Source organism: Streptomyces sp. bgisy027 (assembly GCF_057710365.1).
Map to the genome: position 1 here is coordinate 1 of NZ_JBYIVZ010000068.1, position 52,269 is coordinate 52,269.

50 protein-coding genes and 5 pseudogenes are annotated in these 52,269 nt (G+C 68.0%); 30 read left to right on the forward strand and 25 right to left on the reverse strand.

Annotated features, from left to right (window positions below; genetic code table 11):
• Positions 1–89: 89 nt before the first annotated feature.
• A complete protein-coding gene (locus tag AC3ETA_RS42155; RefSeq protein WP_432198202.1) occupies positions 90–272 on the reverse strand; it encodes a hypothetical protein in 183 nt (60 codons plus the stop codon).
• An 869-nt stretch (positions 273–1,141) separates the two neighbouring features.
• Here AC3ETA_RS42155 and AC3ETA_RS42160 point away from each other — a divergent pair.
• On the forward strand, positions 1,142–2,398 hold the full coding sequence (locus tag AC3ETA_RS42160; protein WP_432198203.1) for a helix-turn-helix domain-containing protein: 1,257 nt from the start codon (positions 1,142–1,144) through the stop codon (positions 2,396–2,398).
• A 14-nt stretch (positions 2,399–2,412) separates the two neighbouring features.
• On the opposite strand, the gene AC3ETA_RS42165 is transcribed toward AC3ETA_RS42160, so the two are convergent.
• Positions 2,413–2,583 (reverse strand): hypothetical protein, encoded by a 171-nt coding sequence (locus AC3ETA_RS42165; protein ID WP_432198204.1) that lies wholly within the window; start codon positions 2,581–2,583, stop codon positions 2,413–2,415.
• A gap of 580 nt (positions 2,584–3,163) precedes the next feature.
• Here AC3ETA_RS42165 and AC3ETA_RS42170 point away from each other — a divergent pair.
• The gene (locus AC3ETA_RS42170) at positions 3,164–4,201 is read left to right on the forward strand and encodes a hypothetical protein (protein WP_432198205.1); all 1,038 of its coding nucleotides are present in this window, start codon (positions 3,164–3,166) and stop codon (positions 4,199–4,201) included.
• Positions 4,202–4,304: 103 nt separating this feature from the next.
• Entirely contained in the window at positions 4,305–4,652 is a 348-nt protein-coding gene (locus AC3ETA_RS42175; RefSeq protein ID WP_432198206.1) for a hypothetical protein, read from the forward strand.
• A gap of 21 nt (positions 4,653–4,673) precedes the next feature.
• Here AC3ETA_RS42175 and ku read toward each other — a convergent pair whose 3' ends face one another.
• The 4 genes from ku to AC3ETA_RS42195 all read right to left on the reverse strand — a co-directional run bounded on the left by ku (position 4,674) and on the right by AC3ETA_RS42195 (position 6,590).
• Positions 4,674–5,603, reverse strand: a complete 930-nt coding sequence (gene ku / locus AC3ETA_RS42180; RefSeq protein ID WP_432198207.1) for a non-homologous end joining protein Ku — start codon at positions 5,601–5,603, stop codon at positions 4,674–4,676.
• 72 nt (positions 5,604–5,675) lie between these two features.
• A complete protein-coding gene (locus tag AC3ETA_RS42185; protein WP_432198208.1) occupies positions 5,676–5,885 on the reverse strand; it encodes a DUF6207 family protein in 210 nt (69 codons plus the stop codon).
• Positions 5,886–5,970: 85 nt separating this feature from the next.
• Positions 5,971–6,171: a hypothetical protein gene (locus AC3ETA_RS42190; protein ID WP_432198209.1), complete on the reverse strand. Its 201-nt coding sequence runs from the start codon at positions 6,169–6,171 to the stop codon at positions 5,971–5,973.
• Complete coding sequence (locus tag AC3ETA_RS42195; RefSeq protein ID WP_432198210.1) at positions 6,168–6,590, reverse strand: DUF6233 domain-containing protein; 423 nt, start codon at positions 6,588–6,590, stop codon at positions 6,168–6,170. Before AC3ETA_RS42195 ends, AC3ETA_RS42190 begins: the two co-directional genes overlap by 4 nt.
• Before the next feature lie 278 nt (positions 6,591–6,868).
• On the opposite strand from AC3ETA_RS42195, the gene AC3ETA_RS42200 reads away from it, so the two are divergent.
• The 4 genes from AC3ETA_RS42200 (at position 6,869) to AC3ETA_RS42215 (ending at position 11,463) form a co-directional block, all read left to right on the forward strand.
• Positions 6,869–8,032: a M24 family metallopeptidase gene (locus tag AC3ETA_RS42200; RefSeq protein ID WP_432198211.1), complete on the forward strand. Its 1,164-nt coding sequence runs from the start codon at positions 6,869–6,871 to the stop codon at positions 8,030–8,032.
• Complete coding sequence (locus tag AC3ETA_RS42205; RefSeq protein ID WP_432198212.1) at positions 8,029–8,841, forward strand: nitrilase-related carbon-nitrogen hydrolase; 813 nt, start codon at positions 8,029–8,031, stop codon at positions 8,839–8,841. Before AC3ETA_RS42200 ends, AC3ETA_RS42205 begins: the two co-directional genes overlap by 4 nt.
• Positions 8,842–8,865: 24 nt before the next feature.
• Positions 8,866–10,371 carry an APC family permease gene (locus tag AC3ETA_RS42210; protein WP_432198213.1) on the forward strand — a complete coding sequence of 502 codons (1,506 nt, stop codon included), beginning with the start codon at positions 8,866–8,868 and terminating at the stop codon, positions 10,369–10,371.
• 150 nt (positions 10,372–10,521) lie between these two features.
• Positions 10,522–11,463 carry a hypothetical protein gene (locus AC3ETA_RS42215; RefSeq protein ID WP_432198214.1) on the forward strand — a complete coding sequence of 314 codons (942 nt, stop codon included), beginning with the start codon at positions 10,522–10,524 and terminating at the stop codon, positions 11,461–11,463.
• Between the two features lie 48 nt (positions 11,464–11,511).
• Here AC3ETA_RS42215 and AC3ETA_RS42220 read toward each other — a convergent pair whose 3' ends face one another.
• The 4 genes from AC3ETA_RS42220 to AC3ETA_RS42235 all read right to left on the reverse strand — a co-directional run bounded on the left by AC3ETA_RS42220 (position 11,512) and on the right by AC3ETA_RS42235 (position 15,254).
• The gene (locus AC3ETA_RS42220) at positions 11,512–12,516 is read right to left on the reverse strand and encodes a LacI family DNA-binding transcriptional regulator (RefSeq protein ID WP_488187664.1); all 1,005 of its coding nucleotides are present in this window, start codon (positions 12,514–12,516) and stop codon (positions 11,512–11,514) included.
• 135 nt (positions 12,517–12,651) lie between these two features.
• Positions 12,652–14,121, reverse strand: a complete 1,470-nt coding sequence (locus tag AC3ETA_RS42225) for an amino acid permease (protein ID WP_432198216.1) — start codon at positions 14,119–14,121, stop codon at positions 12,652–12,654.
• A 136-nt stretch (positions 14,122–14,257) separates the two neighbouring features.
• Positions 14,258–14,638 (reverse strand): ATP-binding protein, encoded by a 381-nt coding sequence (locus AC3ETA_RS42230; protein WP_432198217.1) that lies wholly within the window; start codon positions 14,636–14,638, stop codon positions 14,258–14,260.
• 358 nt (positions 14,639–14,996) lie between these two features.
• A complete protein-coding gene (locus tag AC3ETA_RS42235) occupies positions 14,997–15,254 on the reverse strand; it encodes a hypothetical protein (RefSeq protein ID WP_432198218.1) in 258 nt (85 codons plus the stop codon).
• Positions 15,255–15,626: 372 nt separating this feature from the next.
• Here AC3ETA_RS42235 and AC3ETA_RS42240 point away from each other — a divergent pair, with 372 nt between their 5' ends.
• Positions 15,627–16,205, forward strand: a complete 579-nt coding sequence (locus AC3ETA_RS42240) for a GNAT family N-acetyltransferase (protein WP_432198219.1) — start codon at positions 15,627–15,629, stop codon at positions 16,203–16,205.
• A 68-nt stretch (positions 16,206–16,273) separates the two neighbouring features.
• On the opposite strand, the gene AC3ETA_RS42245 is transcribed toward AC3ETA_RS42240, so the two are convergent.
• On the reverse strand, positions 16,274–16,870 hold the full coding sequence (locus AC3ETA_RS42245) for a hypothetical protein (protein ID WP_432198220.1): 597 nt from the start codon (positions 16,868–16,870) through the stop codon (positions 16,274–16,276).
• Positions 16,871–17,210: 340 nt separating this feature from the next.
• The gene (locus AC3ETA_RS42250) at positions 17,211–17,873 is read right to left on the reverse strand and encodes a hypothetical protein (protein ID WP_432198221.1); all 663 of its coding nucleotides are present in this window, start codon (positions 17,871–17,873) and stop codon (positions 17,211–17,213) included.
• A gap of 185 nt (positions 17,874–18,058) precedes the next feature.
• On the opposite strand from AC3ETA_RS42250, the gene tpg (AC3ETA_RS42255) reads away from it, so the two are divergent.
• From tpg (AC3ETA_RS42255) to AC3ETA_RS42285, 7 genes and pseudogenes are all read left to right on the forward strand, one after another.
• Positions 18,059–18,502 (forward strand): telomere-protecting terminal protein Tpg, encoded by a 444-nt coding sequence (tpg, locus tag AC3ETA_RS42255; protein ID WP_432198222.1) that lies wholly within the window; start codon positions 18,059–18,061, stop codon positions 18,500–18,502.
• Between the two features lie 170 nt (positions 18,503–18,672).
• Positions 18,673–19,281 (forward strand): hypothetical protein, encoded by a 609-nt coding sequence (locus tag AC3ETA_RS42260; protein ID WP_432198223.1) that lies wholly within the window; start codon positions 18,673–18,675, stop codon positions 19,279–19,281.
• Positions 19,278–19,547, forward strand: coding sequence for a hypothetical protein (locus AC3ETA_RS42265; protein ID WP_432198224.1), 270 nt, complete (start codon positions 19,278–19,280; stop codon positions 19,545–19,547). The genes AC3ETA_RS42260 and AC3ETA_RS42265 overlap by 4 nt, the downstream gene beginning before the upstream one ends.
• Before the next feature lie 109 nt (positions 19,548–19,656).
• Positions 19,657–19,758, forward strand: a pseudogene (locus AC3ETA_RS42270) (ATP/GTP-binding protein); the annotation flags it as partial.
• A 408-nt stretch (positions 19,759–20,166) separates the two neighbouring features.
• Positions 20,167–20,667: a hypothetical protein gene (locus AC3ETA_RS42275; protein ID WP_432198248.1), complete on the forward strand. Its 501-nt coding sequence runs from the start codon at positions 20,167–20,169 to the stop codon at positions 20,665–20,667.
• Between the two features lie 100 nt (positions 20,668–20,767).
• The gene (locus AC3ETA_RS42280; protein WP_432198225.1) at positions 20,768–21,040 is read left to right on the forward strand and encodes a hypothetical protein; all 273 of its coding nucleotides are present in this window, start codon (positions 20,768–20,770) and stop codon (positions 21,038–21,040) included.
• Between the two features lie 236 nt (positions 21,041–21,276).
• Positions 21,277–22,086, forward strand: coding sequence for a DUF6042 family protein (locus AC3ETA_RS42285; RefSeq protein WP_432198226.1), 810 nt, complete (start codon positions 21,277–21,279; stop codon positions 22,084–22,086).
• 69 nt (positions 22,087–22,155) lie between these two features.
• On the opposite strand, the gene AC3ETA_RS42290 is transcribed toward AC3ETA_RS42285, so the two are convergent.
• Positions 22,156–22,494 carry a hypothetical protein gene (locus AC3ETA_RS42290; protein WP_432198227.1) on the reverse strand — a complete coding sequence of 113 codons (339 nt, stop codon included), beginning with the start codon at positions 22,492–22,494 and terminating at the stop codon, positions 22,156–22,158.
• A 125-nt stretch (positions 22,495–22,619) separates the two neighbouring features.
• Here AC3ETA_RS42290 and AC3ETA_RS42295 point away from each other — a divergent pair, with 125 nt between their 5' ends.
• Positions 22,620–23,954 carry a hypothetical protein gene (locus tag AC3ETA_RS42295; RefSeq protein ID WP_432198228.1) on the forward strand — a complete coding sequence of 445 codons (1,335 nt, stop codon included), beginning with the start codon at positions 22,620–22,622 and terminating at the stop codon, positions 23,952–23,954.
• A 114-nt stretch (positions 23,955–24,068) separates the two neighbouring features.
• On the opposite strand, the gene AC3ETA_RS42300 is transcribed toward AC3ETA_RS42295, so the two are convergent.
• From AC3ETA_RS42300 to AC3ETA_RS42315, 4 genes are all read right to left on the reverse strand, one after another.
• Positions 24,069–25,112, reverse strand: coding sequence for a tetratricopeptide repeat protein (locus tag AC3ETA_RS42300; protein WP_432198229.1), 1,044 nt, complete (start codon positions 25,110–25,112; stop codon positions 24,069–24,071).
• Positions 25,009–26,370 (reverse strand): hypothetical protein, encoded by a 1,362-nt coding sequence (locus AC3ETA_RS42305; RefSeq protein WP_432198230.1) that lies wholly within the window; start codon positions 26,368–26,370, stop codon positions 25,009–25,011. Before AC3ETA_RS42305 ends, AC3ETA_RS42300 begins: the two co-directional genes overlap by 104 nt.
• Positions 26,371–26,602: 232 nt before the next feature.
• A complete protein-coding gene (locus AC3ETA_RS42310) occupies positions 26,603–27,661 on the reverse strand; it encodes an RNA polymerase sigma factor (RefSeq protein ID WP_432198231.1) in 1,059 nt (352 codons plus the stop codon).
• A complete protein-coding gene (locus AC3ETA_RS42315; protein ID WP_432198232.1) occupies positions 27,654–27,884 on the reverse strand; it encodes a hypothetical protein in 231 nt (76 codons plus the stop codon). The genes AC3ETA_RS42310 and AC3ETA_RS42315 overlap by 8 nt, the downstream gene beginning before the upstream one ends.
• 237 nt (positions 27,885–28,121) lie before the next feature.
• Between AC3ETA_RS42315 and AC3ETA_RS42320 the strand changes: the two genes are divergently transcribed.
• Positions 28,122–28,328 carry a hypothetical protein gene (locus AC3ETA_RS42320; protein WP_432198233.1) on the forward strand — a complete coding sequence of 69 codons (207 nt, stop codon included), beginning with the start codon at positions 28,122–28,124 and terminating at the stop codon, positions 28,326–28,328.
• A gap of 318 nt (positions 28,329–28,646) precedes the next feature.
• Here AC3ETA_RS42320 and AC3ETA_RS42325 read toward each other — a convergent pair whose 3' ends face one another.
• The 4 genes and pseudogenes from AC3ETA_RS42325 to AC3ETA_RS42340 form a co-directional block, all read right to left on the reverse strand.
• Positions 28,647–28,922 (reverse strand): DUF6444 domain-containing protein, encoded by a 276-nt coding sequence (locus tag AC3ETA_RS42325; protein ID WP_432198234.1) that lies wholly within the window; start codon positions 28,920–28,922, stop codon positions 28,647–28,649.
• A gap of 185 nt (positions 28,923–29,107) precedes the next feature.
• Complete coding sequence (locus tag AC3ETA_RS42330; RefSeq protein WP_432198235.1) at positions 29,108–29,380, reverse strand: hypothetical protein; 273 nt, start codon at positions 29,378–29,380, stop codon at positions 29,108–29,110.
• A gap of 94 nt (positions 29,381–29,474) precedes the next feature.
• Positions 29,475–29,716: pseudogene (locus AC3ETA_RS42335) on the reverse strand (transposase); the annotation flags it as partial.
• Between the two features lie 420 nt (positions 29,717–30,136).
• Positions 30,137–30,484, reverse strand: coding sequence for a hypothetical protein (locus tag AC3ETA_RS42340; protein ID WP_432198236.1), 348 nt, complete (start codon positions 30,482–30,484; stop codon positions 30,137–30,139).
• Between the two features lie 178 nt (positions 30,485–30,662).
• Between AC3ETA_RS42340 and AC3ETA_RS42345 the strand changes: the two genes are divergently transcribed.
• The 5 genes and pseudogenes from AC3ETA_RS42345 to AC3ETA_RS42365 all read left to right on the forward strand — a co-directional run.
• Positions 30,663–32,906, forward strand: coding sequence for a coiled-coil domain-containing protein (locus AC3ETA_RS42345; RefSeq protein ID WP_432198237.1), 2,244 nt, complete (start codon positions 30,663–30,665; stop codon positions 32,904–32,906).
• Positions 32,907–33,127: 221 nt separating this feature from the next.
• On the forward strand, positions 33,128–33,904 hold the full coding sequence (locus AC3ETA_RS42350) for a hypothetical protein (RefSeq protein ID WP_432198238.1): 777 nt from the start codon (positions 33,128–33,130) through the stop codon (positions 33,902–33,904).
• A gap of 633 nt (positions 33,905–34,537) precedes the next feature.
• Positions 34,538–34,690, forward strand: a complete 153-nt coding sequence (locus AC3ETA_RS42355; protein ID WP_432198239.1) for a hypothetical protein — start codon at positions 34,538–34,540, stop codon at positions 34,688–34,690.
• Between the two features lie 270 nt (positions 34,691–34,960).
• Positions 34,961–38,509 (forward strand): hypothetical protein, encoded by a 3,549-nt coding sequence (locus tag AC3ETA_RS42360; RefSeq protein ID WP_432198240.1) that lies wholly within the window; start codon positions 34,961–34,963, stop codon positions 38,507–38,509.
• Between the two features lie 114 nt (positions 38,510–38,623).
• A pseudogene (locus AC3ETA_RS42365) lies at positions 38,624–38,811 on the forward strand (hypothetical protein); the annotation flags it as partial.
• Between the two features lie 773 nt (positions 38,812–39,584).
• On the opposite strand, the gene AC3ETA_RS42370 reads toward AC3ETA_RS42365, so the two are convergent.
• The gene (locus tag AC3ETA_RS42370) at positions 39,585–39,770 is read right to left on the reverse strand and encodes a hypothetical protein (protein ID WP_432198241.1); all 186 of its coding nucleotides are present in this window, start codon (positions 39,768–39,770) and stop codon (positions 39,585–39,587) included.
• 224 nt (positions 39,771–39,994) lie between these two features.
• Between AC3ETA_RS42370 and AC3ETA_RS42375 the strand changes: the two genes are divergently transcribed.
• From AC3ETA_RS42375 to AC3ETA_RS42385, 3 genes are all read left to right on the forward strand, one after another.
• Complete coding sequence (locus tag AC3ETA_RS42375) at positions 39,995–40,858, forward strand: RNA polymerase sigma factor (protein WP_432198242.1); 864 nt, start codon at positions 39,995–39,997, stop codon at positions 40,856–40,858.
• Positions 40,859–42,207: 1,349 nt separating this feature from the next.
• Positions 42,208–42,627 (forward strand): SsgA family sporulation/cell division regulator, encoded by a 420-nt coding sequence (locus AC3ETA_RS42380; protein ID WP_432198243.1) that lies wholly within the window; start codon positions 42,208–42,210, stop codon positions 42,625–42,627.
• 216 nt (positions 42,628–42,843) lie between these two features.
• Entirely contained in the window at positions 42,844–44,151 is a 1,308-nt protein-coding gene (locus tag AC3ETA_RS42385; RefSeq protein WP_432198244.1) for a hypothetical protein, read from the forward strand.
• 33 nt (positions 44,152–44,184) lie between these two features.
• On the opposite strand, the gene AC3ETA_RS42390 is transcribed toward AC3ETA_RS42385, so the two are convergent.
• Positions 44,185–44,406 carry a hypothetical protein gene (locus AC3ETA_RS42390; protein ID WP_488187663.1) on the reverse strand — a complete coding sequence of 74 codons (222 nt, stop codon included), beginning with the start codon at positions 44,404–44,406 and terminating at the stop codon, positions 44,185–44,187.
• A gap of 957 nt (positions 44,407–45,363) precedes the next feature.
• On the opposite strand from AC3ETA_RS42390, the pseudogene AC3ETA_RS42395 reads away from it, so the two are divergent.
• The 4 genes and pseudogenes from AC3ETA_RS42395 to AC3ETA_RS42410 form a co-directional block, all read left to right on the forward strand.
• Positions 45,364–46,236, forward strand: a pseudogene (locus AC3ETA_RS42395) (sensor histidine kinase); the annotation flags it as partial.
• Positions 46,237–46,398: 162 nt separating this feature from the next.
• Positions 46,399–46,776 carry a DciA family protein gene (locus tag AC3ETA_RS42400; RefSeq protein WP_432198249.1) on the forward strand — a complete coding sequence of 126 codons (378 nt, stop codon included), beginning with the start codon at positions 46,399–46,401 and terminating at the stop codon, positions 46,774–46,776.
• A gap of 119 nt (positions 46,777–46,895) precedes the next feature.
• Positions 46,896–47,309 (forward strand): annotated as a pseudogene (locus AC3ETA_RS42405) (DUF4365 domain-containing protein); the annotation flags it as partial.
• 2,576 nt (positions 47,310–49,885) lie between these two features.
• Positions 49,886–50,071 (forward strand): hypothetical protein, encoded by a 186-nt coding sequence (locus AC3ETA_RS42410; protein WP_432198245.1) that lies wholly within the window; start codon positions 49,886–49,888, stop codon positions 50,069–50,071.
• Here the strand turns inward: AC3ETA_RS42410 and AC3ETA_RS42415 are convergent.
• Entirely contained in the window at positions 50,064–50,588 is a 525-nt protein-coding gene (locus AC3ETA_RS42415) for a hypothetical protein (protein ID WP_432198246.1), read from the reverse strand. The genes AC3ETA_RS42410 and AC3ETA_RS42415 overlap by 8 nt on opposite strands.
• A gap of 342 nt (positions 50,589–50,930) precedes the next feature.
• Here AC3ETA_RS42415 and tpg (AC3ETA_RS42420) point away from each other — a divergent pair, with 342 nt between their 5' ends.
• Positions 50,931–51,380, forward strand: a complete 450-nt coding sequence (tpg, locus tag AC3ETA_RS42420; protein WP_432198250.1) for a telomere-protecting terminal protein Tpg — start codon at positions 50,931–50,933, stop codon at positions 51,378–51,380.
• 26 nt (positions 51,381–51,406) lie between these two features.
• On the opposite strand, the gene AC3ETA_RS42425 is transcribed toward tpg (AC3ETA_RS42420), so the two are convergent.
• A partial coding sequence (locus tag AC3ETA_RS42425) for a HEAT repeat domain-containing protein (RefSeq protein ID WP_432198247.1) occupies positions 51,407–52,269 on the reverse strand: 863 nt, incomplete at its 5' end.

The window sequence follows — 52,269 nt, forward strand, 5'->3', positions numbered from 1 at the left end:
GTCGCTGGCCGGACGCGAGAAATGACGCTGGCATGGCTGAGCGTCACTTGGCCAGCGAGCGGCTGATCTGGTCAGTGGAGCGACAACGCTCAGCCGGTGGCTTCGTCAGCGGGCAGTCCGCGGACCAGGCCGTGCTGTCCGGTCAGGCCCAGCCGCTTCGCCTCCTGGTAGACGTCGACCACATCCACTCTCAGGGCCACCAGGAGCCAGGCCAGGGCCCGCACCCGCGCGTCCGGGGCCAACTCCTCAAGCTCGGCGTGGATCTGCGTCATGGTCCGAAGTTCGTGCGAACTCTCCGGCGTCATGACAGCAGTCTCATACGCGGGTGCACTGCGGGCCAGCGCACTCACAGGAGCGCGGCGTACGGGCGCGTATTCGACGAAAATGCGTGCCGGTATTTCGTACGGCGCCGGCAACGTGCCTGGCCGTTCGGGTGCCGTAGCAGAGGGTGTGCCTGTTACGGGCGCGTACAGGAAATTTCAGGAGAATCTATTTCTGATAGATGACCGGGCAGCACGTTTTAACGCGATACGCCCGTTTACGATTCGGCACATGCCACCCAGATGGGAGCAAAAAGCCCCGGCGTTCTGTAGTTGGCAGAGCACTTTGCGTGAGGTTAGGGTCACGAGAGCGTGGGCCCCGAGGGGATTGCGGCCCCATGGACGAAGCCCACGCCTTCCGCGAGATACAAGATCCAAGGAGCGTCCCGTGAGGTCGTCCCCGGACCCTGATCGGCTCAAACCCCCACGTCGGAGGCTGTTCCGAGCTTTTGACACTAACAGTCGTGACGAAATTAGCCAACGTCACGAACGAATGGTTCACATCTCCTGCTCCGTCATCGATGCGCCTCCTGCAAGTGCTGGCGTGCCGGCCGTGCACGCCGTGGAGGAGATCTCCCGGCTGTTTGGCAGGTCTGCTGTGACGGCTCGAATGCCCAATACTTGGCGCCTGGTTTGGAATTTCCTCATCCTTGAATGCCGTGCGGCCTGAACTCGCTGCCCGTGCCTGCGCCCGCCTCCTCCGGCGCACGCCCAGCGATTCGGTTCCCGACGAAACGGCTGAACATGACCGCCGCTGTGACGCAATTCGTCACCCCGGTCACAGCTGTGGCCAATGCATTTCCAGGAAAAGAGGATGATCCGTGCTGACCAGCGTTCCCACGCCCCAGTGCCGGTACTGCCGCAACCCGATGTCTCCGCCCAAGGGGAAACGTGGCAGGCCGGCCGACTACTGCGGGCGGCCCTGCCGGCAGGCCGCCTACCGCGAGCGGCAGCGCCAGCGCAGCGGCGGCGAGCCGGGGCAGGCGGGCTCACCACCTTTGCCCGACCAGTCGCCCGAGCAACTCCAACTGCTCGAGCTGGCTCATGACACCCAGGAGGAACTACGGCACCTGGTCCGGCTGCTGTCGAACAGTCACCAGGCCTCGGCAGCCGAGATCCTGGAGTACTCGGTCAAGGTGCAGCGGCGTCTGGAGGCCGTCACTGCCGGAGTGGTACTGATGGGCCGTCGCCGGCGCATTCCATGGGAGGCGCTCGGGCAGATCCTGAGCATCAGCCCGGAAACGGCCCGGCACATCTATCACGAACGGCTCGTTCAGCGCCGCCTGGGCCGCTACGCCCCCGCGAGCGCTTCTGCGCTGGCGCTGGGTGTCGACTCGGATGGGGAGGAGGAGGCCGAGGACGCCGCTCCCGCCCGCCGGCCCGCTCCGCCGGCGCTGCGGGCCACCAACCAGCTCGCACCCGTGTTGTCGAGGCTGCAGAGTGCCAGTGGCATCCCGCTGCGCCAACTGGGCCTGCGGACCCAGGTGTCGGCCAGCTACCTCTCCCGGGTCCTCAGCGGCGAGAAGTTCCCCACCTGGGAACTCACCGAGAAGATAGCCCTGGTCCTGGGGGCGGACTCGGAAGCCGTACGCAAGGTCTGGCAGGACGAACGGGCACGCAACGGAACCCGCTCGCGCCGACCGCGGCCCCGGCCTCCGGCAGGTGAGGCGGAGACCGGGACGTCGCTGGCCGTGGCCCTGCGCACCTTGTACCGGCGCGCTGCCTGTCCGACCCCGCACAGCCTGGCGGTTGCCACCGGGCACCTGGTCAGCGCCGACGGCGTCCGCAGGATCCTGCACTCCGAAGGGTGTGCGCCGTGGGAGCAAGTCGCCGCGCTCATCCGGGCCTTGGACGGCGAGCCGTCGTTCTTCCGCCCGCATTGGGAGGAAGCACGCCAGGCGGCCCCGGCTCCTGCGCCCCAGCCGTTGGAAACCACCACACACCGCCTTGACCGGCTGCTGACCACCTTCGGCGACACATTCCACGAGGCTCGCACCCTCGTGCCGTCACCGGGACGGTCCGACCGGCGCCGGGAGCTGCGCCGCTGGCTGGTGCAGGCGGCCCGTGCATCCGGATAGGGCCCCTGGGAAGGTCAGCTTGCGGCGGAGGAGACGAGGGCGTCCTCACCGCCCAGGACTGCGACCTGCTCCTGGGCCCGGCGGAGGTATTCCTGGCTCTGCTGCTGGAACTCGGGAGTGTGCACCTGGGTGCTGATGTGCGCTTCGACGGCCTCGCGGATGACCGCGTTGGCGCTTTCCCCCACAACTGCTGCGTAGGCATTGACCTTCTGCAACAGAGGTTCCGGAAACCGTACGGAGACGACGATCTGCCGCTCTTTGTCTCCGTGACGTGCCGTCTTCCGAGCGTGGTCTGCTGTCATACGGATCCCTCTCTCAGGACGAGGGGCGCGCCGCCGGTTGGTCAAACTCCGGCGCGCCCCGTGCAGTCGCACGGGCAGGAGGGTGCCCGGGCGGAGCGAAACTCCGACGGTCCAGACTAGTCGTCTTGTAGTGCTGTAGTGCCCCTACCAGGTAGTTACTTCGCTCTCACCACTCAGAGCGCTGACGCTGTCACTCCCCGGAGTACGCAACGGACAAACGAGGTCAGGCAAGTGCAGAAACGGGGGTCAAGCGTCCGAATCGGCGCCCGGTAGCTCCGTTTGGCGCACCCAAATCACCGGTTGGCCACCCGGCAACACCCCTCAGCCTGACCCTCTGGAGGTATCGACACGTGTAGTACGAAGCTTTAGACCCTTCGATGTCGTTCCTTCTTGTAGTCGGAGCGACGTGTAGTCTCATCGACAAAGTTCATCGACAGCAACACCCAGAAGCTGGGAGGTACAGGTGAAGCCTCAGGGCGGCCCCGACTGCGACGGCGTACGACCGGCGCCCAGGGTCTCGACGGTCATAGCGCAGACCGCGGCCGAACAAGCCGTCCGCGCGATCAACGACGTCCGCACCGAGCTCGACCGCGACGTGGACGTCAACGCCTCCCGCCACCTCCTCCCGCAGCCGCGCACCGCCTCCGAAGAGCTGGCGCTGCTCTACGACCGCATCCCCGCCCGGTCCGCCCACCCCGCCCCCGGCGTCCCGCGCGACACCCAGTTCTGGCGGGACACCACAGATCAGGGGATCAGCACCATCTCCCGGCGGATCCGCGGAACCCTCTGGGAACGCGACGACCCTCGCATCGCCGAGCTGGAGATCATCGGCCCGCACGGTGACCCCGACTCACGCCTGTCCCAGATCCGCGAATGCCTCACCCGCGAGCAGCCGTTCCTCTCCGTGGCAGTCTGCGGATCCCCCGAAGACCTGCTTGCGCACGGCAACCCATGGGCGGCGTCCCTGTCCATCATGGCCAAGGTTCCCGGTGAACCCCTCGCCGCGGCTGTCGCCACCGAGCGCCATGCGCTGTCTGCGGACTGCTCCGACGCCTACCGTCTGCTCCTGCCCGAGGAGGAGTGGAACCTGCGTACCGAGGACGACACCCGGCACCCGCCCGCGCACGGCCACGTCATCCTCCCCCGCGAACTGCGCCCTTTCGAGACTCTGCTGGAGACCTTCTACCGTCGGCCCGAGTTCGTCGGCGACACCGCCTCAGCGATCGCTGAAGCTCTCCTCAGCCACCACGTCCCACTCGCCGTGCACTACACCGGGCACGTGCTGGAAGCCGCCGTCGTCCTCGTCGCGGCCGCGCACAACTTCGTCGTACGCACGCTGTCCCCGAACGGCGCGATCCTCGAGCCCTGGCAGTGCTCCAGCCTCCTCACCACCGCACTGACCAGCGATATCGGAATCCCCCGACTCGTCGTCGGGCGAGACGAGTTCAATGCCAAAAATCTCGCGCAGTACCTTGGCCGCGTTCCGCTGGCCGCCCCCTGAACCTCCGCCGGTACCGCGACCCAGCCGCCTTCCCCCGGGCCGGTGCCGGCTGTTGCGCCCCGCCCTCCCCGGGTCTGTCCCCCACAGCACAAAGGAACAGCACATGTCCCCCGACAGCGCCGACGACAACGTCACGCCCCTCCCGAAACCCAACTGGACCCGCAAGATCAACATCCCTCTGCCGGTCCTCCCCCTGCACATCAGGCAGCGTCTGCGCACCCCGGGCTTCTGGACGGCCATGCTGGCCATGACCGTCTTCGGTACGGCGTACGCCTCGGGCCGGCTACCCGACGTCCGCAACATCGTGGTCGCGCTCGTCCTCACCGGATTCGTCGTCTTCCTCAGCGCGGTCGGAATGGTCTGCCAGACCATCAAGGACACCCACCCAGCCCCGGCCGACGGGCAGACGCCGACAAACGAGGCCACCCCGCCGCGCCGCATCGCCAGTTAGACCAAGTCCGACGGGGAGCAGTCAGGCGCTCCGCGGTCGGCGCCCCGACGTCTTCTTAGCCGTGGTCTTCTTCGCAGCCGACTTCTTGGACGGCTGCTTCTTCGCCGTCGTCTTCTTGGCCGCGCTCTTCTTCTTCGGCAGCTCGTGCACATCGGCCGGCCCCTCGCCGCGGGAGGCCTTCGCCTGGGCCACGGACTCGTTGAGGGCGGCCATCAGATCGAGCACCGTGCCGCCGGCCGCCTCAGGCTCGGGCGCCTCCGGCAGGGGCCTGTCCTCGCGCTTCGCCTCGATGATCTGCGCAAGTGCGTCGGTGTAGGTGTCGCGGAACTCCGAGCCTTCCAGGTCGTCACGGGCCATGCTGTCCATAAGAGCCAGTGCGCCGTCGATCTCATCCTCAGTCACGTCCACGGGCTCCGGCAGCAGCTCGGCAGGGTCGCGGATCTCGTCCGGCCACCGCATGGCGTGCAACACGATCACGTCGTCCTTGACTCGCAGGACGCCCAGTCGCTCTCGTCCGGACCAGGCGAATTTGGCGATGGCGACCTTGGATGAACGTCCCAGGGCCTGAACCAGGAGCCGGTACGGCTTCGCCGCCACTTGCCCGGACGGCTGGAGATAGTAGCCCTCGCCGATCCGGATCGGATCGATGGACTCCAGCGGTACGAAGGCCTCGATCTCGATCGCTTTGGCGGTGGGCAGGGGGATCTCGCGCAGTTCCTCATCTGTGATCGGGATGACCTGTTCCTTGGTCAGCTGGTAGCCCTTGCCGATCTCGGCGTTCGCGACTTCGCGGTCCTCGACCTCGCAGTACTTGCGCACCCGGACCCGGCCCATGTCCTCGAGGTGGTACTGGTGGAATCGGATGCTGTGGTCCTCGGTCGCGCTGACCACGTTGATCGGCACCGTGACCAAGCCGAAGCTGATGGCACCTGACCATATTGATCGGGGCATGACTGACCTCCGCAATTGCCCCGAGCAACCTCAGCCTACGACGCCACGGGCATCCCGCCAGGCGTGTGACGGCTACAAGCCGGGTGCCTGGCGCAGGTCCAGGAAGCAGCGCAGCCGTACGCCCGGCTCGCCGGGATCCCGCGTCGTACGGTCTGCCGGCGCGATCGCGCACCGTCCGGCGAGCAGCTGCTGGACGGCGAAGGCGGTTGCGTCGTCGGCGGCCGCGACCTCGACCACGGCCAGCCCCGGCTCTGCCACATGTGCTTCGTTGATCGGCTTCACACACGGCACCACGCGTCGGCGGCCCGGGCGGTTCTTCGATCGGGAGGGCTTCACCCGACCGGGTGTCCGACTGGCGCGGCGAGAGTCAGGGACGGTCGCTGGCCATGCGCACGTTCGGGCCCCACTTTTCCTTCGCCGCTGCCATGCACCACTTGCACAGCGGGCTGCCGCCGCGGCCGTACCGGTGGGTCTTGCGATGGCATGCGCAGCACGGGCCGACCTGGTCGCCCGTGCAGATGAGCGCGGACGGGTCCGGCTCGGTGATCCGGGGCGGGGGAGTGGTCATCGTGTGGGTCCTGTTCCGGGTGACGGTCCTGCGCCACCGCGGTCGAAGAATACGCCTCGGTTGGCACTGCTGTTCGATCTTGCGTTCCGGGAGGGATTGCGTGCCGTCGTCGCGGCTTGGGCTAAGTCGAGGATGTGCAGCCGGGTGTCGGGCTCGCAGTGGGTGCAGGCTTCCAGGCCTGCGGCAAGGAGGCGGCGGGCTTCGTCGCGGCTGACCGCGCGTCGCCGCTTGCCCGCCATGTAGCAGTCGCCGGCGTGGACCTGGACGGGGGTGCGGTCGGCGCCGATGCCGATCTCGACGATCCAGTCCGGGGGCTCGGGCCGGCTGCGACGGCCGTGTTCCTCTTCCGCCTGCCGCCGCTGCAGGGCTGCGATCTTGCGGTCGATGCGCTCCAGCCACAGGGCATGCCAGACCCGCATTCTGTGGAATCAGATTTGTCAAACGTTCTCGGCGGCGCACCGGCGTCGCCTGATGTTGGCCCAGCCCTCGGCGGCCGGCACTGCGTCCCGTTGATTTCGAGAGCGCAGGCCTGACATCCCGGACTGCTTTGTCGCCGGGTGGAGGGGCTCGCTGTGCTCTGGGGCAGCCAGCGCCATGGCCGGATGTGCCTCACGTATTGACTTGCAGAAGCGCTTCACCAAAGATGTGCCACACAGTTTGCAGAAGCGCTTCTGCTGCGCAATCTAGGAGGTATGCCGTGTACACCTGGCCTGACATCGACCTCGACCGGCTCCGCGTGGAGCGGCGTGAGCGGCTGACCACGTTCATGCGGGAGCAAGGTCTGAGCCACCTGCTTCTCACCGGTTTCGATCACATTCGGTACGCGTCCGACTACCGCACGCAGATCATTGCGGAGGCGTTCGACTGGTTCGCTGCCGTGGTCGACGCCGATGGCGCCGTCGAGCTCTTCGTCCCCTGGGTGGATGAGGACGTCAAGGAGCCCGAGGCTGATCTGCCGTGGATCCGAGCGGTCCACCCCATCCCGTCGTGGGCGCCGGCCGTCGGGCACCCCGTCTACTGGACCACCCACGTGGCCCAGGCTCTTGCCGGTGCGAGCCGGGTGGGTCACGAGCTGATCGACCCGCAGGTCCTGGACGGGCTGCGGGCTGCCTCGCCCACCACCGATTTCGTTCCGGTGGGGCACCTGCTGTATGAGATGCGGATCGAAAAGACAGCGGTTGAGATCGCGCTGCTCGATGCCGCGAGCAAGGTCAACGCCCGCGCCGCGGAAGCTGCCCTGAACACGGCCGCCCCGGGGCTGGCCGACTTCGACGTGCTGGCGACCGCCATGGCCTCCGCGCAGCGGGACGGGGCGGAGTTCCTGTCGCACTCGCTGTGTAACCACCGCCGCGGCAGCGGCACCTGGTTCGGCCAGGGAACCACCTTGCGTGAGGGCGATGCGTACTTCTTCGACATCGGCCTGTACGGCGCTCACGGCTACGCCTCCGACATCGCCCGCACCGGCTTCGTGGGGGAGCCGCCGAAGGCCGTCGCGGACGCCTACCGAACTCTGATCACGGCCCACCACATCGGAGAGGAGGCCGCGATGCCGGGCGTGCGCGCCTCGGAGGTCGACGCGGCGGTCAACTCCTACCTGGAGAGTCAGGGACTGCCGCGCACCCCGTACGCCATGGGCCACGGCGTGGGCCTGCGGGCGTGCGAACTGCCGACGATCTACCGTTCCCATCTTGTCGACCGGGACTTCGTCTTGCGGGAGAACAGCGTCATCTCTCTGGAGCCGGAGACCGGCGTGTGGGTCGGCGACCAGTTCGTGCTGCTCAAGGTCGAGGACAACTACCACGTGCGCGCCGACGGCCTGCACCGGCTGTCCGACGCCAGCTACGGCCTGGGACTGACGTGAGCGCGCCCATCGGACCTGCGCGGGAACTGCGGGTGGTGTTGGCCCAGCTCACACCTCACCCGGTCGATGTCGTCGCCAACCTGGCACGCCTTGAGGCGGTAGTCGGCGAGCATGCGCAGGCCGAACTGATGGTGTTCCCCGAGCTGTTCCTGACCGGCTACAACCTTGACGCCGTCCACGAGCTGGCCCTCGACCCGCACGGCGACGTGATCGGACAGGTGCGGACGCTGGCACGTCACTGGCGCACCGCCATCATCGTCGGCTTCGCCGAGATGCACGGTGACAAGGTCGCCAACTCCCTGGCCTGCATCGACAGCGACGGGGGCCTGGCGGGCGTCTACCGCAAGACCCATCTGTTCGGCCGGGAACGAGACCACTTCGCCGCCGGCGACCGACTCGCCGTCGTCGAGCTTGCCGGGATCCGTGTGGGGCCGATGATCTGCTTTGACATCGAGTTCCCCGAGCCGGCGCGGACCCTTGCCCTCGACGGCGCGCAGCTGTTGGTGAGTGTCGCGGCCAACATGGAGCCCTACGAGCCCGACCACCAGCTCGCCTCGCGCGCAAGGGCCCTGGACAACCGGCTGCCTCACCTCTACGTGAACCGCACCGGATGGGAAGTCCCGTTCGTGTTCACCGGCCACTCTCGCATCGTGGCCGCCGACGGCTCCGTCCTTCTCCAGCTGGGCGCCGACGAATGCGTGGCCTCGTCCCGCGTGACCGTCGACGCCGAGCCCCGTGAACTGACCGACTACCTCAACCAGCTACGTCCCGACCTGTACGGCGGGCAGCTGCAGGCAGCACCACGCTGAACCGCCGACCCACGGGAGCACGCCATGAGCCCCACCACGCACATCGCACCACCCCAACCCTCGGACGAAGACCAGCTCGCCGCCCTCGGCTACGAGCAGCAGCTCAAACGCGAGCTGGGCTTTTGGACCAACTTCGCCCTGGGCTTCGCGTTCGTCTCACCGGTCGTGGGCCTGTACTCCATCGTCGGGGCCGGCATGTTCGCCAGCGGCCCCGCCTGGATCTGGGCCCTGCTGATCGCCCTGAGCGGCCAGATACTCCTCGCCCTGGTGTTCGCCGAACTCGCCTCACAGTTTCCGATCAGCGGCGGCATCTACCAATGGAGCAGACGTCTGGTCGGACCCCGCTACGGATGGTTCTCCGGGTGGATCTACTCCTGGACACAGATCATCACCTTCACCTCCGTCAGCTACCTCGGCGGCTTCTGGATGGCCGCACTCTTCGGCCACCACCCGGACGCAACCGAGCAGCTCCTGTGGGGATTTGGTGTGCTGCTGCTGGTCAGCGCCATCAACCTGCTCGGCCAGAACCCCCTGAAGTACTCCGTCAACGTCGGTATCGCCGCTGAACTCATCGCCAGCATCGCCATCGGGCTGCTGCTCCTGCTGTTCTTCACCGAGAACGACTGGTCGGTGTTCCTGCACGACCTCGGCGCGAGCCACAACTGGAACGGTTCCGCCACCCAGGGGTTCCTCGCCGCCGTCGCAATCGCCGGCTGGGCCTTCGTCGGCTTCGACGCCTGCTCCGCAGTCTCGGAGGAGGTCAGGGACCCGCGCCGGCACGTGCCCCGCGCCCTGCTGATGTCCCTCGTCGTCGTGGGCCTGGTCATCGTGATGAACGCCGTAGCGGTCATCCGGGCCCAACAGGGCCTGACGGGACTGGTTCAAGTCTTCAACGTCGACCCGCTCACCCCGCTGGTCACCGACTCCTTCGGCGCATGGCTCAGCAAGCCGTTCCAAGCCGTGATCCTGGCGTCCTTCCTGGCCTGCGCCATTGCCATCCAGACCACTGCCACCCGCATCCTGTTCTCCCTGAGCCGCGACCAGGCGCTGCCTCTGTCGCGTCATCTGCGGAAGGTCGCTCCCAATCAGGTCCCCGCCAACGCAGTACTCACCACCACCCTCATCGGCGCAGTGATCCTGTGCATCGGGCTCAACGGCTCCGCCGTCAGCACTCTCATCGCCTTCACATCCGGTGGCTTCTACGCGTCCTTCACCCTCGCCGCCGCAGCCGCCCTGTGGGCCCGGCTGCGAGGACGCTGGGATCCCAGCCGCGGCGCTTTCCACCTCCGCGGCTGGGGGCTCCTCGTCAACGTGGTCGCTGTGATGTGGGTCTGCTTCGAGACCGTCAACATCGCCTGGCCCCGGCCTCAGCTTCTCGCCCCCGATGCCCCCTGGTACCTCGAATGGGCCGTGCCTCTGATCGGCCTCGCTCTGACCGTCACCGGCGTCCTCTACCTGGCGCGCAACCCCCGCCCAGGAGTTCCCGTTTCCCCCGAGAGCCCTGACACCGCCGCAACCATCCCGCAGTAACTCCTCAGCCGACTCCGCTGAACCGGGCCTGTCATGCCGCCGCACCTGGCGTGCATGACAGGCTCCTGCCGCTGGTCAGCGGAGTCTAACTGCCGCACTCGTCTTTACCCGCGGTCAAGCCGCCGATCCCACTCACGAGACACCAAAACGATGCCGCTCTTCACCACCCGCCAGCGCAAGGCCCGATTGATGCCCGAACTTGATGATCAACCGCTCGGCAAAGTCCTCAAGTCGCTTCGCCAGCCACCGATGCCAGGTATGACCGACGTTCAAGTGGGCCTGATGGCACAGTTGCTGGATGCCTCTCACCGTGACTGGGACAGAAAGGCACACCGAGTCTCCGTCCTCGCCCAGTGCGTGATGGCCTCCCAGCTGCCCGAAGCGTGGCTGGCCCGCGATCCGCACGACGCCAACGCCATCGCCCTGCACGGATGGGTGGAATGCCTGCGCGCCGCGCGCCGCGGCAGCATGCCCGGGGCGCAGGAAGTCCTGGACGCCTGCCACCGTGCTGCCGACGATCACCCGGACGACCCCACCCCGTGGGTGGTGATCCTTGGAGTGCTCCGGCGCCTGCGCTGCTCTCAACGAGAGGTGTTCTGGGCGTGGAACGAGGTACTGCGACGCGACCGCTGGCACCGCCAGGCTTACCTGCAGATGCTGGGCTACCTGTCACCGGCGGAGTGCGGCAGCCACATGCAGATGATGGACTTCATCGAGACCGCCCAGGCACGCATGCCGCCCACCGCCCCCACGATCGGCCTGGAACTGACCGCCGCCACCCGCCAATACGTCAAGCATCTGGGCATAGGCGGTCCGTCCGCCCTCCTGGCCAAAGACCAATGGCGCCAGCCGGCCGGAGCCTCACCTCTCCAGCGTTCCCTCGACCGGCAACGCGATCCGGCGCGCCTGCACCACGCCGCCGCCCTCGCGGATCTGAATGTCCTCGCCTTCGCCCTCGTCGCCGCGCACCGCACCGCCGAAGCCAATGGCGTCTTCGCCACCCTGCGGGGTGTCGTGACACCCTGGCCGTGGAACGCTCTGGGCGACCCGCTCATGGCGTACGAGCGCGCGAGCAGGCGAGCCCTTCGCTGACCGCAGTGTCGACGATGCGGACGCCTCGCCCCTACGGCCCCCGGTGGGTTAGTCGGACACGGCTTCTGGCGAGGCCGTCCCAGTCGAACCGCGTACGTGCATCCTGGTCGGTACGAGGAACGACTCTGCATCCGCGGCATCCTCGATGGCCTTGATCAGCAGCTGGACCGCTTCCTTGCCTGTTGCGACCGGGTCGAGATCGATTGCCGTTACTGCAGGTCGGGCCTGACGGGCGGCCTCGCTGTCGCTGAGCGTCGCGATCTGCAGATCAAGCGGCATATCCAGTCCGAGAGACTGCGCGGCAAGATGCACGCCCAGCGCCAGTGAGTCGAGGGTGGTGAACACGGCATCGGGACGCTTCGGCCCGGTCAGGAAGTCACGGGCGGCTTCGTACCCGGCGCCCTGAGTGAGACCGCCCGGCGCGGTCACGACCTGGGGTGTCATGTCATGGGCGGTGCACCAGGCCATGTAGCCGTCGATGCAGTCCTGTACATAGGAGGAATCCGCCTCGCTGGCCAGCAAGGCCGGCCGCTCGGCGCCAGCATTGGCCATCAGATCCAGCGCCTCCCGCACGGCGGCTGCGTGATCGTTGTCGACATGCAGCCGGTCGGGGTTCTCCAGATCCCGCCCCACCGTGACGACGGGCTTGCCCTCGGCATCTGCCAGGCGCAGGAGCGCATCGTGCGGCCGGGGGTCGACGACGATGGCACCGTCGAAGTCGACGGGTACGGACCGCTCCCCGCCCGTGGCCGGCGCCAGCACGAGAGCCCATCCGCGGTGCAGCGCAGCGCCGGAGGCAGCGCTCATCAGCTGCACGAAGAACTCGATGTCGACAGCCGAGCCCGGTGTGGACTCCGGCAACGAGACCGACAGCATCAAGATGCCCGAGCGCCCCTTGGCCAGACTCCTGGCTGTGCGGTGGGGCTGAAAGCCGAGTTGCTCAGCTACTTTCCGGACCCGCTGGCGAGTGGCTTCGGGCAGGCGCCCGCGGTCATTGAGCGCATCGGAGACAGTCGTCAGCGACACCCCGGCCGCAGCTGCCACGTCCTTCATACTCACGCGTGATCTGGTCATCTTGCTGCGATTGTAAGCATGCCGCATCGATCAGCAGAAGCGCTTCTCCTGAGAAGGGGCAGAATGACCCCCGAAGGCCACCGGCCCGCTCATGACCCCGCCGTTGTGACCTTGTCATCGCATGGCACGGCCCCGGGTGTGCGGCTTCTTCCACGCCATGTACGTCACTCCGCCGACAATCAGGACCGCACCGATCAGCGGCACAGCCCACTGCCGGTACCACAAAGCCCCGGGACTGAGCAGTTCCGGCCGGCGCCAAGCGATATTGACCGTCTCGAATGACACCCAGGCCAGCGCCAGCGCATTAGCGATCACTCCCCACAGGCCCAGGCGGAATGCGCCGAGATCGGGATTCCACCGCCCGCGCATACGGGCGTAGAGAGCGGCGCCGGCAGCGAGGAGAAACGTCATGTAGTAGCCACCGGAGGTGAACGCGATCAGAGTGCCGGCTGCCGATTCGTTGATGCCGATGCACAAGATGGCCGAACCGAGGACGGTCGAGGTAATTACAGCGTTCCGTGGCACCTGCCGGCTGGTGACCTTGCGCAGTTGTCCGGACAACGGCAGCGCGCTGTCACGGCCCAGGGAGTACAACACCCGAGTCGCTGTCGTCTGAATCGCGAGGGCGCATGCCAGGAATGACGTCACGACCACGGCCTGGAACGGCTTGCTGACCCAGTCGCCGAAGGATTCCCTGACCATCGGTGTCAGGGGGTCGGTGGTCAGCGTGCGCACCAGCCCGGCGGCGTCCGGTTGGGCTCGCACTGTTGCGACGGCGTTCATCACGATCACCAGCCCCACCACGATGAGGGACAGCAGCAGAGCGCGGGGAACCTGTCGCGTCGGGGCTCGCACCTCTTCCGAGACGGCGGAGCAGGCGTCGAAGCCGATGAAGGCCCAGCCAGCCACGGCAATCGCCGCCAGGAAACCGCTGGTTGCTGAGCCGTCCCAGTTGTTCTGTGCGCCGAGCGTGTGGAAGAAGACGGACCAGTCGTTCCGGGCGAAGAACAACAGCAGCAGCAGTCCCAGGGCAACGCTGGCGACGAGTTCGGCAAGGAACCCCAGGTTGACCGCGTGCTTCAGAGGATTTTGTCCGAGAAGGCCGACGGTCGTCACCAGCATCAGGACTCCGATGCTCCAGACGACCTGCTCGGTGGCGTCGGGCCGGCGACCGAAGAGTTCGGCCGCCCAGAAGCCACTGAAGTAGCAGACGGAGGCCAGGGTGATGATCTGTGTCCAGGCGTACATCCAGCCTGCGAACCACCCGTATCGTGCGCCGACGAGACGCCTGCTCCACTGATAGATGCCCCCGCTGATGGGGTACTGCGACGCAAGTTCGGCGAAGACGAGGGCCAGCAGTATCTGGCCGGTCAGCGCGATGAGCAGGGCCCAGACCCAGGCCGGACCGTTGGCGAACATCCCGGCCCCCAGGATCGAGTAGAGACCCACGACCGGGGACACGAAGGCGAAACCCAACGCGAAGTCGGTCCACACACCCAGTTTGCGTCTGAGCTCCTGCTTGTACCCCATCGACGCAAGCTGCTGCTCGTCCGAAACCGGCAGCGATCCGTTTGGTCCGGTCATGGAGCCCGTCACCTCTATCCCTGTGTCAAGCGTGGCTCCACACCGAGCTGCGCGCTTCACCAAGCCGGGTACAGCTCATCAGTTGGGGGTCTGCGGACGCTGGTGCTTGCGTCGACTCCGGGGGACCTATGGAGGCTCAGGCATCCCTGCGTCGGGCGATGCGGAGGCCGACGCATGCCTGCCACCCGTGCTTCTCACGCCGGATGTCAGTCCAGTCCGCCAGAAGGTCAACCAAGCGCAGCCCTCGGCCCGCTTCATCCGTGGGTATGACGGTGCCGGATCGTGCACAGGAGGGGTGGCCAGCGTCGATGACCTCGATGCGCAGGTCACTATCTATCAGCGAAAGGCGCACCGTCATATCCGACCGGCCATGGCGAACGGCGTTCCCCGCCAGCTCGCTAACAATGAGTTCAGCGCGGTCCCGGTCGGCGTCCCTGACACCCCAGCGGGCCAGATGATCAGTCGTGAAGTGGCGTGCTGCGCGCACCCGGCCGGCCTCCGCCGGTAGGGCGATCACGGCGCGGAGCGTCCGCGTCGAGTCAGCCGAAGTCGGAGTGGAGGCCCTGGGCGGGGCCGGTCCAAAGAGCAGCATTGGGGCCGTCACAGTGGAACTGGGACTTGTGGAGTACATGGTTGCGCCTCCAGCGGTGCGGCAGATGCTCCGCTTGGCCGGGAGCCATCTCGGATGGGAAGCGGGTGATCTGGGAGCGGCGGTGGCGTTCCTGGGCCGTGCCGTCGCCGTCCGAAAGAGTGCGAAGAAGCGCTTCTGCGCTTCGCGAAATCCATGTTTGCAGAAGCGCTTCTGCAAGTCAAGGGAGCCGGGCTCCGCCTTGCCGTGAGCTCGCTGGTCACACAGGAAACGCTCGACGGCACGCTCAGGTTTGCGGTGTGTTCGCTTGGCGCACTTCGATGATCGGCAGGAGCTGGCGCGGGGTTGCCCCGGATGGGGTGGGGACGTCCGCCAGCCGCTCCAACAGCTGGGCCAGCGCGGCTCGGCCGTCGACGAATGCGGCCTGCTCTTCGTCTGTGAGAGGGATCGTGGCGAGCATGCGCTGGAGATTGACGTTCGCTTCCAGGATCTGAGCCTTGCTGGAGTCCTTGGGAATGTAGAAGTCGCAGCGCGCGCACGCCATTCGGTGGGGGCACTGTTCGAAGAAGGTGTATGTGCAGTAGCCGTGTCCCAGGTCGTAGTGCTGCCACGGTTCACCGGCCGCGGCCGCGCCTGTTGCGACGGCCTTGCGGTCGACGAGGACTTCGATGGTACGGACGTTGCGTGCGAAGTATCCGGCGTCCTGGTAGGCCTTCGTCAGTGTGTTGGGGCTGATTCTTAATGGCGGAGTCGGGTATTGGAACTGCCTGAATGCCTCTGGAACGAGTGGTTCTCCGATGAGGATCTGACCGCCCCGGGAGTCAGCGTTCGGCCACCTCGAAGTGCCAGGTCACAGGCTGTCCCGAGGCGGTCGAAGGGGCTGTACTTCGCGCGCTGCGGCGTGATCGAATAGGGGATGACATCGTTCTGGACTGGCAAACAGATACGCCTGCGCGGTATCGAGCCCGACGACTGGACCGCGTTCATGCGTTTCACCGTGGACGAGGAGCGGACGGGCGACCTGCTGCACCCACCCCGTTCCGCCGAGGGCTTCCGTGCCTGGGCGAAGGAACAGGCAGCTGCCAAGTCCGACGGCGACTGCTTCGGGTTGGCCATCGAAGCCGTCGACTCAGGAGAAATAGTCGGTGCTGTCGGCTCGCACCAGGCTGATCCGCGTGCGGGCTGGTTCGAGTACGGCGTCACGATCGGCGCTGATCACCGGCGTAAGGGCTATGCGGCAGAAGCCGTGATCATGCTGCTGCGTTTCATGTTCGCCGAGCGGCGCTATCACAAGTGCGAAGCGCGGATCTTCGCCCACAACGAGGCATCAATAGCACTTCATCATCGGCTCGGTTTCGTTGAGGAGGGTCGCCTCCGCGATCGCGTGTTTCTTGCCGGCCGACACCGTGATCTCGTCATGATGGGCATGCTCGCTGACGACTTCGCCCAACTGCACTCGATCAGCGAGCCTGCTCGCCCGGCAGTCGGTCTGTGAGACCGGGGCCGCGCGGTGGTGAAAGCAGTGGCACGGGCTGACCATGCTGGATTGGCCCTCCACCCGTGTCACGAGCTGTTCCGGCGGCTGACCTCAGCTGCGTAGGCGGCCCAGTCTCCGGCAGCGGCTCGCTGCCATTTGACGGCGACGGTGATGTCGATGCCAAGGGTGCGTGCGAGGACTGCTGCGGGTAGCTCGGTGGCGAGCTGGAAGAGAGCAGTCGAGCGGGCTTCTGCGAGCCGGATGCCGAGTTTGCGGAGCCGTTCGCCCATGGCCCAGGCGCTGATCGGGCGGCCGGGCTGGCCTCCGGGGAAGAGCCAGGCCGAGTCTGTGCGGGCAAGGACGGCATGGCTGCGACGGACCGCGACTTGTCGGAGGGCGAGTTCAGCGACGGGTGCCGGAAGTTCGACCGGGACGGCGCCGAGGTGGATGCGGACGGCTCCGTCCGTCTCCTCGATGTGGTCGAGGGTGAGCCGGGAGATCGCGGCGGGCCACTGGGCATAGAGGAGCAACAGCAGGCCGGCGAGGCGGTCTTCGGGCTTGAGGGTGTCGTCGTGCAGCAGGCGGCGGGCGGTGTCCCAGCGGGCGTCGTCGTCCATCGCCTGGGAGGGGCCGTTCCACCTGACGGCCGGGAAGCTGAGGTGGTAGTCGAGCTTGGCGGCCATCGCCGGATCCCTCCTCGTCAGGCTCCGGCGAACGCCGGGGCCAGTGCCTTGTGCAGGGAAGTGTTCATGAAGTCGTCGCTGACGTGCGTGTAGATGGCCAGGGAGCTGTCGCACTCGTGGCCGACCTGCTGCTGGATTATCTTGAGTTCATGGGTTCGGCAGAATGTTGACCTGTGCGTTTGCGTCGCGGAGCTTGTCTGTGACGTGGCGAGTGAGGGCGCTGAAGATCCCTTCAGAACGGGCCGATCGTTACCAACCTGGGACTGCCTGAGCCTGCCCGTGGTGCATGACATTCCGATCTTCAGACGTCCCACGCCAGCGCAGATCCTCTAACCCATCGTCAGTTCTCGTTGGAATCACCGTGATCTCCTGAACCTGGTTCCTCCTCGCCAAGGTCAGTCGTCCCTGATAGAAGCTGCCTTAGCTGTTGTTGCACAGGATCGAGCTCCCGATCAGAGTGCTGCATTTGCATTACGAGCTGAGTGGCTTTGACGATGCGCTCAACTTCGGCAGCCGAGTATCCGTGAATCGACTCGACGTTTCCGTTGACGCGGAAGGCAACTTTCTTCCCCTGATGCCGGGTGAAGAACTTCTTCAGTGCCGCAGCTAGCACTGTGCCAGCACCGCCAGCCCCGAAGATGGCGATCAGCACATCGCCAAAGATCGGCCATTCATCGCCCAGGCCTGGAGGCCCTCCTGTGCCGATCTGCTTCTGCTCGGTGTGGAACTCCACACCTGGCTCCCCGTAAAACAACGTCCGAGTCAGCCCATCATGGCTATCGCTGGGGATATGGCTCCAGTACACGGTATGGCGCAAATGCTTAGTAAAAAGGAGCTCGTCCCATGCGCGGATCTCATCGTCACCCCCGCTGAACACGACACGGTGCCTGTGCGCGGCCACCGAAACTTCGAGGCGGAAGCCGGGAGGCGTCGGCCTGTCCGAGACGAGTGTGATGTCGACCAAGATGTCGTCATCACCAAGGGTCTCGATTCCTGAGGGCATGGACTGTCCCTTTCGTCTTGAACAGCGCTTCCTACTGGCACACATCTCGGCAGAGTAACGAGTTTGGGGGCGATTGAGTTCTTGGCGTCCCGGCCTGGTGGCCGACTGGTGGATAGTCAGCAGGTGGTCTGCCGAGCCGCCGCAGTGCGTTGTTCGCCGAGTGCGAGGGCGAGTTGCTCGCGAAGTTGTTGGTTCTCCTTGGCGAGGCGCCGGATGCGGGCGTTGGCGGCTTCCGCACGCGCGCCAAGGGCTCCACGACGGCCGTAGCCGAGCGGCTGGGCGTCTCCCGCCGCACGGTGGAGCGCTACCTCTCCGGTGCCGCCAAGAGGCCGCAGAAGCGCCTCCAGGCGGCTCTGGCGGAGGAGACCGATGAACAGTGGCAACCGCAGGTCAAAGCACAGGCGAGGCAGCGCGCGGCCACCTCCGGGGGACTCGTCATCTCCTGCCGGGCCTACTTCGGATTCGGCCCGGAGGGAACCTCGGACGCGGGCTGTGTCCGGGACATCAGCACCGCCGTCTCACCCTTCCACGCCGACCGGATCCTGGCCGCGAAGGAGAGGGGAGCGACGGACGCAGATCTGCAAGAGCTGGTTACGGAGGCCATCGCGGACGCCTATTTCCGCCGGTAGGGAGGCGGACGTGCGGGCCTCCATGTGGAATTCGAAGACGTGGAGTGGCTGAATATCAAGTTTTAGCGGCGGGGAATTCAGGGCTGCTATAAACCTGTCTTGCGTCCGCTGCGCCCCGCGCCCGGCGGTCCGTCATCCGTTCGTTTTCCCGCGACGATTGGGAGGCTCGCATGAGCACCCCCGCATCCCGACCCCGCCGACGCCCCGGCGTCCCCGCCGCGCGCGGCACAGCGCCCCGTGAACCAGTCGACCGGGCGAGGGTCGGCCGCCGCTCGGTCCGCCGCCTCGCCACCGGCATGACCCACCCGGAGGCGGCGGCCGCCCTCGAGGAAGCCGAGCTACAGCAGCACATGGACCGCGACCGCGAGGACCTGGCCGACGATGAGCGCGGCCCGGCCGAAGTCGCGGAGTGGAAGCGCATCGTGCAGCTGCTCGCCACCGCCGGCGGCTCGTACGACCCGGACACCGACGCCTTCGTCCAGGACGAGCTCGCGGCCGACGCCGAACGCGAGCGCACCCGGCAGCTGGCAGACGAGCAGCGCCGCCAGGAGGAGGAAGCCGAAGCCGCCCGCCGCGCCGCCCTCGCCCCGGACGTGCTGCGCCACGCCCTGCTGCGCACCCTCGCCCGCACCGGCCTCCTGGACTCGCTCAGCGAGGACGAGCAGGCCGCCGTCAACCGGCTGCCCGACTCCGACCCCGCGGCCGCGCTCGCCGTCAACGCACTGCTCGCCCGCGCCCACGAAGCCGGAGCCGGCCTGCGCCCGGGGGCCGCCTCGTGACGGGCGACCCGGACACCGTCGTCGCCATGTGGGTGGAGGAGACCGGCTGCGGCACCCGGCACGAAGAGCTGACGGCCGACAGTGAGGTCCATGTCGACTACCAGCCCCCGCTGGGCGAGCCCTGGTTCGAGGGCGAGGACGACCCCGACTACAACCCCATCTGCCACTGCCCGCACCTTCCCAGGCAGTTCTGCATGGAGTGCGCCGGCTGCGCCGCCTGCGGACAGTGCCGCGGCCCGCACACCTGGCCCCCGGCCCGGTCCTGATCCCCGAGGGCAACCGCACAGGCCTCCCAGAGCCTGTGAAGTGACGCCGCCCGGCACCCTGTCATGCTCACCGCGCGTGATGGGATTTGCTGTCACGCCGCCTCTTGCCCGCCGCCTGGTCGTGCTGAACCGGCACGCGATCAGTGCCCGACGGGGCCTGATCGTCTCCGGCCGCGTCGGCACCGGGAAGACCATCGCGATCACACAGCTCGTCGAGGGCAGTCACCGATGCGGCTGCGCCGCTGCTTGGCTGGCTCCCCGAGTCATTGCGCCGTGTCGCACCTATCGCACAAACCCCGAGCCTGTGGTCAACTCCGGTTGTGGAGACGTTCCTCACCGGCCTGGTCGCTGTACTTGGCACAATCGTGGGATCAATCGTTACCTACATCTTCCAGCGCAAGGCGGCCGAGAGGTCAGAGAGAGTCGCGCGTGACGAGTGGCTCCTGCAGCAGCGAGTGGATACCTACAGCACCTTCAGCGAAGTGTTGATGGATTTTCGTGGTGCTCAGTACAACCGCTGGTATCGCCTCCGCGATGACCCCGACGGAGAAGGCGGTTCACAGTTCATCGGGCCGAAGACCACCACGACGTCGAGATCCAGGACGAAACGGGACGGAAGCTGGCCGCCGCGAGGCTGCCCGAGGGTGTGGAGGGCATCGCGAAGCTCCACGAGCTTGTCGCCCGGCACGGCGGCGAGGACCTCGGTCCCGCCGCGGTGATCGTGGGGATCGAAACGGACCGCGGCTCGTGGGTGCAGGCCCTGATCGTCTCCGGCTACCAGGTCTACGCGATCAACCCGAGGCAGGTCGCCCGCTTCAAGGAGCGGTACGGCACGTCCGGCGCCAAGAGCGACGCACTAGAGAGTCCACTTGTACTTGCCGCCGCCGACCCATCTCACGATCGACGGGTCGTCGAGATCCACATGCGTCAGTCCCGCCTGGTGCACGAGCCGGATCACGTCGAGCATGTCGTGAGCGGTGCCCGCAGTCGTGCCACGGATCTGGACGATGCGAAACGGGGGATCGCCAGGATTGACGGCGGAAACGACAATGGGAGGGCCTACGTAGTCGCTCATGTCTCCAGCCTGCGGCAGCGGCATCGCGGGCGCATGCGGGCCTGATCGCCCCAAGGTCCAGGATGCAGACACGAACGTCGCCCTCGAGTTCGCCGACCCATCGCGGCGGTCGGGTACGACGCCGAATCCGGCCTGCTCATCGTGCATGGAACTGGCGTCGTCCGCCGTCGCCGCCCTGATCGCGTTGCTGGCGACCGTGCTCGGCTTCCGTCTGCAGGAGCGGTCCGCCGCCCGCCGCGACCGGCACGCACAGCAGGCACAGCAGTACGCGGAGCTGCGCCAGGTGTTCGTCCGCTTCCTCTCCCGGCTCGCCGCGATGTGCCGCCTGCAGAACGAGCGCTCCGTACTGAGGGAGGCCAGCGCGTCCAAGGCGGAGCAGGCCGCGCTCGAGGCGCGCACGGCCGTGCGCAGGCCCTGATCGAGCTCCATCTGCTGACCGACGCCATCCACGTCCCAGCGCTCGCCGACTGACCGTCGACGTCATCTTCACCCTGCACGAGGCCCCCGACCGTGTGCAGACGCTGCAGCGCCGCTGCGTCCCGTTCTGCTTGCCGTACAAGACCGGCGGGTGCGAGGACGGAGGCATCACTTCGGCGTACCGTCTGCGAAGGACTGCAGCTTCGTTTTCTGCCCCTTCTGCAAGGAGAGATCGCGTTGGTCGCGTTGGAGCCGCCGAAGAGCTGGACTGAGCAGGATCGCGAGCACTACCTCCATCAGGTCATGCGGAGCGGTTGGTCACGGATGCGTCCGTACTCGCTCCTGTTTCTGCTCTTGGGCGTGGGGCTCGCTGAGAGCGGAGCAACTCGGGAGGACCTAAAGCGCGGGGTCCGGAGTGCTGACCACCCGGAGGGCGACCTGGATGCCTCCTGTTGGGACGACCCTGACGGGCTCGATGAGGAGGAGCGTGCCCGTCAGCCTGCACAGATTGAGGACGCTGAGCGCTATGCGGCGCATTACGGGCGGCCGCCCCTCCGCACCCACGCAGATGTCCTTGAGCTTCTCGTGGCCGCAGGCGTCATCTACGAAGTGCCCGACGGGGCTGGGGTAGCGCGCCTTTACCCAAGGGTTCCCGCACCCGCACCCGCAGAGGTATTTCCGCTGGACGAGGAAGAAGCCGCCATCCAGCGGAAGCTCCGGGTCGACAGCGCGTACGAGGGCGACTCGTACCGCATCATCGACCTCTTCGAACCTGACGGGAAGCGCCACGAAGAGGTGGTGACCAGCCTTGACCGGCTCGCACGAGTCATCCAGGGCGACCCCCACGACGCACATGAGGCGGTCCGTCTCCTCACAGAGGAGGGCGACTTCACCACCAGCACCGATCTCACCGATCTCCCGTCGCACAAGGTCTTCCGTATCCGGTGCGACTGGGACCGATTCGACCAGACGCGGATCGGCATTCACGGCATGACCAAGGACGGCAAGCTCTCGGTCACCCTGCCCAGCGATCAAGACCGGCCGTAGCCGCCACCCGCCAGTAAGCAGTCGAAAGAGCACGATCCGGTGCGCTGCCCGGGAGCGCACCGGATCCCCTCACTGACCCACGTGCTTCATCAACGCTTCCCACAGCTCGCCGTCCAGGCCGTTGACTTCGGCCTGAAGCTCCCTCACATCCCCGTCTCCGCTGCCGATTTGGTCGAGCATGGTGTGGATGTTCCACATCAGCCGGTGAGGCATGGCTACTTCGCGCGGAGGCCCCGCTTCGCCAGCCGGGACCCGCCACCCCAAGGTGATCTGAGGGTCCTGTTCGTAAGGGATCTCCTCAAGCACGGTTCCTGACGTGGCACCGGCTGCCTTCGCCTGGTTGATGAACTGCTCAAGCAGCCCAATCGTGACCGGCCCATCCCACGTGACCTCAATGTTGAGCCCCATGCAACCCCTCCTCGAAGCGACTTGGTTGTCATCCAACCAGCCTCCTCCGACGGAGCACGGCTGGTTGTCAGTGCCGCCCCTTACCGTGGTTTTGGCGGCATTTCACACGAAGGGTAGGTAGTGGGTTGGCCAACATCGTCTGGCATACGAAGCTGCGCATCCATCTGGATCTGAACCAGGACGACCTCGGGCACGCGGAACACCCCGGCCTCTGGGACATGGTCTACGGCATGGACCGGATGTATGGCGACCGTGGAGTTCCGGTTGCCGATCGCGACCTGCAGTGCGGGGGCGTGTGCCGGGACGCCGGCGTTGATGCGCCGATGTACCTGCGCTTGCGGGCCAACGGCCGACGGGAAGCCGTCCACGAGCGACGCGAGGACGAAGAGCGTCACATCGTCCCCGTCAGCGATGAGCACAAGGCCTACCAGGAGCGCATCCTGCGGGCCGCGGTGGAAGGAGGCTTCCAAGGCGACAGCGAGGTCCGCACCCGCGTGGGCCGGAGCTGGATCCAGACCGATACTCTCGTCGAAGGAGCCGACGGACTGCGCATCGGCTGGGAAGTCCAGCTGTCCTCCGCCGGCACGGAAGGCCCCCGCAGTGTCCGCGCACGCGCGGCGAAGGCCGAGAAGAACGGCATCACGCCCGCCTGGCACACCGATCGGTCCGACTACGCGCGCCGCAACGACACGCAGTGGACCCGCAGCGACAACCTGCCCGCCTATGTGATCGCCAGGACCGGTGACCTGCGCGTCGTCTCCGGCTTCCGGGTCCTGGACTTCTGGCGCTGCGACATCCACGCCGTGTACGCCTGCCCGGACGGTGTACGCCGGTGCGACCGCTTCCACGCCACCCCCAAGCCCCGCGACGTCCTGTTCGACGACCTGGTGCGCCGGACGGCAGCCGGCGCCATCGTGCCAGTGCAGTTCCGTGTCGGCGGTACGACACACCGCTTCTGGATCACCGACACCGACCGCGACCGCCTGGAGGATCTCCGCAGCGACGACACCCATCTGCCGCCTGTCCGGGAGCCCGAGGTCCCTGCCCACGCCAGCCGCAACCGGCCGACCTGCAAGCCGTCCCTCCCTGCCCCGAGCGCTGCGGCCCCGGAAGCGGAACTCCCTGCCACGCGGATCCTGGCTCCTGCTCCTCCCGCCGATACACAGACGGCACCGGTCCAGCCCCTGGTAGTGGCCCACCCCGCGCTTCACCCGAGTGGTTTGCCCGCTGAGCTAGTTGAGTTGCAGCAGGCGGCCGACGACGCTCGTCTCCAGCTGGAGCAGCTCGCCGACCACGAGGAGCGTGACCAGCAGCGCCAGGTGTGGCTCGACGTCTCTGAGGCTGTACAAGCTGCCGTGACCAGGCACGCAAGGTCGCAAGGTCTCAACCGGTACGACGTGGAAAAGCGGCTGCGGCAGGTCATCCGGCATCCGGAGACGCAGCCGGGCACGCCGCTGTAGCGATACCCCGGCACTGCCAGTCGCGGCCACCTACGTGCCATGACGTTCTCAGCGACCCACATGTTTGGTTTGTGGGTCGCTCCGTGATCGAGGCGCCACCTGTAGAACAAGACCTCAGTTACGTGCGGTTGGTTGGGGACTCTCTGCCGAGTTCTCGCAAGGAACAGCACGGGGTCGAACCGCAGGCGTACGTCCACCACTTGGACACCGGACGTTGAGACGGCGGCCCTGACGTACGGCCGGGTCGGTGAAGGCCAGGGCGAAGGCGCGGTGGGCCTGGCTGTTGCCGCGCTCGCCGGTGACACCGTGGTGTTCGGCTTCGTCGCGTGCGGCGGCGTATGCGGCGGCGGCGCGGTCCATGGCGCCGTGGGGCCACCAGATGTCGCCTTCGACGCGGTGGTGGCGGCCTTCCCAGCCCAGGGTGTGGGCGGTGGCCAGGGCGGTGGGGAAGTCGCCGGCCATGCGGGCGAGATGGGCGAGTCCGCGGCGGGCGGCGGGGGCGAGGCGACCTTGGCCGTCGGCGACGGCCTGCATGCCGGCGCGGGAGGCCGGGCTGTCCCCGAGGTCGCGGTGGGCCTTGGCCCGGTAGTACAAGGCCATGTGGTGCAGGTCGTCGGGGAGCAGGTGGCTGTCGATGACCGTGGTGAGGCGGGCGACGGTGCGCGAGCGGTGCTGGTGCTGGCGGCGGGCGAGCGCGCTGAGGAGTTCGACCAGGGCGTCGGCGGCTGTGTCCAGTCCAGCGCTGCCGGTGTCGGGCGGGGCGAGGGGTTCCCACACGGAGTCGCCGACGTAGGTCCAGGCCGCCGGGGTGAGCCAGCCGAGGTCCAGGCGGTGGTCGCGGGCCAGGCGCAGGCCCTGGCGCAGGAAGGCGATCAGCAGCAGCCGGTCCGGTCCGGGTGCGGCCTGGTGCTGCTCGCCCAGGGCGGTGAAGGCACGGCGGGCGGCCTGCTGCCAGTCCCCGTCGGTCCAGCGGTCGTCGGTGGTGTCTTCGGCATTCCGTACAGCGGAGCGGATCAGGCCGTGGAGCTGGAAGGGCCACAGACCGAACGGGGTCTCACGGACGAAGGGCCGCTCGGTCAGCCGCTGGGCAGGGCCTTCGTGGGCAAGGCCGGCGGCCCGGGTGGCGAGGGGGACGTCGAAAGCGTCCAGCAGGCTCACCGAGCGCAGGACGTGCCGTTCGTCGGCGGTGAGGTCGGACAGGGTGCGGGAGACCAGGGCGGGGAAGTCGTGGTCGAAGTCGGCCGGCTGCGGGGTACAGGGGCAGGCCGTGCGAGTGGGCGGTGATGACCTGCCGGATGTTCTCGCCGATCAGGGGCTGGCCGTCGCGGGTGAGGCGGCGGGCGAGGTAGTCGTCGCAGTCCTCGGGGGAGAAGTCACCGATCAGCACCTGCCGTGCCGTACCGGCGCTGGTGGGGGTGCGGGCTGCGGGCACGGCGGTGTGGGCGAGTCCAGGCCAGGCGGCGGTGCCGGTGTAGTCGAGCTGGCCCTGCAGCGCTGGGTCGGCCCACTGCAGGCGGGAGCGTCCGGTGATCACCCAGAAGGCGTTCGGCAGCAGCCACACCGTCCGCTGGATCAGCCGCTCGAGGTCGCGGCGGGTGCGGTCACCGATGTCCTCGAACGTGTCGAGCAGGACGACCGGCACGACCTTCTTGCCGTCGGGGAGGCGGACGAGCTCCCACGCCAGCAGGTGCGGGTAGAAGGACAGTGCGTCCAGGTCGGGTTCGGCCTCCAGCAGGTCCGCCAGCCGGGTGCAGCCCGCGAGCGCGCGTACGGTCTGGCGGCGTTCGCGCAGCGCACCGATGAGGGCGCCGGTGACCTGGCCGACGACCGAGCCGATGGTGCCGGGCAGCATGAGCGCCTGGGCGACATCGGTGAGCGCGGACTGCATCTGCTGCGGCAGCGCCTGCCCGAACCGCGAGCCCAGACCTGCGCGCCGCAGATACTCCTCCAGCGGTTCGCCGGGGTGGTTGGCCTCCCAATAGCGGCGCAGCGCCAGGTCGATGGCGGGCAGCGGTCGGCCGATCCCGGTCAAGGCGGCCCGGATGGTCAGCACGATCTGCTCGAAGTCCGTGCCGACGGATCGGGCGAGGTCGATGCGCACGGGCAGGATCCGGTCGGCCGGCCAGCCGGGCGCGCCCCACTGGTCGGGTCGGCGTCCGGCGTCGGCGAGCGCCGCCTCCAGCGTCCTCGACAGGATCGTCTTACCGATCCCGCCCACCCCGTGGAAGACGAGAACGTGACGACGGGGCGCCTCGAGGTCCTCAGGGTCGAAGCCGGGGGCGGCGATGTGCTGGAGGTGCTCGGTGAGCGCGGCCGCGACCGCCTCCCACTGCGCGGACCGGTTCGTGAACGCCTCGTCAGCCTGCACGCTGCGGTCGTTCGTACTGAACAGGGCCCTGAGATCCCGGCCTGCCACGTCCGCCCCCCGGAAAGATGATCACCAGCAGGGTCAACCTATGCCCGTACAGGGCGGTTTGGGGAGTCGGCCTTCCATCAGTGGCATGGCCATGACTATCGCAAGTAGTGGTCAGCACTTCGAGACCGCATTCTGGCCCGGTGACTGGGCAGAGCCCGCCGCAGAACGGTCCGACGGCCCCGCGTGTCGGGCGTCCCGTCCGGTCGCTGCGGCCCGCTTCAACAACTCCTGGCTACGACTCCATGGCCAGTCTCGTTTCATCGTCACTCGATGCTTGAGGTCCCGTCGGCTCTGGCAGGAGAAGAACGCCTTCCGCGTCTGCCGAGCCGTACTTCACCGCGAGGCAGCCGTTGGCCGTACATCGCCTGGCCCGGTGAACATATGGCTCGCCTGCTAGGGCATAGAGCTGTTTCTTCTCCTCCGCAGTCAGCATTCTGTGTTCGGTCTCTTCGCCGCAGGTGGGGCAGTGCTCGCTCCTGTCCCTTGATGCGCCCGAAGCGAATCCTGGTGGCTCATCCAGCGTGGGTAGCTCCGGGCTCCTGACTATCCACCGCCTGATGAGTGTGAGCAGTCTGCGCAGGTGAGGGACGAGCAGCAAGGTGACCAGGGCTAGGGCGACGCAGAGGTAGGCAACGGCAAGGCTCCGCAGCAAGACTGCCGCGGACTGGGGCACGTCCGGAACCAGCTCCGGGTACGGCCGACCGGCCCGGCTCGCTGCGGTGTAGCGGCGGAGAGTCACTCCGCCTGCAGCGCAGCCGAAGATGGCCGTCACAAAGGTGGCGGCGACGAGCGTGCGCTTGAGTACAGCCACAGCCCGTGAAACGTGGGTGGCAACCGTTCCCGGGCCCTTCTGCGCCGCCTGCGCGTACTCGGCATGAGACCAGCCCAGTCCTTTTGTTGCCCATACCGCAGCACGCTGTTGCGCAGGCAGGCTGGCTAGGGCGTGGCGCACCTCGCATCGAGTGGAGATCACATCGCTGACGTCGTCAGCCTCCAGCCGAAGATCGGCCTGTGCCGATTCTGCAGCCTGCTCGTAGTGCCGTGCACGTCGCCTGTGCTCCAGGATTTCCCGTTTCACAATCTGGAACAGGTAGGCCCTGGGCTGCTCAATGCGGGCTGGGTCGCGGCAGACCTTGAGGAAGGCGTTCCCCACGATGTCTTCGGGGTCGATGAACGATTGCGGTACGTTCGCCGCGCGCAGCTTCTTACGCGCAAACCCCACCAACTCGCCGTAGTGGCGGGAGTGGATCTCCTCCAGGGTAAGGTCCACGCCCTTGCCTGCCTCAGACATTGCGTCGTCCCCTGCGCCGCTTGGGGCGGGGATGGTGGCCGCCGCGCTGGGCTCTGATGATCTCTGCCTTCCCGGCGTCGCGAGTCTGATCCGCCTTGCTGTTGATGAGTGAGGTGATGCTCGGCAGCAAGAAGCCCAGGACGACGAGCAGGACGGTGATGGGGTCCATCATCTTCTCCTTCAGGTAGCGGCCTTGATTGCCCCGCTTGAGAGCGGCCGTCACCACTGAAGAGGGACGAGTCCGGGATTCTCTTTACACGGCGCGAAGTCTTTCCAGGTTCCCGGCCGGTGAGACAGAGAGATGCCCCAAGAAGGGCGGGGCACCGACCGCTTAGCGGGCGATCAGCCACGAAATCCCTGCTTCCCGCCCGGAGCACTCTCCGGGCCACTGCCAGCGCGGCTGCCCCGGGCGGGCCGAGGAGGACAATGACCACTCCCAATCAAGATCGAGGGGGTTGCCGTGTCCGAGACAGATGAGCCCGACTTCTCCGGCCTGGCAGGCGGCGAGGAGCAAGCAGCGGCGGATGCCGTCCAGAAGGTGGTGAACTGGTACACCGAGCAGATCGCTGCCGAGCGGCGGTCCCCACTGCCCGATGAGGAGCGCCTCGCACAGCTGACGGCGGGTGGTGCGCGGCATGCACGAACCGCAGTGGAGCCGAAGACCTGATCGTCGAGGCGGCGTTGACGGCAGCCGCCGCGCGGGCCGATGTCAACGACCGCGCTGACGTCGACACCGTCCTGGCGCACGTGGAATCGACCATCCGCACCGAGCTGGACCAGGCGCTGGCCGACGCGGCCGCGCAGGGGGCGATGGACGAGACGCTGGCCCTGCTGGCGCGGCTGACGGTGGAAAACGCGGCTGCGGAGTACCGGCGTTCCGCCCTGTCGGTGCTGGCCCGCAGCGAGCCGGCCGAGGCGGAGGCCCGGTTGGCTTACGAGGCGATGGGTCCGGTGCTCGGTCACCAGCACGGTGACCAGGGAAATGTCACGGACCTGACGGCGCTCGAAACCGATGCTGTCGCCCTGGGCCAGCGTGCTCCCGCAGCCGGTGCAGGCCGCCGGGACGTGGTCCTCGACGGTATCGGGCACGGCGGCCATCGCCGCCCTGACCGCCCGGACCCGGCTGACGACCCCGCTCACGGCCGCTCTTGGGCGCCGGCTTCTTCTCCGGAATGCCGAAGACCTCGCTGGACGGAGGCATCGAGGAGTTGCCCGAGTTCCGGCCCAGCCGCCGCTCCAACTCCGCGACTCGGACCGTCAACCGCTCGTTGGCCGCGGCGAGCTCGGCAGCCTGGGTCCGCGGCCGCCACCTGGCGCTGGAGCAGCCCGATCAGCGCGAGAGGCTCCTCACACGACGCTCGGGCATCTGGGGCCACTGGCCGCGTGCGCATGGAGCCGCCACATCAAACCCTGGAACCGCTCCTGCGACGGATTAACTCCTCTTGTTCATCGGTCAGTTACGCGCGAATCGCGTGGGAAGTCCCGTCCCTGCTCCGCCACGGCCTCGGTCACGGCAGTTGTCTCGGCGGCGGACACGGCCAGGGCCTCGACCAGCTCCTCCCGCGCGATCACCCGCCAGTCCAGCTTGATCTCCGCCGCCTCCAACACCTCTGCCAACCGCGCGGCTTCCTCCCGCAGACCCTTAACCCGCACTCGGGCAGCCGCCTCCCGCTCCTCCAGCACTCCCAGCACCGACGCCACCGCGCACCCCTCGGTCATGCGGACACAAGACGCCGCATGCCTCCCTCACCCCGAGCGAAACCATGCCTTACCAGCAGAAATCAAAGGATCACGTTCGGTTGAGATACGGCTTCTCATCGCGCCAGGAGGCGTAGACGGTGCCGTAGTTCGGGAAGTCGTGTGGGAGGTATTTCCAGGGGATTCCCGTGCGGTTGATGTAGAGGAGCGCTTTGAATACGTCGCGCAGGTCGACCTTGGCCGGCTGCCCGGTGGGCCTGCGGTCGAGCCGGGCTTTCCTCCAGGCCGTCAACGTCGGCTCGATCAGGCCCAACGGACGTCGGAAAGGTCGCTGGGGTACGGCTTCCGCTGGCTCACGCCCCAGAGGGATCATGGGCGCGACGGAAGATCGGGTTCCGCTGATCATCGGGCGGTTCTGTGTCATCTCTACGTCAGACGTACTTCGAGGATCGACGCCGAGCGAAACGGGCGGGCAGGTCCGGAAGTGATGAAGCGCATCGATCCGCTGAAAGGCCTCAAACTGGCACAGCGACATAACTCGTATACCGGCATAAGGCATACCTGAACGCCCACTTAGGACTCCTATGAGTGGCAGTCCGGTCCGTGCGGAAGCGGCTGAGCAGGCTTCAGACGCGGCCCTTCGGTTCGGCCCATCGGTTCCTCACCCCTCCTTTCCCCCTGGCTGAGGGGCGCGGTGTGCACCCGGAGGGCTTGGCGACGCTGCTGGTAGCTCTCAACCTTGGGTACGCAAGCCTCGCCACCCGTCATGCCTCTCGCTCAGACGCCATCGGGAGGTGGGAGGTCCGGCTGAGGGTTGAGGGCAGGGTGACGGCGTGCGTGGTAGCCCCAACGCCTGGTCCACCACGCGAGGCGGTCGCGGGAGTCCTGGGGTGCCAGGGCCTGAAGGACGGACTGGGCAAGGACGACGGCGAGGCCGGCGAGGGCGAGAGCGAGGACGGCGGGCCAGGGGGCACCGGTGGTGACGAGGGTGAGGGTACTGACGCTGCCGAGCCCGGCGCCGGCCAGCGCCGGGACCCGAGAGGGCTGTATGGGGGCCGGCGAGGCGGGCTGCGGATGGGGGTGACTTTGCGGGATGTTCTGCGCCGAGTGCTGCGGATCGAGCATGGTGGACTCCTGCTGAATGTCGGACTTAGCCGATTGGTGTCCACCACCGTCATGGCTGATTGATTGACTCGGCAGCGGGGCCGCAGAGAGCGCTGTCGGTTCTCTGCGGGGACAACACAGAGGGCAAGGGCGCGCTATGGCGCAGGGGGACAGCCGGTCGCGTAAGGCGGGCCGGCCGATGAAGCCGATCGATCCGGGTTTGCCGGAGACGGTCATCGGGTGGCTCCGGGTGTGGCGGGCGGTGGTGCTGGAGCCGCTGCGGGCGGCTGATCCGCCCTGGACACTGGAACGGATGGCCGCGGAACTGGGCCGTCGGGCGGGAGGGGAGCGGTTAGAGGGCGGGGCGCGGGCGGAGGCGTCGGGGACGGCAAAGCCCTCACTGCAGCGGTTCTTCGCCGGTACGCGGGTGCCGGCCCGAGACGTCGTGCAGCACCTGCTCGACATCGCCTGCGAAACCCTCAGCCCGCCGCCCACCTGTGAACAGATCAGTGACCTGTGGGCCGCCTACCGGGCGGCGCTACGCACGACATACGCCTTGCTGGCAGATCTCTATGACGCCGTCGACGCACGGGACGCGGCACGCAGCCGCGCGGAGTATCTGCAACAGGAGAAGGACCAGGTCACCGGAGACCTGGCATTGTCCCAGCAGCGGGAACAACGACTGCAGGCCCTGCTCCAGCATGCGGCCGCCGAGCTGGAGCACGCCCAGCAGACAGCCGCCCTCCGTGACGACGAAGCCCGTCTTGCCGAAGCCAAGGCCGAACAACTCGCCCGCTACGAAAGCGAGCTGGAGAATCAGCTGCGGCAATCACTGCAGGACCAGGCGCGTCTGGAGCAGGAGATTGACCTGCTATGCGGCCAGGACGGCATGCTCACCGGACGTATCGCTGAGCTGGAGGGCGAACTAGACACTCTGCGGGAGGACAACGAAGAACTCGCCCAAACGGTGAGCGCCGTCAGCCGCACCTTGCGCGATGCCGAGCAGCAGGTCCAACAGCTCCAGAGCGCGGGAGCCCTGGAGCGGCGGTATCAGCTGAGTCTGCGGGGCCCCGGCAGCGCAGCAGAGCTTGAGCAGCGGCATCAAGTTGCCATCCACGCCGTTCAGCACCTCAGCGAGCAGTTGCGCTCCGTCTCCCGCGAACTAGCCCACGCCCGTGCCGAACTCGTACGCCGCGACGGAGCACTGGCCCGCCTCGTCCAAGAGCACGCCGAAGAGATTGCCTCGCTGCGCGCCGACCGCGTCCTGGCCGAAGCCGACACCGTCCTCAGTCTCGCCCTGCAAGACCTCGATCCGGCTCCCGCCGCGCTGCCCCCGGCAAGCGATGTCCCCACCCCGGAGACAACCGTCCCGCTCCGCTCAGCTGGATCGGCCGCCTCGTCCCAGCGAAGCACTCCGGTCGATCCGCCAAGGAAGGAGCAGAGAGGATCGGCCCCGGACGGCAGCCGGATGCGCAGCCCGGCAGCGCCGGCCGGTGATGCGGACCCGGTGCCGCGTCGCCCTCGCCCTGTCCACGCCGCGGCCAGCCCCACGACAACAGCAGGCAGGAGGACGTCGCGAGCGGGCACGCGGGCTGGCCCGTCTCGCAGAACAGTCTCCATCGTGACAGCCTCACTGGGTGCTGTAGTGGCGGGCGCCTTCGGACTGAGCCGGGCCCTGGACTTTCCCGGCGACCACAAAGCCGCTCCTTCCACGACAGCGTCCGTATCGCCGAGCGCATCGGCATCGCCGCTGCCGACCGCGGCGAAGGATCCCGTAGCGGACATCGGAAACCAGGACGTCAACACTGCAGCGATCATGAAACTGGCTGCCTGCCGTGCACGGGACATCGACCCAAGTATCCGGTCCGTGCACAACAGCTACGAGGCGCGGGACAAACCCCGCATCGAACTGACCGTGAAGGGCAACGCCGATGGTCGGTTGCCCTGCCGCATCAACCTCAGCCGCGCCAGCGCGCCCCTCACCATCACGCAGGCTGGTGCGGACGCCGCTTTGTGGGCGACGTCGACGTGCACCGCCGGCCATGACGGGCCGCGGTGGCTTCAGGTGACCCGCCACTCACCAGCCACCATCGACTTTCACTGGAACCGCAGGCCCAATGAGAAGTCTTGTACCGCCTCCAGCCTCGCGCCCACCTCCACCTACCTCGTGGAGGCGCTTGTGTTAAAGAAGCAGATACAGACGAGCTTTGTCCTGGCCGAAGCCTCTCCTGAGACGTCGCCCGCGGCGACGCCCTCCACCAATCAGCCGACCCCCAGTTTCAGCATTCCGGACAACTTCATCCAGGGACAGGACGGCGGAGGAAACGGCGGCAGCACGGAAAGCTCCCCGGCCACCGCCTCCTCCAGCAGCTCGGACAGCGACGGAGGTTCTAACGGCAGCGGAGGAAACAACGGCGGGATCTTCGGCGGCCCGTCTGGCTGACCACCGCCATGCAGTCGTGCGGCGCTGGAGGCGAGCCGCCCTCCGCGGGTGCTTCCTCGCAGTCGACGGCGTGGATGACGCCCCGCCGGGACCGTGGCCGCCGTCCAGCTTCTGCAGGCCCCAGCCCGACAACTGGCGCTCCCCGAGCACCTGCTGCTTCGGGAACGCCACGGCCGGGGAGAAATGAGATCGGCCCATGCACGACTCACAAGGGGGTGCAGATGGAGATCTGGGTCAGCCTCATATCCGCGGCCGTGGCGTTGACCAGCATTGCGATCAGCTCTCTCAACGCCGCCCGCACCGCACGCCTTCAGCACCATCTGGAGATGCAGCGCTATGACCGGACCAAGGAGGATCAGGGCGAGGAGCTTGTGACCCGGTACCGCGAACCGTTGCTCTACGCGGCTTATGAGCTACAGGCGCGCTTGTTCAACATCGGTGCCCTCGACTTCTTCATCCGGCATCGTGAGAGCGGCGATGCCGAGGAGTGGCGATACGCGCGCGACAGCACGCTGTTTAGGATCGGGCAGTACTTTGCCTGGGTTGAGATCCTTCGGCAGGGTATCCAATACCTCGACCTTGGCGACGGCGATCGCACCCGGGAATTGACGACACGGCTGAACACCGTCAGCCATGCATTCGCCACAACCGAGTTGCACCCGCGGACCAGCATCCTGCGTCTCTTCCGTGACGAGCAGCGCGCGATCGGTGAATGCCTCGCGATCACCACTGTTGGTGATCTACCCGGCCAGCGATGCCTTGGCTATGCCCAGTTCGTCGAGCGTCTGGAAAACGATGCGGTATTCAGTCGTTGGTTTGCGCGCCTCGGCCGGGAGATCGACTCCCTGTCCCACACGGAACCGCAGATTCTTGCCCGTCTCGTCCATCTCCAGCACGAGCTGGTCGCTGTTGTCGAGTTCTTGGATCCGCAGAGCGAACGCTACCCTGCATCGCACCGGCAACGCATTCAAAGCCAGGCCAGGCCTCGGCGCTCGTGAAAAGCGTCGTGGGATGCCCGCGCCGGCTGAGTTACGACAGCGGCGCATGGGCCCCGAGCCCGGAGGAGTATCGACCGGCCAGACATTTCCGCAGGTGAAGAGTTGATTCAGGCATGGAGCAACCAGCCACCCGATGTAGTCCGATGCTTGCCTTTGACATCTCGTACTGAAACCTGCCGGAGGAACCGGTTTTAACGACTCCCCCTGAATGTCCACCTCATAGAATGCCGGCGAGGTGATCTGCACCGCCCTCTCTTGACAGACCCGAATAATTCAACAGCGGATCAACTTTCTTTCCTATTCCGATTATTTTTCCGCGCCCCCATGATGAGTCGCACATTCGAAACCGCAACGGTCTTCGAAGGAAAGGCTCGGGAGGGCGCTATGTATTCCTTGGGTACGGCGAGCACATCATCAGATGCGGCTGTGGAACGGCGCCGCCTGAGGCGGGTGCGCGGCTGGGTGTGCGGTGCGGTCGTGGCATTGGCTGGCCTCGGTTCGGCCCTTCCGGCAGCGGCGGTCACGCCAGAGCCGGTCAAGGTTGAGCTGTCTGTTTCTGCGCCCGCGGTGCCGGCTCCGACGGAGCCGAGTAGCGCTGCGCAGGCGCCGGTCACGGTGGAGCAGCCGCCGGGGGTGAGCGCGTACGTGCCGGCGGAGCACCTCCTCCCGCTCGTCGTCGCCTTCCTGGTCGTGTACGCGGCTTCCCGCCCCGGGGGTCGTGAGGCGGTCAGGGCGCTGCTGGAGCTGGTGCGCAGCCGGGGAGGGGGGATGCCTCCTTTGGGGTGATGCTTGCTGGCCGGTCGAGGGGCGGGTGGTTCGTACAGTGGGGCGCCCGCCTCTCGTTTCTGGGCAGTTCCAGCAAGCACAACTGTGGAAGGGACTGGCCATGGCGTGGTTGGCGGAAGTGCCTGCAAATGAGGAGGTCATCCAGCATGCTGGAGGCCCTGATCGGCGAATTCCGCCCCGAAGTGGACGACTTTCGGTAGGGCTTGGTGTGTTGGCCTTCTGTCTCTGACCGTCTCAAGTGTCGGGCTTGGCAGGGCTTCTGGGGGGTGCATGGTGGAGACGCCGCCGACTGGCGGACGGCGCGGGGAGATAGAGGTCCGGCCGGTCGGGCGGCCGCCCGTTGAGCTGGACGACGTTCCGGAGTCGCGTCGGGAACTTGCTGAGCTGATGCGGGACCGCGCGTTCGAACCCTTGAAGAAGCGGGGTTTCACGCAGCGGAAGATCAGTGTTGCGTTGGGGGAAGGCTTCAGCACCGCGAGCATCTCGCGTATCTCGTCGGCGAAGAAGCTGCCGACGTTCGCCGAGGTCGAGGCGTTATTCCGGCTCGCGGAAGAGGAGGCGGGCCAGGTCCTCGACGCTGCGGACCGCCAGCAGCTGGAACTCGCTCATCTACGGGCGTTGGAAGCGGAAGATTCCGATCTTTTCAGGCTGTTCATGGCGGAACGCGCGTGTGAGGCCTATCAGGCCGAGTGCGCGCGGAGGCGTGCTGCTGAGCACTCCCTTAAGAGCGAGCTGGTGCAGACGCATCGGCTACTTCACCGAGCGGATCGCACGACTGTGGCTGCAAGGGCGCAGCTGGCGCGCGTGGAGCGCGAGAAGAGCCGGGATGCCGCTCGGCTGGCTCAGATGCGCGGGCTGCTTGCCGAGACGGAGACGAAGCTCGCCGTTCATGTGGCGGCGCTGAGCGAACAGGCCATGAGGCTGCGGGCAGACGTTGCTGCCGCGCAAGCCGAACGCAAGGCCGCCGAGCGGTCCGTAGCCGCGGCGCAGCGGCGGCTCGCCGATGTCGAGCAGCGGCTTTTGGAGGAGGTGGCCAGTAAGGAGGCTCTCGCGGAGGAGCTGAGGGTGGTGAGGGCTTCGCGTCATCACGTGCTCCGTGAGCGCGACGAGCTGATGCAGGCAAGCGAGGAACGCAGGAGTGAGGACTCCGTTCTCTTCGCGGCCGAGGCTGCGGTCCGCCGGGCAGTGGCACAGCTGTCCGAGGAGGAGTTGCTGGTAGGGGCTGAGAAGGTGGGCCCGGCTGGCAGCGACCCGCAGCCGGATCCCGAGGATGAGCGGCAGCAGGAGCTCCTTGAAAAGGCGCTGTTCGGTGCCGAGACGGCGGTCGCCGATCTCGTGGCCGATCTCGCCGACGAGGACGACAAGGAGGCGGTGGCCTTCGTTCTCACCACGGCTGCCGGGCGTCCCGGCGGGCAGGTCGCAGCTTTGATTCAGGCCCTGGGTGATGCCGGGTACTGGCTTCAACGAGAGCAGCTCCTGCTCCATGCGGGGCAGAAACCACCGCAGGTCGTGGCTGACCTTCTGCAGGCATTGGAGCGCGATGACGCGATCACGGAGATGGGGCTGCTCTTCGACGCTGCCGCCATGGCCGACGTACCCGGCCTGCTGAACCACCTGCTGCAGCGTGATCAACATGTGCAGGCCGTGAGGCTGCTGGACGCAGCCGTACGCAGGCGATCCATGGGCGACGTGGCGGGACTCTTGGCCCTGCTCGCGGAGAACGGCCGCCTGCAGGAAGCGGAAAGCCTGCTGAGAGATGCCGTCGCACACCGCAGTCCCCGAGACGTCCTAGTCCTGCTGCAGAGCGTCGCCGCTTTGCCCGACGGAGACCGCTTCACCGCTCTCTCCCTCGAGGCCGCGGCCGAGCGGAAGCCGTCTGCTGTCGTCGCTCTGTGCCGGGCTCTACTCATGGCCGCCGACGATGCCCAGGCGGAGACCATGGCGGCCGGAATCCTGACGCGCGCCGCACAGGCCCCCATCGAAGCCGTGGTGGAAACAGCCAGCCTTCTCGCAGGCAAGAGCGAGACCAGCGGACTGCTCACGTACCTCCTGGCCGCCTTCCTCGAACAGCGCCGTGAGGATGCGTGGCAACTGATCAGTCATGCGATGGTTCAGTTCTCCGGCTCCCTCGACTTCCTGCTCGCCGCAATCGGAGGGTCGGCGCCGGCTGACTTACTGGCGTCTGTCACCATCCAGGCCGCCGCGTGGATGCCGCTCGCCTCGGAGACAGGCGAGAACGACGCCGTCACAGCACTTCTCCTGAGCGCCGGACGCCGCTCAAGCGAGGACATCGCCACCCTGCTCGGTGCGCTCAGCGGCGTCGACGCCGATCTGGCCCACCAACTGCTCGGCCACACCATGCGGCACTCCGCCGACAAGGCAACAGACGTGATCGCCACGCTTCTTCGCGACGGCCACGAGGAACGCACCCTGCTGTCGTACGTCAGTACGGGCGCACCGTCGCTCGCGGCAGTCCTGCACGTGGCACGAGCCCTCCACGGTCGCCGCTTCCACTACGCCGCATCACACTTGCTGCACCACGCAGGCTCCCGCTCCCGCTTCAATGCCACCGAGATGACCGCCGCGCTCAACCATCGTCTTCCAGGCTGGGCAGCGCAATGCCTCCTGGCCGGCGCTGGCACACGGTCCGCCAACCTGATCACAGAACTGGCCGTCGAGCTGTACCGGCAGGGCCGCTCCCCGTTCGTGCAGCTCATGCTCGCCACCCTGCCGACGGAACCCGCAAGGACCATCGACCTGGCGAGCCATCTGTTGGGCGGCGACCTGCGTCACGACGCCCTCTGGCTGCTGACTCAACTAGCGGCCACCGCATCGGCAGCCGAGCTCAGCACAGCACTGCACTTGGCCTCCCCACCGGTGCAGGATGAGCTGATCGCCCAGATCGTGCAGCACACCAGCGCAGCCCAGTACGCCCTCCTCGTCACGGACCTCTGCGCAGAGGGGCCGGGCCACCTGTCGCTGGCCCTCGTCCACGCGGCAGCCGATATCCCTGCGGCTTCCACTCTCGGCCTCGCACGGGCGCTGGCCGGTCAAGGACACGAACACCAGGCCAGCTGGCTGCTCTCCAAAGCCGAACGGAATACCGGCACAAGTTCTTGGCCCCCGGCAGAGGTACCGCAAGAGCTCGCCCAGGCACTCAACCACTACGCAGCCCAAGGACCCGACGCACGGGCAGACGACATCCTGCTGTCGACCATGTACAGCAACCACGGCATGCCTTGGGAAGAGGTGCTGCCTCTCACCACGGGAGCAGTGCTAAAACGGACGCTGCTCACCGTCGTCGAGCATCTCCCGCGCCACCTGATCGTACAAGCCAGCCGGCCGCAGGTCACTGCCATCCTCCGCGTCCTGCCCGCCGTCCCGTTCGCGGTGCGTGCCCGGCTTCTCCAGCCACCGCCTGACCACCAAGTCGCTCACCTGACAAACATCGTCCTTGCCCAGGCCGATCTCCCGGAATCCTCCGCGCTCGCTGGGGAGATCCTCACCATCGCCGCCACGGCGCCGGAGCCACGCGAACTCCTGGCCGTCCTCCGGCAAGTCATCAATGAGGGAGCCCCGAAGACCGCCGCCCAGCTCATGTGGGCCGCTCTGCGTCAGCGGCCCCTCACTGATCTCCCACCGGTGATCCGCTTCGCCGTCTCTCACCACATGTCCAAAGGACGGACAGAGATCGCGAACATGCTCAAAGAACTCCATCCTCAGGAGCACGACGCCGTCAACGCATGCCTCGCGGAAGCCTTCCGCCCTGAGTTCGACCTGGACATCCCCCGCACTGGCTACGCCAGCCCGACGACCTGACCCTCCTGCTGCGAGCCGCCGGCGACACAATCATCGGTGGTCAGGGCCTCGCGACCGCATGGTGCCGCTGGCGAACGCCTGGCGGTCCGGCGCGAACACGTGGACGCAGGAGAACTCGACTTCCTCCCCTACGCGGAGTCCGGCAAGCCGAAGCCCGGCACCTTCCGCCTCGGGCCCACACCCGGCCTGGCGAAGCTGGAAGGCGTCCAATCGATGCTGTGGGCGGTCGACCTGATGGAGCAGGGCCTAACCCGGCCCGCCACATCAAGGGCGGCGACGCCGTCCTGGACGACGGCGAGTAGGCCGTGACCGCTGACTCCGGCACGTCCTCGCTGGAGGCCGGCGCGGAGCCGGAGCGGATGCTGGACCGACTGGAGGCCCTGCAGCTGTCCATGCGTACCCGCCGTGGCTAGGGCGACGCTCAGCGGCCCCACCAAGGCGACTTCGCTACCGGCCCGCCTTTCGCATCGTCATCGGGCGGCACGGTACCGATGCCAGACACCCGAGCGGGCGGGCTTCGCCAGACTCCACCCCCGGAGTGGAGCATCACGCTCTGCTACGAAGTGGCGGCTATTACACGTATCTCCTCCGCCCTCCTGCTGGGGATCGCGGTCGCGGACTACGGCGGGACGACCAGCACGGCCAGTAGCGGCGGTCCGGGGTCGAGGCCCCGGCCGACGTCGACGGCCACGTACCCAGTGCACTTCGAGGGGTGCTGTCACGTTGTCGGGTGCCCCGTTGCCGCTGCCTGCGCGCGCCGCGTCGTAGTGCAGGAGCGGTGACATGCACCGGCCGCCGCGCGCTCGCCGCGCGCCAGGGGGCCGCCCCGCCGTGCCGGGTCACAGATGGGTGCCGAGGTGATAGCGGCGGGCGATGACCAGAGTGGGCCAGCGCGCTCGAGTGGCTGGCTCGCTGTCGACCCATCGAGCGCCGGACGCCTGGGAGGGAGCTGGGCTTCTCCGCCCTGGTGGTCTTCCCGTGCCACCGAGGCGGTTTTCGTCTAGGGCCCCGCGACGGGCCGACGAACGGGGCGGGCGTTGTCGCTGCTCGATGCGCAGGTCTGCGGTCGCCGAGATCAGCCGATGATGGTGTGGAAGAAGATCACGGCCCCGGCAAAGGCGGCACCGCCGGCAAGAAATCCGGCGGCCAGTACCCCTCCGGCTGCCACGGTCAGCAGGCCCGCGCCGGTGCCGGTGAGGACGCCGAGCAGCAGGATCAGGGCGGTCCGCAGACTCAGCAGCGGCTGGTCGGAGCTGTTCATCGTTGACCTCTTTCGTCTGATGAGTCGTCACCGTTCCTTCTCGGTGCGGTTGTTGGTGCTGTAGCGGCTGCGCCGCCCTCTCCCCCCGCGTGATGTAAATCACACTGCATGGGATGAAAAAAGAGCAGCGGGACCCGGGGGGAAAACCGCGGCCTGTGCCTATGACCGCAGACGTAAGGGCCGAGCAGAGGCAAAGGCGGCCGGGGCTGAGGCGAGGAGCGGATGTGGCAGACGCGACCTTGGGTGGGCTGGTGTTCCCCAGCTCCGTGTCCGAACACGACCAAGACCTCGACTGTGCCGAGGCTGCCGCGACCGGCCTGCCGAGCCTGGAGCGGGAACTAGCCGCCGCCGGGCCAGCCACCGAAAACGACGCGGCCCGCGCTGCCCGGCTGGAAGCCGACCGCCGCATCGTGGAGATCCTGCGGCAGGACGGCTTCACCGGCCCCCGCTTCACCAAGGCCTGCCAGGGATGGATGGACTACAGCTGGCGCACGATGATCAAGTGGATGAGTGCCGGGGACATCTTCGACCGCTCCGCCCGCGCCGGCCGCCCCGTCCCACCCCGCCGCCGCACCACCGACTGGACAGCAGAAGACCGCCACGAGATCGCCACCGGCGCCGTGATCGACGGCAGGGAGCTGTTCACCGAATACGGCCTGGTCCGCGGCAGATGGGACCCGCGCGGCGGTGCCTCCCTGACGACCTACTTCGTCGGCGCCACGGTGCGCTCGTTCCGCCCGGTCTATAACCGCTGGTACGACGACCGCGCCCACCGGCACACTGAACTGCACCGGCCGCCAGGACGCGAAGGTCCGGAAGATGTGCTCGCGCAGATCCCCACTCAGCCGAGCGCCGACCCCGGCAGCGCCGCCATCCTCCACCAGGAAGTCCTCCGCCTGCTGGACCAGATCTCCGACCAGCAGCTTCGCAAGGCGCTGTGCCTGCGCGCGATGGGATACACGCAGCGTGAGGCAGCACAGCACGTAGGGCTCACCGAGAAAGCCCTGGAACGCAAAACCAGCCGGGCCCGCGCCCGGCTCGCCAAGAGCTCCGCACGGCCCACCAAGCGAAAGGGGGAAGCACGATGACCGTCCGGAAACACCACACGAAGGACCAGAGCGCGGACACCACACCGCTCGACGACTTCGACGCCCTGCTACAGGCCTCCAGTCTGGGTGCCCCCCACGTACTGGCCGAGACCGACCCTTTGCCGTCGGCCGTGCGGAGCCGCCTGGACCAAGCCGCCGCCACCCACCCCCAGCACATCGCCGCGCTCCCGGACAACGACACTGTCGCAGGTGCCGACGACGCGGCCACGTACAGCACCGACGAACCCGATTCCACGCACGGCCAGCACCGCTCGCCGACCCGATCTCACGGAAGGCCAGCAAAGCCGCAGACCAAAGCGACTGCGGCCACCAGACGCCTGTTGCCGGTCCTTCTCGTGTGCGATGGCAGTGCCTCCGACAGCGCTTCCGGTGCAGCGCACCGGACACTGCGCGAGCATCTCCATGACCTGATGGACCGGATGCCGCAAGCCCGCTTGCACTCTCCCGTGAGCGACGAGAGGCCTCGCAGTACCTGGATCGACATGCTGCTGGGGGAGAGACTGCCGGAAACCGGCACGGCCTTCGCTCTCACCATGTTTGGAAGACTCTCTTGCGGCAAATCGCTGCCGGATACGCGGCGCTTTCTCCCCGTGACGCCTGCGGAGTGGATGCCCGATCTCAGGCTCAGGGCGGATGAACCGGCCATTCACGACGGTGTAGAAACCCTGTGGGAGTGGCGGCAAACGGACGGCGTCGCGACAAGGCCGGGCCATTGCTCGGCAGCCCCGAACAGCCATACCGGGAGACTACGGGGACTTCCAGGTTCTCCATTCCTGTTGCTGCCTGGGCTGCCCTGGCGTCTGCCCGGCCCGGACGGCTCTGAGACGTCGCCGCACTCGTTGGCAGCCAGCCTCCTGGCACTATCCGATTATGAGCCCGAGGACGCCAGACGGCCGCCGGCGCCATGGGCGCACCCCACCCCAGCCGAAACCGTCGCACGCGAGTTGGGCTATCTGACACTTCACCTGTGGGGGGCATCGTGTGACGGTCAAACAGACCGTGCCCACCGATCACCTGGCCCGCGCACACCCACCTGCCTCCGCCGCAGGGCAGCACCGCCTGGATCCAGACTCCTGCGGCTCTTGCCGGAAAGCAGCTACGGGGGCACTGCTGACGAGCTCTCTGTCAGCATCTGGAACGGCATCAGGGATGCCATGGAACGCGTAAGCGCACTCCTGCTACAGGACCGACGGCGAAACACCCCACAGCCGCCCCCCGACAAGACAGGCCTACCCAACTGCGGGGTGGAAACCCGCCCCCCTGCCTCTTCGGATCTTGCGCCTCTGTGGCGGGCACTCGCTGACTGCTGGGCGACGCAGCACACAACGATGCCGCTGCGCCTGCACACAGATGAGTACGACACCGGTCGGGTGCTACCTGCCCGCTTCACCTACCGGAGGATGGACCCCTACGCGATCGAAGTCGTCTTCCGCCCTCACAGTCCCAGAGCGAAGAGTTGGGTCTTTGCCCGGGATCTGCTCCTGGACGGACTCCACCGCAGCACGGGTGAGGGCGACGTCATCGTCTGGCCGCGTCCCGGCCCTTCCTCATCCAACTGCAGCACGTTCATCCGTCTGAAGACACCGCAGGGCACTGCCCTGCTATCCGCGTCCCAGACCGACCTGGAGAGTTACCTGGAACAGACCCAGCAAGCGGTCCCCAGCGGTGCCGAACACCAGCACATGAGCGATGCCCTGAACAATCTCGAACGCGAACTCGCCGCCCTGACCTCCGGCGCAGTCGGCTGATCGAGCGCAGATGAGGCGCAGGCAGGGCCCTGTACGACGCCACGGCACGCAGGGCGTACAGAGCCACTGCCCGCGCTCCCACGGGCTCGTTTAGGGCGGGCACAGCGGGACGGAAGGACGACTGATACCTCACGAGCCGTGGTGGCCCGGCGTGCGGCGTGAACACTGCCGCTTGCCTGCCAGCCGTCGTCGGCCGGTTAGCGTCGTGTCGGGTCCGTGGCGGTCGGGTACGGCTTCGACATCGGCCGTAGTGGGAGGGGCGTCGGGGTGGGGAAGGCGAGCCGGGGCAAACGGGAGCGCAGCAGGGACAAGGCCGGGCAGTGGACGGCGTCCGGTGCGGCACGGACGGCGCAGCGGCTGCGGGCCAGGTCGCTGGAGTGCCTGACGGGCAACCCGTGGGTACAGATGATGCTCGCCTCCAACATGAACAACGTCATCAGCGAGCTGCGGGGTGTGCTGCTCCACAGTGACCTCTCGGACGTGGCCGGCGATCCTGCTGGCCTGGAGCGGGACGCGGCCATGTCGATGACCCTGGGCAAGCAGGGGTTCCGGCCGCCGTGGCCGCGCGCGCCGCAGGAGGCCGCCGCGTGGCAGATCCGGCAGATCGGGAAACTGCTGCGGCAGGCGGAGGTCTTCGTGATCTCCCCGGCCGCGCACGCCGCCGTGATGGCCGCGGCCGCGACACTCGAGCCGGCCGACCTCAGCACTCTGGACCGCGACCGCGACATCATCGTGCCCACCGGGCTGCTGGTGCTGCCCGAACCGGTCGTGATCGTCAACCGCACCGGCTCGCTGTCGGACACCGCGGCGTTCGGCTGGCAGTTCGTCACCCAGCACCAGATCCTGCCCACCGCCCAGTACGCGGGCGTGCGGGTGACGACGCTCATGGACCGCGACGGGCCGGTGCAGCCAGCCGAGTGGCGGCTGGCGGTCTCCCAGGCGCGCGCGGCCGGGACCCCGCTTCCCCCGCTGGTGCCGGATGGCATGTACGGGATGCGGGGCGATGCGTGCCTGGCGGAGGAGAGCACCGAGACGATGGCGGACCTGTCCGAACGCCACCGTCGGCTTCAGAAGGCGCTCACCCAGGCCTCCCAGTGGCGCTCCGAGCCGGTCCCCGAGATTGGGGAATGGGGCGGCGGCCGTGTCGAGGACCCGTACGACGACTTCACGGGCCGCTACATGTTCGCGTTCTGGCGGCTCATCAGCCAGGGAATCACCGCCGCCGAACAGCCCCAGGCCCTGTCCGGGCCGCGGGCGGCCGTCGGCCGCCTCCACGGCTCCGAGCCGTACGACCCTGAGGTCCGGGTCATCCGGCTCGCGGCCCCGTCCCCGCGTACCACGGACACGCCGGGGGAGAAGAAGGCACGGGTGTACCACCACCGTTGGCCGGTGCGGATGCACAAGGTGCGGCAGTGGTACCCCAGCCGCCAGGAGCACCGGGTGATCTGGCGCGGCCCTTACATCAAGGGGCCTGCCGACGGGCCGCTGATGGTGGGGGAGAAGGCGTACCTCGTGGACTCATAGACGCCAGAACAGCACGCAGCAGCCCCGGCGGCTTCACCGACGCGCTCGCCAGGTGCCGAAGAGGCCGACGACTGCGCTGGTGATTACTGAGAAGCCAGCGTCTCCGACCGCGAGGTACACGGCAGCCGCCAGGCCCAGGAGGGCAAGCAGGGCAGCAAGATCCACTATGCGGTGTTGCTGCGGCGCCTCTTCGGCTGGTGGAGAGGTGGGGCTGTCGGAGCCGGGGTCTGCTGGTGTGGCGTTGGTGTCGTCCATGGCTCCAGAAGACCGGTGCGGGCCGCGCGGCGAAGAGCAGGCTGGCCGGGTTCGCACTGACCCGTATGCGAGTGGCCAACGGGCGCACGTCTGGGTGCCGTTGGCGAACGATGAAATCGTTCAGGTTTGTTCAGGGGATTCTGTGGACGTTCGCTTCAGCCAGTACCTACCGTGGCTCTACACAGTGCTACGGGGGACTCGGTGACGCAGGCGGATCACGGATTCGACGAGGACGATGTCGAGGCCTTGACGGCGTACGACGAGGCTCTGGCGGACTTCACCGATGCTCTCAACCGTCTGCACATCGAGTTTGGTGCCCCTTCCTACAGCGAGATCGTCAAGGCATCGGGGCGTCCGAAACTGAGCAGGGCCGGCATCAACGAGGCCTTGTCCGGAAAGCGTCTGCCGTCCATGGATGCCCTCATTGAGTTCGTCCGTGTCGTCACCAACTTCCGTTCCCAGGCACGCAGCCCGGCTCCGGGTCACGTGGTGTATCCAGAGCGCATCGAGGAGTGGCGCGGCCGGTGGAGAGAGGTCAAATACCGGCAGCGAGAAGTCCAGGCCTCGGCACGACGTGTCCGGCGTGCCACCAAAGCGCTGATCGCAGAAGCACTTGTAGAAGCCGAATCCGTCCGGGCGCAGGCGCATGAACAGGCAGAACGCATCCGGCACGAGGCACTCGCCGAAGCAGACCGCGTAACCAGCCAGGCACATCAGGCCGCAACTGCCATGAAGCAGCAGACTGATGAGCTGTGGTCCCACGTCGAACGTGAGGTCGAAGAGCTGCGCCGGCAAGCCCGGAAGGAGTCAGCTCAGAGCCTTCAGGATGCAGGCAAGCGCGCGGAGGAGATTGTCCGGACGGCGAACGACCAGCTGTCCGAAGCCGAGACCAGGGCCCAGGAGATCCTCCAGAAGGCGAAGGCCAGCAAGATCTGGCCCCCTGCGGTGAAGAGGTCCGAGGCTCTGCGCCGACTACGGGACACAGCTCAGGACGTCGCCCGCAGGAAACTGCCAGAGCTGGTCAGAGCACTCTCCGAAGCAGACCCGCAGAACGTGGACACCACGGTCGAGTCCGTGGGTACCTTCTCCCACGGAGAGATCAATCAAGTTGCCCGGGCATTCGATGAAGTACACCGTGAGGCAGTCCGGCTCGCCGCCGAACAGGCCCTGCTGCGGGGCAACGTCAACGCGATGTTCACGAATCTCTCGCGCCGCTCACAGGGACTCATCCAACGCCAGCTGTCGCTGCTCGCCGAACTGGAGTCCCGCGAGGCCGACCCAGATCACCTGTCCTCGCTGTTCATGCTCGACCACCTGGCGACCCGCATGCGCCGCAACGGTGAGAACCTCCTGGTGCTCGCCGGTGAAGAACCCGGCCGCCACTGGACCCGTCCGGTCCCGCTGGCTGACGTCCTCCGCGCCGCTGCCTCCGAGGTGGAGCAGTACGAACGCATCGAACTGGCCGCGGTCCCGGTTGCCGAGGTCGCCAGCCGCGTCGTCAACGACCTCGTGCACCTGCTCGCCGAGCTGCTGGAGAACGCCATCACGTTCTCCTCCCCGCAGACCACAGTCAAAGTCAAGGTCACCGGGCACGCGCTGCCCGATGGCCGGGCGTTGATTGAGATCCACGACACCGGTATCGGACTGTCCCCCGAGGACCTCGCGTCCATCAACGAGCGGCTGGCCTCCCCGCCGACCGTGGACCTCTCCGTTTCCCGGCGCATGGGTCTGTTCGTGGTCGCCCGGCTGTCGGTGCGCCACGACATCCGCATCCAGCTGCGTCCCGCCGACTCCGGCGGGACGACAGCACTGGTCATGCTCCCTCAAGATACGTTGGTTCCGGCTGCTACTCCCGAATCCACCGAGCCGAGTACGAAGGAGTAGAACGGACCGTGTCCACGAAGGAGACTGCGACCATTCGGTGGTGAACGTGACACCGGCCCCGTAAGCAACCTCACAGGCGGTCGTGGCACGGGCAGCCGGTGGGAGGCCATCGCCCCCGGACTCGCCGGGCACGTCACAGCCGTCAAGTACAAAGCCGACTCCGGCTGGCTCACGGTGTGCCCGGAGTCGGCGGCATGGGCGACGAAGACTCGGCTGGAGCAGGTCGGCGTCATCGCGGCTGCCAACCGGTCGGCGGGCCGTACGGTCGTCCGGCACCTGCACATCCTCGCGGCCGGCTCGGTGCCCGTGCCTGACCTGGACGATGTCGCCCCGGAGATGGCGGCCGCGCCCACGGGGCCGGTGAAGACACGGGGGTTGGCCAGCGACGGCTACCACCGCGCCCTCGACGCCCGTCAGCAGGCCGCCCTGCCACGCCTGGCCGACCCGGGCATCGTGGCGGCGGTTGAGCGGCAGGCCGTCGGGTAGCGCCCGGTGGCGGCTGTGGCGAAGTCGCCACTCGTGGGCGTCGTGCGACTCTACGATGGCGGCGCGGCGGCCCCCTTCAGCGGGATGGGTGGGTTGCCGCGGGTGCGGGGGAGGCGCTGATGCGGGTGCTGGAGACCCATCTGGTGGACCGGGCGGGTGTTAACGCGATCGCCCATGCGGTACTCACAGAGCTGGGCTGGCTGTTCAGGGAGCAGGACATCAGTGATGTGGGGGTTGATGCGCAGCTGGAGGTGGTCGAGCACGGGGAGGCGACCGGGCGGCTGCTGGCGGTGCAGATCAAGTCGGGCCGCAGCTGGTTCGACGAGCCGGCAGCGGAGGGCTGGTGGTTCCGCTGCGGCGAGGAGCATGCGGCGTACTGGCGGGGGCATTCCCTGCCCGTGGTGGTCATGCTGCAGCACCCCGAGCAGGAGAGGGTGTACTGGCAGCACGTCACCGACGACACCCTCATCTCCACGGGCAGGGGCTGGAAGATCCTTGTTCCGGCCGCGCAGCAGCTCACGGCCGAGGCCGCGAAGGCGCTGGCCGCTCCGGCCCGGCCGCAGCCGGATGCTTTTCAGGCGGCGGTCGACCGGTTGCCGCGCGACGCCCGCATCGCGCTGCTGCGCGACCACCAGGCAGGCGCCCCGTATGCGGCCGGTCTTGCGGTGCTGCTGGCGCAGGCTGCGGATCCCGCGACGGTGGTGCGCACGCTGCTGGAGGATCCCCCCGGCTGGCTGTCCGGCCTGCACGGTGAGCAGCGGGCGGGAGCGTGGCGGGCGGTGGCCGGGTATGCCGTCGCCCACCAGCTGGGGCCGGTGGCCGTCGATGCTCTGGAACACGCCACCGACGCTGTCGCCAACGCCGCCGACGGCGACGGCGACAGCGGCATCGATGCGGGGCGTCTGCGGGCCCTGGCGGCGATCGTGGCCGCCGGGACGGATCCCGGCCGGGCCCAGGCACTGATCGCCGCGGCCGAAGCGAGCAGCCCGGTCCTGGCGGCCGTGGCCCGCGCCCTGCTGCCCGGCCCCAGCCCCGGCCAACTGCCTCAGCTGCCCGAGACCATCGCCCGTGCCCTGGCCGCGGGGGACGAGGCGGCCGTCGGCGATCCGACGGTGATGGGTTTCGTGGCCCGGACCCACTTCGCGGCCGGCCGCCACGACGAAGGCATGGCGGCCCTGGAAGCCGCGATGAACCGGGCACCGGACGACCCCGGGCTGCAGGCCGAGATGGCCGCGGCCCTGACCCGACACACCACCACCGGCGCACCGATCCTGGCCTACCTGGACGTCCAGCGTGCGTACCGGCTCGCACTGGCCGCGCGCGCCGGGTACCGCCGCTGGCGGGGCCCCAGCGCCGGGGCCGCTCTGGTACTGCTGCGCGTGCGGACCATCGACGCCGACATTTCCGCTGCCCTGCGCACCGCCGTGCCCGCCCCCGACGGGGAGGCCCAGGGCCCGGAGAGCGGCTCTGCGCCGCTGCTGCTGGAGGCCGCCCGCCTCGCCTACCACGCAGGCCAACACGATCTGGCCGGCTCCTTCGCCCAGCAGCTCACCGAGGCAGGCGCCCGCGCGCAGCTGGCGGCCGTCGCCGTGGACAGCCGCCCCGACGCCACCACCGCGCAGCGCGTCACCGCCTGGACGTCCGCGCTCGAGGAGGCCACCGACGACGACCAGCGCATGGTGGCTGCCATGACCCTCACTGGCCTGGGGGAATGGCCCGTCGCCGCCCTGGACCGGCTGCGCGATGAGGGCGCGGTTTCGGAGGCGGTCTACCACGTGCGGTGGGCCTGCGCCGAAGCCGTCACCGGCGACCAGGACGCGGCGATCCGCCGCCTGCGCCAGTGGGAGGCCACCAGCGTCACCGCCGCCATGGCCCTGGTCGGCCTCTACGAGGACACCGGCGACCTGACCGCCGCGGCCGACGCGGCCGAACGCGCCGGAAACCGCTTCGGCGACCTCGCCCTGCGCCTGCACGCCGTCAAACTGTGGAGCCGCGCCGACCAGCCAGAACGCGCCCGGCTGCGCGCCCTGACCCTGCTGTCACGGCCCTTCCTGCCCGCCGCCCTGCGCCAACAGCTGCGCGGCAGCGCCGTGCAGTGGGCCTATGACCGCCAGGACTGGCTCGACATGGAAGACCACGCCCTGGCCGGCCTAGCCGAGGAACGCGGCAGCGACCTGCTCCCGGCCGCATCCGGCACGGTCCCGCTCTCCGACACGGCGGCCTCCTTCGCCTGGGCCGCCATCCGCGCCCAGCTGCAGGCACGGCGCCTGGACGCCGCCCACGCCACCCTCACCCGCTACACCCCGCCCGTCCGCCGCGCCGAAGAAGCCCGCCTGTGGATGACGATCGTGGACTGGGCCGGCTGGACCCTGGCCGACGCCGAACAAGCCCTCACCCTCGCCGAGCACTTCGCCGCCGACACCCCCGTCCGCGCCTTCCTCCTGGCCCGCCTCCTCCACGCCACCGGCGGACCCCGCCCCCAGGACGCAGACCTTGCCACCCCCGCCCGGCCGCCCCTGCTCCTGCCCGATCACCTCAGACACACGCTGCAGACCCTGCTGGACGACACTCCCACCAGCGGATCCGAACTCAACCACCTCTCCCTCGACGACCTCTCCGCGCACCTCCAGCAGACCCTCGCCCCCCGCCAGCCCTTCATCGACGCATGCAAAGACGCCGTCCGCACCGGCGCCGCACCCCTGGGCATGCTTGCCCGCGCCGCCGACCGTCCCGTCACCCTCGCCCTCATCCAACGAGCGGCCGGACTCATCCCCGCCGCCACCTTGCACCCCGCCCACCTCGCCGCCGAACTCGCCGCCGCCGCCAGGGCCCTGAACACCACCGTGACCCTCGACATCACCGCCGTCGCCGTCGCCACCCTCCTGCCCGGCCGCTTCGACCAGCTCCGCGCCCGCTTCACCACCACTCCCATCCCCACCCCCGCCTACGACGACCTCGTCAACACCCGCTACGCCCTGGACACCCTCCTGCGCTCGTCCGGGCAACTCGGCCTGCACGACGGCCAACCCGCCTTCACCGCACTCTCCGATGCGGGATCGGCGCCGCACTGCTGAAGCGGTGCGTACAGCTGTACTGGCAACTGAACTACATGCTGCTGTTCGGCGGATTCGAGACACCACGCAATCTCGGGCCGTACTACACGCGCCAGGGCTTCACCGTGCTGCGCCCCGGGCAAACGATCGACGTCGGCACCCTGCTGGCTGGTGTGCCGATCCAGCTCAGGGCGGGACCGGGCGAGACCCTCTTCTACCGGTGGCGCGGCCACGTCAGGTAACTGGGGCAGCTGGGACACCGCGCAGCAGGTCGGGGCGGGCGTCGGCCAGGGCGAAGGCCCGCTGGAGACTGGCCACGAGGGCGTTGTCGATGCGGTAGCGCCGTGCTCGTTCGTCTCGCTGGAGGAGCGGGCTGGCGCCGTCTGGGCCGACGTGGCGCTGTACAGCCTTGACGCTGGTCAGGGTGCCGCCGATCTTCGACGGCGGGATCGGGTGCGTCGGGTGGTCGGCGAAGTGCTGCTGGACGTCCTCGTACGAGGCGGTGCCGCCCAGCTCGGTGATCCGCCGCAGGACCGCCCGAGCCCCGGGCATCAGCGCCGCGATCAGCTGGAACAGCAGCTGGTCCGTCCAGCCGTTGGCGAGTTCGTCGGCGGCGAGATCCTGCGGGCCGGGGCGCGGGGACGTGGCGGGTGCGTCCGGCCAGGCGGCCGGGACGTCCGGCCGTAGCCCGTAGGCGGCCTGGACGGCGGCGATCGCCTGCTCGTAGGTGTCCGTCTCGGTGTCGATCGTCAGCCGCACAACCGCCCCTCCCGTGATGATGCACTCGCCGCCCATCCTTCCCGGCGTCCGGTGGCCGCTGTCCACAGGGGACCGGCCCGAGGCTGCCGGTCTGGATGATCAGCACACCACCCCGGCGTCGGCCACGCTTCGGCGCAAGCTCTTCGACGGCCTCGCCCGGGTCGAACGGGCCTTGTTCACCCGGCCCGCGCCGAAATCCGCGCGAGCCCAGATGAAATTCCTCCTCACGCGCGCCAAGGCCTCCACGACGGCCGTAGCCGAGCGGCTGGGCGTCTCCTGGCGCACCGTGGAGCGCTACGCTCGGGTGCCGCCGCGAAGCCGCAGAAGCGTCCCCAGGAGGCTCTGGTCAAGGAGACCGAGGCGCAGTGGCAACCGCAGGTCAGGGCGCAGACGAGGCAGCGCGCCGTCACGTCCGGAGGGCTTGTCATCTCCTGTCGGGCCTACTTCGGGTTCGGCCCGGAGGGGTCCTCGGACGCGGGCCGGATGAGGGGCATCATGACCGCCGTCTCGCCCATGCACGCCCGTCTGATCCTGGCCGCGCGGGAGAGCGGAGCGACGGATGATGATCTGCACGAGCTGGTTGCGGAGGCCATCGCCGACGCCTATTTCCGCCGGGAGGGCGGCGGGCGCGCGGGCCTGCACGTCGAATTCAAGGACATAGAGCATCTCGATGTCTCGTTTAGCCGCACGGAATTCACGACGTGCGATAAACCTGTCTACGTAAGCCAAAGCACGATAGTTGTCACCAAGGCAGGCGTGCTGTCACCAGGGCCACCGGGCGGCGAGTGCTGAGCAGCGTTCTGGACCGCGGTGCAGTCTCAGCTGTCCACCCCGGCTTCCCACTTGCGCTGGCGCAGCATGTGGTCGCTGAAGAGGTGTCGGCTCCGGTCGAGCAGTTCACCCACCTCCGCGTCGCCTTGCTGCTCGTCCGGTGACGGATGCCAGCGCTGCACTGATTGCGCGGCCCAGGTGCGCAGCTTCATATCCGGGTCTTCGAGCAGACCGACCGCCGCCCGTAGCGCCACGATGCCGCCGCGTGCGTCGAGCAGCCGGAACGCGCCGACGCGGACGTGCCGCGGGTGCTCGGAGCTGGTGCGCTCCAATAGCCGGTCGGCGGGCAGTTCCTTGGCCGAGGGCAGCAGGGCGGCGGCGGTCTCGCGGACGACCCCGGCGGCAGGGTCGTCGAGGAGCGGCCGCAACTGTTTCGCATCCGCGCAGTCCAGTGTCCGTAGTCCTGCCACTGCTCGCGCCCGCACCCCGGGCGCCGGGTGCGCGAGCAGCGGCCGCAGCAGTCCGGCGTCCGCGCGGTTCCCGCATTCGGCCAGTCCGATGACCGCACCGGGCGGCAACTCAGGGTTGTCCGGTGCCGTGCACTGCTCCCGGTACCAGGCCGCCGGGTCACCTCCGTGCTGTCGTACGACATACCGGGCGCAAGCGCGCACGAGCGCGGAACGGTCGCTGAGAAACGACTCCGCCTGCTTTGACCGCCCCGCCCGTCTCAGCGCGGTGACGCCGGCCGAACGGGTACGCGGGTTGCGTGCGGACAGCAGTGGAGGCAGCACACCCTCGTAGGCATCCTCATCCCCCAGAGCCGTGAGCGCCGCTGTGGCACACAGGTCCTGGACCACGGTGTCCTGGTCCCCGGCGGCCGCGCGGGCCAGCTCGGCGGGACGGAGCAGTC

Coding starts and splice junctions, on each gene's coding strand:
- AC3ETA_RS42155 (WP_432198202.1), bottom strand. CDS start 272: ATGACGCAGATCCACGCCGAGCTTGAGGAGTTGGCCCCGGACGCGCGG.
- AC3ETA_RS42175 (WP_432198206.1), top strand. CDS start 4,305: ATGTCCCCCGACAGCGCCGACGACAACGTCACGCCCCTCCCGAAACCC.
- ku (WP_432198207.1), bottom strand. CDS start 5,603: ATGCCCCGATCAATATGGTCAGGTGCCATCAGCTTCGGCTTGGTCACG.
- AC3ETA_RS42190 (WP_432198209.1), bottom strand. CDS start 6,171: ATGACCACTCCCCCGCCCCGGATCACCGAGCCGGACCCGTCCGCGCTC.
- AC3ETA_RS42195 (WP_432198210.1), bottom strand. CDS start 6,590: ATGCGGGTCTGGCATGCCCTGTGGCTGGAGCGCATCGACCGCAAGATC.
- AC3ETA_RS42210 (WP_432198213.1), top strand. CDS start 8,866: ATGAGCCCCACCACGCACATCGCACCACCCCAACCCTCGGACGAAGAC.
- AC3ETA_RS42215 (WP_432198214.1), top strand. CDS start 10,522: ATGCCGCTCTTCACCACCCGCCAGCGCAAGGCCCGATTGATGCCCGAA.
- AC3ETA_RS42220 (WP_488187664.1), bottom strand. CDS start 12,516: ATGAAGGACGTGGCAGCTGCGGCCGGGGTGTCGCTGACGACTGTCTCC.
- AC3ETA_RS42225 (WP_432198216.1), bottom strand. CDS start 14,121: ATGACCGGACCAAACGGATCGCTGCCGGTTTCGGACGAGCAGCAGCTT.
- AC3ETA_RS42235 (WP_432198218.1), bottom strand. CDS start 15,254: ATGGCGTGCGCGCGCTGCGACTTCTACATTCCCAAGGACTCCAGCAAG.
- AC3ETA_RS42240 (WP_432198219.1), top strand. CDS start 15,627: ATGACATCGTTCTGGACTGGCAAACAGATACGCCTGCGCGGTATCGAG.
- AC3ETA_RS42245 (WP_432198220.1), bottom strand. CDS start 16,870: ATGGCCGCCAAGCTCGACTACCACCTCAGCTTCCCGGCCGTCAGGTGG.
- AC3ETA_RS42250 (WP_432198221.1), bottom strand. CDS start 17,873: ATGCCCTCAGGAATCGAGACCCTTGGTGATGACGACATCTTGGTCGAC.
- AC3ETA_RS42260 (WP_432198223.1), top strand. CDS start 18,673: ATGAGCACCCCCGCATCCCGACCCCGCCGACGCCCCGGCGTCCCCGCC.
- AC3ETA_RS42280 (WP_432198225.1), top strand. CDS start 20,768: ATGGAACTGGCGTCGTCCGCCGTCGCCGCCCTGATCGCGTTGCTGGCG.
- AC3ETA_RS42290 (WP_432198227.1), bottom strand. CDS start 22,494: ATGGGGCTCAACATTGAGGTCACGTGGGATGGGCCGGTCACGATTGGG.
- AC3ETA_RS42310 (WP_432198231.1), bottom strand. CDS start 27,661: ATGTCTGAGGCAGGCAAGGGCGTGGACCTTACCCTGGAGGAGATCCAC.
- AC3ETA_RS42330 (WP_432198235.1), bottom strand. CDS start 29,380: ATGACCGAGGGGTGCGCGGTGGCGTCGGTGCTGGGAGTGCTGGAGGAG.
- AC3ETA_RS42340 (WP_432198236.1), bottom strand. CDS start 30,484: ATGCTCGATCCGCAGCACTCGGCGCAGAACATCCCGCAAAGTCACCCC.
- AC3ETA_RS42345 (WP_432198237.1), top strand. CDS start 30,663: ATGAAGCCGATCGATCCGGGTTTGCCGGAGACGGTCATCGGGTGGCTC.
- AC3ETA_RS42350 (WP_432198238.1), top strand. CDS start 33,128: ATGGAGATCTGGGTCAGCCTCATATCCGCGGCCGTGGCGTTGACCAGC.
- AC3ETA_RS42360 (WP_432198240.1), top strand. CDS start 34,961: ATGGTGGAGACGCCGCCGACTGGCGGACGGCGCGGGGAGATAGAGGTC.
- AC3ETA_RS42370 (WP_432198241.1), bottom strand. CDS start 39,770: ATGAACAGCTCCGACCAGCCGCTGCTGAGTCTGCGGACCGCCCTGATC.
- AC3ETA_RS42380 (WP_432198243.1), top strand. CDS start 42,208: ATGCCGCTGCGCCTGCACACAGATGAGTACGACACCGGTCGGGTGCTA.
- AC3ETA_RS42390 (WP_488187663.1), bottom strand. CDS start 44,406: ATGGACGACACCAACGCCACACCAGCAGACCCCGGCTCCGACAGCCCC.
- AC3ETA_RS42410 (WP_432198245.1), top strand. CDS start 49,886: ATGCTGCTGTTCGGCGGATTCGAGACACCACGCAATCTCGGGCCGTAC.